Here is a 57,671-nt window from a genome sequence, read left to right as displayed (position 1 = left end):
TGTCGGCGATCATCTTCGTGCTCCCGGGCCTCGTGATGCTCGGGTACTGGACCGGATTCCCGTACTGGACCACGGTCGGCGTCTGCCTCTTCGGCGGCATCCTCGGTGTCATGTACTCGATCCCGCTGCGGCGGGCCCTCGTGACGGGCTCCGACCTGCCCTACCCCGAGGGTGTAGCGGCCGCCGAGGTGCTGCGCGTCGGGGACTCCACCGAGGGCCACGAGGAGAACAAGCGCGGCCTCAAGGTCATCATCGCGGGAGCGCTCGGCGCGGCCTGCTTCCTCTTGCTCGCCAAGCTCAAGCTCGTCGCCGAGGGCGTCGACAAGGCGTTCCGCGTCGGCTCCGGCGGCACGATGATCGGTTCGAGCCTGTCGCTGGCCCTCATCGGCGTGGGTCACCTCGTCGGCATCACCGTCGGTATCGCGATGATCGTCGGCCTCGTCATCTCCTGGGGCGTGCTGCTGCCGATGTACACCGCCGGCCAGGTCGGGGGCGGCGAGCCGCTCGCCGACGTCGTCGGTGCCGTGTTCAAGAGCGACATCCGTCTCATCGGCGCCGGCGCGATGGGTGTCGCGGCCGTGTGGACCCTGCTCAAGATCATCGGCCCGATCATCAAGGGCATCAAGGACGCCCTCGCCTCGACCAACGCCCGCGCCGCGGGCCAGGAGGTCGACATCACCGAGCGCGACCTGTCGTTCAAGGTCGTCGCGGGCGTCACCCTCGCCTCCATGCTGCCGATCGGCGCGCTGCTCTGGCTGTTCACCCGCGGCACCCCCCTGGAGGGCAACGCGACGGGCCTCGTCATCACCTCGATCCTCTACGTCCTGCTCGTCGGCCTGTTCGTCGCCTCGGTCTGCGGTTACATGGCCGGTCTCATCGGCGCGTCGAACTCGCCGATCTCCGGCGTCGGCATCATCGTCGCGGTCACCGCGGCCCTGCTCATCAAGGCCGTGCACGGCGTCGGCGCGGGCCAGACCGAGGCGCTCGTCGCCTACACCTTGTTCACGACGGCCGTGGTGTTCGGCGTCGCGACCATCAGCAACGACAACCTGCAGGATCTCAAGACCGGTCAGCTCGTCGGCGCGACGCCGTGGAAGCAGCAGGTCGCGCTCGTCATCGGTGTCGCCTTCGGATCGATGGTCATCCCGCCCATCCTCCAGGTGATGAACACGAGCTTCGGGTTCGCCGGAGCTCCGGGCGCGGGCAAGGATGCGCTCGCCGCGCCGCAGGCCTCGCTCATCTCGACGCTGGCCAACGGAGTTCTCGGCAGCGGCCTCGACTGGGGGCTCATCGGACTCGGCGCCACGATCGGTGCCGTCGTCGTCGTCGTGGACGAACTCCTCCACCGCGTCGGCAACCGCAGGCTGGCACTGCCGCCGCTCGCGGTGGGCATGGGCATGTACCTGCCGATCGACCTCACGCTCATGATCCCGATCGGCGCCGTCCTCGGCCTGCTCTACGACCGGTGGGCCCACCAGCGCTCGAACCCGGAGTCGGTCAAGCGCATCGGCGTGCTGCTCGCCACCGGCCTCATCGTCGGTGAGTCGCTCTTCGGCGTGCTGTTCGCCGGGGTCGTCGCCGCCACCGGCGATGAGTCGCCGATGGCGATCATGGGTGAGGGCTTCGAGCCGATCGCCAACATCGCGGGCGTCATCGTGTTCGCGGTCATCGTCCTCGGCCTGTACCAGTGGATCCGCACGCTGGCCCGCGGGACCGACCTGCCCGGGCCCGACATCGAGTCGGGCACGGCGAACGTGCGCTAGTCGCCTCGACGAAGGGCGCCGGATCCGACGAGGCCCGGCGCCCTTCGGCGTCCGGGGGCTGCCTGCAGCGATCGCAGACCGCGCGGCACGCCGGCGTCGACGGCCGGTAACGTCGCCGCCATGAGCGACGATCGCACCGCCGTTTCGAGGCCGGCCACGGCCACCGGCGTCACATCCGAGGCGCCGACGGCACTCATCGCCGGGTGCGGTGACCTGGGCACGGAGGTCGGTCTGCGCCTGACCGCCCGCGGCGACCGCGTTCTCGGCCTCCGGCGTACGGTCGACGTCCTCCCGCCGCAGATCCCCGGGCTCTCGGTCGATCTCACTCATGACGTCCCCGACCTGCCCCCGGGCCGTTACGAGCGCGTCGCGATCATCCTCACCGCCGACTCCCGCGACGAGGAGGCCTATCGCGCGACCTACGTCGGCGGACTGAAGCGGGTGTTCGAGGCCCTCGGCGCGGCGGGCATCGAGCCGGAGCGCGCGGTGCTCGTGTCGTCCACCGGCGTGTACGGCGATCTCACCGGCGACCTCGACGAGACCACGGCGCCACGCCCGGCCCGCCCCACTCACGACGTCCTTCTCGAGGCCGAGAGGCTCTTCCTCGAACGGATGCCCCGCGGCACCGTCCTGCGTCTCTCCGGGCTCTACGGCCCCGGGCGCGGACGGTTCATCGAGAGGGCACGCCGCGGCGAGATCGCCGATTCGTGGACCAACCGCATCCACCGCGACGACGCGGCGGCCGCCGTGGTGCACCTGCTCACCATGTCCGACCACCCGGGCCCCCTGTACCTCGGCACCGACACCGAGCCGGCACACGCACTCGACGTCGCCGACCACATCCGTGGCGAACTCGGGCTGCCGCCGCAGGAGCCGTCGCCTCGCGTCGCCGACGACGAGGGGCGCCGTCTCAGCTCGACCGCGCTGCGCGCCTCCGGGTTCGAGTTCGCCTACCCCAGCTATCGCGAGGGGTACTCGGCGATCATCGCCGGCGAGGGTCGCCGCCACCCCTGAGCCCGCGCTGCCGGGGTCGGGCCGGGACGACGCGGCGATCGACACGTTCCCGACCGCCGCCGGTTGCTGCGCCCGTGGGCCGACCTGCACCGTCGCGAGCGGGTGCGACCCGGAACGCACCCCTGCGCCTCCTTCACACCCCGTCACGAGATCGCCGGATCGCGGCGACGTCGGCGCGCCCCGGCCGCACCTGCACATGTACCCTGATCCACGTATGTCCTCGTTGCGTCAGATGTCGTTTCCGCGTCTCGTCGACGCTCGGACCGACGGGCGTCGCGGGACCCAGCCGGCATAGTCGACGTTCGAAAGAGGCGTTATCTCCCGTGACCGACAAGCCCTCGGCAAGCGACCCCCTGGCGGAGTTCGGACCCAATCAATGGCTGGTCGACGAGCTCTACGAGCAATACCTCGAGGACAAGCACTCGGTCGATGAGGCCTGGTGGGACTTCTTCGCCGACTACAAGCCGGGACAGGCGCGCAGCGGTGACGGTTCCGGGCCGAGCCGGCCCGCCCCGGCGAGGCCCGCGAAGAGTTCCGAGCAGAAGGCCGAGGCCAAGCCCGAGTCGAGCAAGGCGGGCGCGAAGGCCGAGGAGAAGCCCGCGCCGCAGAAGAAGCCCACGGCATCCTCCGACACCGAGAAGGCGGGCAAGGCGCCGGGGGGCAAGCCCACCGACGAGGGCGAGCGGCAGGCCACGACCGAGACCGGGGACCGCCGGCCGAGCAAGCCGTCGCCCAACACCGAGGCGGGAGCCGACACCGGCGCGGAGTCCAAGGCGGCGAGCGCCCAGAGTCACGAGACCACTCCCCCGGCTCCCAAGCCCGGCGACGAGACCCGCGAGCCGATGGCGCGTCAGATGCCGACCTCCCGTGACACCCCGGCCGCCAAGCCGGCCAAGGAGGTCGCCCAGAACGAGGTCAAGCCGTTGCGCGGCCCGGCGGCGCGCATCGTCACCAACATGGACGCGAGCCTCGAGGTGCCCACCGCGACGAGCGTGCGCTCCATGCCGGCGAAGGCGCTCATCGACAACCGCGTCGCGATCAACCAGCACCTGCGTCGCAACCGCGGTGGCAAGGTCTCCTTCACGCACATCATCGGGTACGCCGTGGTCAAGGCCCTCAAGGTGCTGCCCGACATGAACTACAGCTTCGACGTCGTCGACGGCAAGCCCTCGCTGGTCAAGCCCGCACACATCAACTTCGGCCTGGCCATCGACCTGCCCAAACCCGACGGCTCGCGCTCGCTGGTCGTGCCCTCGATCAAGGCGGCCGAGCAGCTCGACTTCTTCGGCTTCTGGAGCGCGTACGAGGACATCGTGCGCCGCGCCCGCGACAACAAGCTCACGGTCGACGACTTCGCCGGCACGACGATCTCGCTCACCAACCCCGGCACGATCGGCACCGTGCACTCCGTGCCGCGGCTCATGAAGGGCCAGGGCACGATCATCGGCGTCGGCGCGATGGAGTACCCGGCCGAGTGGCAGGGCGCGAGCCTCGACACGCTCAACCGTCAGGCCATCAGCAAGATCATGACCCTGACGAGCACGTACGACCACCGCATCATCCAGGGCGCGGCCTCCGGTGACTTCCTGCGAATCATCCACCGCAACCTGCTGGGTGAGGACGGGTTCTACGACGAGATCTACGCCTCGCTGCGCATCCCGTACGAGCCCATCCGCTGGAGCCAGGACGTCTCGACCACGCACGACGACGACCTCAGCAAGTCGGTGCGCGTGCAGCAGCTCATCCACGCCTACCGCGTGCGCGGACACCTGCTCGCCGACACCGACCCGTTGGAGTACCGCCAGCGTCGCCACCCCGACCTGCAGCTCTCCACGCACGGTCTGTCGATCTGGGATCTCGACCGCGAGTTCCCGACGGGCGGCTTCGGCGGCAAGCCCATGGCCACGCTGCGCGAGATGCTCGACGTGCTGCAGGACTCCTACTGCCGCACGGTCGGCGTGGAGTACATGCACATCCAGGACCCGGAGCAGCGTCGCTGGATGCAGGAGCGGGTCGAGGTGCCGGCGCAGAAGGTCGGCCGCGACGAGCAGATGCGCATCCTGCGTCGCCTCAACGCCGCCGAGGCGTTCGAGACCTTCCTGCAGACGAAGTTCGTCGGCCAGAAGCGGTTCAGTCTCGAAGGCGGCGAGTCCACCATCGCCGCGCTCGACGAGGTGCTCTTCATGGCGGCCAAGGACGGCATGGAGGAGGTCTGCATCGGCATGCCTCACCGTGGCCGCCTCAACGTGCTCGCCAACATCGCGGGCAAGAGCTACGGGCAGATCTTCCGCGAGTTCGAGGGCAAGCAGGACCCGAGCAGCGTCCAGGGCTCCGGTGACGTCAAGTACCACCTCGGCACCGAGGGCGAGTTCGTCAGTGAGGACGGCGAGAAGACCAAGGTCTACCTCGCGGCCAACCCGAGCCACCTCGAGGCCGTCAACCCCGTGCTCGAGGGCATCGTGCGCGCCAAGCAGGACCGTATCGACCTGCACGGCGAGGCGTTCACCGTGCTGCCGGTGCTGTTGCACGGCGACGCGGCGTTCGCCGGCCAGGGTGTCGTCCTCGAGACGCTGCAGCTGAGCCAGCTGCGCGGCTACCGCACCGGCGGCACCGTGCACATCATCGTCAACAACCAGGTCGGGTTCACCACGGCGCCCGCCTCCTCGCGCAGCTCGGTGTACTCCTCCGACCCGGCGCGCATGATCCAGGCGCCGATCTTCCACGTCAACGGCGACGACCCCGAGGCCGTCGTCCGCGTCGCGCGCATCGCGTACGAGTACCGGCAGAAGTTCGCCAAGGACGTCGTCATCGACCTCGTCTGCTACCGCCGGCGTGGACACAACGAGGGCGACGACCCCTCGATGACCCAGCCGCTGATGTACCACCTCATCGAGGCCAAGCGGTCGGTGCGAAAGCTCTACACCGAGGCGCTCATCGGCCGTGGCGACATCACGCCGGACGACGCGGCCGACGCGATGCGCGACTACCAGTCGCGGCTCGAGAAGGTCTTCATCGAGACGCGTGAGGCCACCAAGGCGCAGGGTCAGTCCACCGACCACGCCGGCCTGGAGCGTCCCGAGGCCCAGGAGCAGGACGATCGCACGCCGGGGCGTCGCGTGGCCACGGCCATCAACACCGAGCTCATGGAGCGTCTCGGTGACGCGTGGACGAAGTACCCCGACGGGTTCACGGTCCACAAGAAGCTCGTCAAGATGCTCGAGAAGCGCACCCAGATGACGCGCGACGGCGGCATCGACTGGGCGATGGGCGAGCTGCTCGCGTTCGGTTCTCTGCTCACCGAGGGCACGCCCGTGCGTCTGGCCGGGCAGGACTCCCGCCGCGGCACGTTCACCCAGCGTCACGCCGTGCTCATCGACCGCGAGACGGCCGAGGAGTGGACCCCGCTGCTCTACCTGGGCAACCAGGCGCGGTTCTGGATCTACGACTCGCTGCTCAGCGAGTACGCGGCGATGGGCTTCGAGTACGGCTACTCGGTCGAGCGGCCCGACGCTCTCGTGTGCTGGGAGGCGCAGTTCGGCGACTTCGCCAACGGCGCCCAGAGCATCATCGACGAGTTCATCTCCAGCTCGCAGCAGAAGTGGAACCAGCGCAGCTCGGTCGTGCTGTTGCTGCCCCACGGCTACGAGGGTCAGGGCCCCGACCACTCCTCCGCGCGCATCGAGCGGTACCTGCAGCTGTGCGCGCAGGACAACATGACGGTCGCCTACCCGAGCACGCCGGCGAGCTACTTCCACCTGTTGCGTCGTCAGGCGTACGCCCGCCCGCGCAAGCCGCTGGTGGTCTTCACCCCCAAGCAGCTGCTGCGCCTCAAGGCGGCCACGAGCCCGGTCGAGGACTTCACGCAGGGCACCTTCCAGCCCGTGATCCGCGACCACGCCGAGCCCGCGGCCCAGCAGGTCGACCGGGTGCTGCTCGCCTCGAGCCGCGTCGTCTACGACCTCGAGGCCACCCGCACCGAGCGCGAGGACGACCGCATCGCGATCGTGCGCGTCGAGCAGCTGTACCCGCTGCCCGCCGACGAGATCGCCGAGGCGGTCAAGGAGTACCCGAACGCCGACCTCGTCTGGGTGCAGGACGAGCCGCGCAACCAGGGCGCCTGGCCGTTCATGGCGCTCAACCTGCCGCAGGCCCTCGCCGACCGTGGCGAGACCCGGCCGCTGCACCTCGTGGCCCGGCCCGAATCGGCTGCGCCGTCGACCGGCTCGGCGAAGGTCCACGCGATGGAGCAGGAGCAGCTCATGAAGGACGCCTTCGACCGCTGACCCCCAGCGGCCGGCCCCCTGCGACCGGCGTCAACGAGGCCGCGGGGCCCCGCAACCGATGCGGGGCCCCGCGGCCTTCGTCCGGCACCGTGCGCGTGCGCATCCTCGCTGCGTACGGCGCGGTGCCGGTCGGTTCGAACGTTCGCGCGATGAGTGCACAGCACCTTGCCTCGCGCAGACCCGCTGCATACCCGCGCCGGGCACCCGGGTGCCCGAAGGACGACTGCGAATGAGGCAGAATGGCCCTCGTGTACTTCACCGACCGCGGCATCGAGGAACTCGCGAGTCGCCGTGGGGACGACGAGGTCACGATCGACTGGCTCGCCGAGCGGTTCCGCGTGTTCGTCGATCTCAACCCCGAGTTCGAGACCCCTATCGAGCGCCTCGCCACCTGGTTGGCCCGACTCGACGACGACGAGGACTGAACATTCGTGAGCACTGACGACACCACCGGCGCCTACGACTTCGCCGGCCACCCGGCGGACGGGGGCACCGACGACGCCCTCGACGACGGCATTCCCACCTCGTTCACCCCGAGCGCCGACTCCTTCGCGCACGACGGGCCGCGCGACGTCGGCATCGTCTTCATCGGCGACGGGTTCGTGTCGGGGTACGGCGACCCCAAGGGTCTCGGCTGGGTGTCGCGGGTCATGGGGCGCACGTCGCACCCCGATCTCGACGTCTCGGCGTACAACCTCGGGGTGCGGGGCGAGTGCTCCGCCGACGTGCTCGAGCGCTGGAAGGGTGAGGGTCTGCTGCGTTGGCAGGAGCGGCGCGAGCGCCGTCTCGTGCTCGGGGTCGGCCAGAACGACGTGCTCGTCAATCTCACCACGGCCCGCTCACGGCTCAACCTCGCCAACATCCTCGACGACGCGACCGCGCGCGGCATCGCGCCGTTCGTCGTCGGCCCGCCGCCCACGCTCGACCCGGCGCTCAACGAACGCATCGAGGTCATCGTCGAGGCCCAGGCCGACGTGTGTGCCCGCCGCTCGGTGCCGTTCGTCGACTGCTTCTACCCCCTCGTCGAGCACGACCAGTGGCTCAGCGACCTCGGCGCCTCCCGCGACCAGCGCCACCCCGGCCAGGCCGGGTACGGCCTGCTGGCCTGGCTCGTGCTCCACGGCGGCTGGGAGAGCTGGCTGCAGATCGGCGCCTGATCCGACTCGTCGATGCCACGCCTGGCCGGGGATCCCCGGCCGGGCGTGTGCTGTTTCCGATCGGGTTCTCCGACGCGTCGAGGGCGTCGCCGTCGGTCCGTCGCCGGGGCCCTGCCTCCTCGCGTCGACCTTCGCAGGAGGGGTCTGTCGCTGAGCCGATCCGCGATATATCGTGAGACTGGCAGTCACGATATATCGCGAATCAGGAGAGCCCGGATGGACGCGTATCAGAAGACCGACCGCATCGAACCTCCCATCGACTCCCCCGCGGTGCGGGAGTTCGACAACCCCAAGAGCGTCTCGGTGACGCTCCTCGGTGGCGGCGTCGACATGGTCGCCGCTCCCGGAACGACGACGGCACGACTGGAAGTCCGTGAACTCACCGGCCCGCCGCTCACCATGACGTGGAGCGACCGCGCACTCAAGATCGAGCAGATGCGCGACTCGGAGGGTCAGGTGTGGGGCCTGCTCAAGTCCTTCCTCGGTGGCGGCGTCGGCGAACGGCCTCGCGCGCGCCTCACCCTCACCCTGCCCGACGACACGGCCGTCTCGGTCAAGACCGCGAGCGCCGACGTGCTCTCCGGCGGCTCGCACGGCAACGTCTCGGTCTACACGGTCTCCGGCGGAGTCACCCTCGATCGCCCGACAGGTGCCGTCGACGTCGCGACGGTCAGTGGCGATGTCGAATGCGCCTCCCCCTCGGGCGAGCTCAAGGTCAAGACGGTCTCCGGCGGCGTCACCGTGCAGGACGCCGTGCTACGCACGACGCGCCTCAACAGCGTCTCGGGGCGCATGATCCTCGACCTGCGCCACGGTCCGACGCTGGTGACCGCCAACACGGTCTCCGGCGAGTTGTCGATCCGCCTGCCCGCCGGCAGCGGGTTCGACGCCACCGTCGGATCCGCCTCGGGCCATGTCGTCGTCGACGGCGAACCTCTGATCGAGGACGGCAAGCGTGGCGGGCACCGCTACACCGGCGACCGGAGCGTCGCGATCAAGGCACGCACGGTGTCGGGCGATCTCGTCGTCCTGCGGCGCGACGCCGGAACGACCGGGGCGCGCTGGACTCCCGAGACCGGGCCGGTGATCGGTGACCCGGGACGCAGCGACATCCAGGACGACCTGCGCCGCGATCCGCGGTCGTCGGACGTCCAGAGCGACCTGCCGAACGACGACGAGAACGGCCGTCCGGGCCCGGGGACGGCGTGGCGATGAGCGTCTTCGGCCACGGCCAGCTGCGGCTCTACCTCCTGGCGCTGCTCCAGGACGGGCCACGGCACGGCTACGACATCATCCGGGACCTCGAGAATCGGTTCTCCGGCCTGTACTCCCCGAGCGCGGGCACGGTATATCCGCGACTGGCCAAGCTCGAGGAGGAGGGGCTCGTCGAACGCACCGACGAGGGCCGCAAGGCGCTGTACCGGCTCACCGACGCCGGACGCGCCGAGGCCGAGGCTCGTGCCGCCGACATCGACGAGTTGGAGACCTCACTCGACGCCTCCGCCGAGCGGCTCGCCGACGAGATGCGTGCTCGCGTGCGCGCCGGCGCCGAGGAGCTGCGTACGGAGATGACCGCGGCGACGGCGCAGTACCGGACCACTGCGGATGACCCGGGGTCGCCGTGGAGCTGGGCGACCGACGCGGCCGGTGGCGCGGTTCCGCCGGCGTTCGATCTCGACGCCCTGCTCGGCGGCCTCACCCGCGGCAACCTCCCCGACCCCGACGCCATCGCGCGCGCCGCCCGCCGCTGGGGCTTCGGAGGGAGCCCGGAGAGGCGTCGCGAGGATTCGGAGACGGATGCTCACGATTTCCATCGTCCGCGCCCCGGGAGCCCTCCCGGCCGGCATGCCGGCGGGGCAGGTCCGGCGCCCACCGGTCCGGATGTCGCCGATGCTCACCGAAGTGACGACCCTGGTGACCGCCGTGCCGGCGCCGACGCCCCGACGTCGGAGAGTGACGCGATGAGCGCACGGGGCGGCGACGGGGCCCGGGAATCCCGCGCCGCAACCGAGCCAGCGCCGTCCCAAGTGACCAAGATCACATCCGATGACCGTAACGCGTCCGGCGGTGCACCGGAGGGCGATGAGGTCGTCGTGGAGGCCGGGTCACCGCCCCCCGCCGGCGGACCCTCGGGCACCCCGATGAACTCGAGCGGCGCGGGGGCCTCTGAGGCGGTGGCGGATGCCGTGACCGACGAGGACGCGATCCTCGGGGAGGTCGTCGAGGACAGGGAGGCACCTGCCGATTCCGCTGGAAGTCACGACGACCGACGGCAGGAGAGCCCGTTCCCCTCCCCCGATCAGGTGCGCGAGGTCGTCGCGATCCTCAAGGACGCGGGGGAGCGTATTCGGCGCGTGCTCGAGGCACCACGCGACTGAGATCGGACCCACGGATCGGCCCGCGACGCGCACGGCCCACACCGTCGCGCGTCGCGGGCCGACGTGCCGCCCAGGTGTCGCGCGGCCGCCACCGACGGCGTGAGAGGCACCTGGATGTCGACGAGCGCCGTTAGGGTGGGGCCCGCAGTCTCGCCCCTCGAGGAGGTCTCCATGCGTCCCGCAACCCGCCTGGCCGCCCTGTCCGCCGCCGCCTGTCTTGCCACGTTCGCCGCGCCGAGCGCCGCGTCGGCCGCCACGAACGAGACCGCCGGCGCTGCTGCGGTCGCCAAACCCGCGGTGCCGGTGCCGTCCGCGTCGTCGTGTGCGGTGTCCGCTCCTCCGGTCGTCACGACCACCGGCACGAAGACCTCGGTCGAGATGCGGTTGGGCCAGTGCCCCCTCGGGTCGCGAGCAACGTGGCGGTTGGTGTCTCCCTCCGACAAGGACGTCGCGCGCGTGAGCCTCACCGGCCGCGAGCAGACCGTGACCATCCCGACCCCGGACGCCTCCGCGATCGGCCGATACCGCCTCGTGCCGGTCTCGGGCAGTGACGCGGAGAACGGGCTCATGTACCTCACGCCCGGCGCCATCGTCGTCAAGAGCGGCTCCCGGCTGTCGACCAACGTCGGACGCACGAACGTCGCCGTCGCCGCCACCCGCTTCGACCTCAAGGCGAAGAAGCTGCGGCCCTGGTCGGGCGCCGTGGCCAGCCTGCAGAAGGGCACGTGCCGCGGGTCGGTGTGCACCTGGGAGACCGTGAAGTCAGCCCGCACCGACGCCAAGGGCTCCCCCTCCCGTCGGCGGGCTCGGCCCACCGCGTGACGACGGCCCCCACGTCGAGCGTCGGAGGCCGCACCGTCACCCTCAAGACCCGCTGACGGGCCCGTCCGGAGCCTCCGGGCAACACACGACCCAGAAGACGCCGAAACAGGCCCTTTCACCCCATCCCAGCCACGAAAACCCGGCGGCTCAGGGGTGAAAGAGCCTGTCTCGGCTCTCTTTGGCCTCACGCGGGACTCACTCAGCCGCACGCCGCCCAGCCGAAACAGGCGGGTTCGCCCGCCCGGGCGCCTCGCCCGGCCCGAGACGTGCGGGCGAACGTGCCTGTTTCGGCGTTCACGACACCGGGCTCACGCGTTGGTGAGGACGATCTTGCCGAAGGAGTCTCCCGAGGCCAGGCGTTCGAAGGCCTGGCGGGCGTCGGCCAGGGGGACCTCGAGGTCGACGATCGGGTCGAGGTCGTGGCGCCGGACGAACTGGGAGAGGAGTTCGAGTTCGGCGCGGTTGCCCATCGTCGAGCCGATGACGCGGAGTTGTCGGAAGAAGATCTTCGTGAGTTCGGTCTTCTTGGGTGCGTCGCCGCTGGTGGCGCCGCACGTGACGATCGTGCCACCGGGGCGCAGGACGTTGACGGAGTGGGACCACGTGGCGGCGCCGACCGTCTCCATGACGGCGTCGACCTTCTCCGGCAGCCGGGCTCCGGACTCGAACGCTGCCTCGGCGCCGAGCTCGACGGCACGTTGCCCCTTCTCCTCGTCACGGCTGGTCACCCACATGCGCAGGCCCGCGGCGGCACCCAGCTGGATGAGGGCGGTCGCGACACCGCCGCCGGCGCCCTGCACGAGCACGAGACCCCCCGGCGTGACGTCGGCGTTGCGAAAGAGCATCCGGTAGGCCGTGAGCCAGGCGGTGGGCAGCGCGGCGGCAGTGGCCCAGCTCATGTCCTCCGGCTTGGGCACGAGGTTGCGCGTCGGGACGAGCACCCGCTCGGAGAACGTTCCCTGGTGCACCTCGGAGAACAGCGAGCGCTTGGGGTCGAACGTCTCGTCCCCGAGCCAGCCCGGCGAGGCGATGACGCTGTGGAGGATGACCTCGTTGCCGTCCTCGTCGATGCCGGCGCCGTCGCAGCCGAGGATCATCGGGAGCCGGTCGGCGGGCAGGCCGACACCTTGTAGCGACCAGAGGTCGTGGTGGTTGAGCGTGGCGGCGCGCAGGGTGACGACCGACCACCCGTCACGGGGCTCGGGATCGGGACGTTCACCGACGACGAGGCCGGAGAGCGGGTCGGACGCGGACTGTGATTCGCAGTAGGCGGCAAGCATGGCGCCCACGCTAGTCAGGGATGCGACGGGTACGTCGCCTCGAAGGGACGCGGATTCTCGCGGGCTACACTTTCCCCGGGCCCGTGATCGGATGCTCCGGGCCAGGGGGGTTGGTCGGAACACGTTCGCGTGGGCCGGTTTTCGCATGCCATCGGTTACTCGACCGCGGGAGGAACCACGTGTTGGACGTCGCCGTGGCCCGTCGCCAGCGGGCCGTGCGGGCCGGGTGGGCCGCGGTCGACTCCGTGTGTTGGATCGTGGCGATGCTCTCGACGGTGTGGCTGCGGTACGACTTCGACTTTCCGCCGGGTGCATGGACGTTGACGATCGTCTTCGGTCTCGTCGCGGCCGTTCTCCAGGTCGTCATCGGCGGCCTGCTCGGCCCGTACCGCACCGGGCACGACCGCGGGTCCTACGAGGAGACCTGGGATCTCGCCCGCACGACTCTGCTGGTGACGGCGTTGACGTTCGTCGTCGGCACGTTGTGGCGACCTCCGACGCTGCCGCGGTCCGCGGCCGTCACCGGCGGGGCGCTCGCGTTGCTGGTGATGTTCGCGCTGCGGCTCATGGTCCGCTCGACGAGCACCCGCGCCGCGCGGGGTCGTCCCGGCGCCGAACGAGCCATCGTCTTCGGCGCCGGCCGTGGTGGGCGCCGCCTCGTGCGCAGCGCCCTGCGTGAGGACGACAGCCCGGTGATGCCGGTCGCGTTGCTCGACGACGATCCCGCCAAGGCACGGCTGAGCATCGACGGCGTCCGGGTCCGCGGTGGCCGGGCCGATCTTGCGCGCGTCGCCGCTCAGACCGACGCCACGGTGCTCGTCCTCGCTGCTCCCAGCCTGGAGGGCGGCCTCGCGCGCGAGCTGTCCGGTGCGGCGTCGCAGGCAGGCCTGTCGGTCAAGGTCCTGCCGTCGATGGCCGAGATGATGGACGACACCCCCGCCGACGCGCTGCGAGACCTCGACCTCGCCGACCTCCTCGGGCGGCACCCCGTGCATCTCGACACCGAGGTCATCTCGCGCAACCTCGCGGGAAAGCGGGTGCTCGTCACGGGCGCGGGGGGCTCGATCGGCAGCGAGCTGTGCCGTCAGATCGCGAGGTTCTCTCCCGGCGTGCTGTACCTGCTCGACCGGGACGAGTCGGCGCTGCACGCGACGCAGCTCTCCCTCGACGGCGACGGGCTGCTCGACCGCGATTCGATCCTGCTCGCCGACATCCGTGATCTGGACGCGCTGCGGGCGACGATGACCCTGGCGCGACCCGACGTCGTGTTCCACGCGGCCGCTCTCAAGCACCTTCCGCTGCTCGAACGATTCCCCGAGGAGGCCTGGAAGACGAACGTCGTCGGCACCCTCAACGTTCTGCAGGTCGCGGCCGAGATCGGGGTGGACACCTTCGTCAACGTCTCGACCGACAAGGCCGCCGATCCCACGTCGACCCTCGGCTACAGCAAGCGCCTCACCGAGCGACTCACGGCGGAATTCGCCTGCCGCCATCCCGGCCGGTTCGTCAGCGTGCGGTTCGGCAACGTGCTCGGCTCCCGCGGCAGCGTGGTGCCGGCGTTCACCGCGCAGATCGAACGGGGTGGCCCGGTCACGGTGACCCATCCCGATGTCACGCGCTACTTCATGCTCATCCCGGAGGCCTGTCAGCTCGTGCTGCAGGCCGGTGCCATGGGGGCCGACGGCGACGTTCTCGTGCTCGACATGGGAGAGCCGGTGCGCATCGCCGAGGTGGCCTCCACACTCATCCAGCTCTCGGGACGCAAGGACGTCGAGATCGTCTACACGGGCCTGCGCCCCGGGGAGAAGCTCGACGAGGACCTGTTCTCCGATGCCGAGGAGCGCCGACCCACCGCTCATGAGCTCGTGCGCCGGGTCACCGTGCCGCCGCTGGCCGTCGGGGAGGTCGTGACCCGCGCCTTCGTCTCCGGCGGTGACGCACGCGAGTGGATGCGTCGGGCCGCCTGCGCCGGCCGGGGTGATCCAGGGGTGCGCGAGCCTGCCCCGACCGCCGACTGCACCGAGGAGCCGCGATGAGCGACCGGGTCCTGCTCTCGCAGGCACACGTCACCGAGCTCGAGGAGGAGTACGTCCTGCGGGCGCTGCGATCGGGTTGGGTGGCGCCCCTCGGACCCGAGGTCGACGCGTTCGAGGCGGAGGTGGCGGCCCGCGTCGGCGACGGTGGCGAGATGGGCGCGTTGGCGCTCGCCTCGGGAACGGCCGCCTTGCACCTCGCGCTCGAAGGCATGGGCGCCCGACCGGGCCGCTGCGTCGTCCTGCCGAGCATGACGTTCGCGGCCTCGGCCAACGCGGTCGCCTACACCGGCGCCGAGCCGGTCTTCGTCGATTCGGGCGACGACGCGAACGTCTCCCCGGCGCTTCTCGTCGAGGCCGTCGACACCCTTCTCGACGAGGGGGTCGACATCGCCGCGGTCATGACCGTCGATCTCTTCGGCCGGGCCTGCGACTACGCCGCGATCGCGCCCGCGCTCGCAGAACGCGGCATCCCGCTCCTCGAAGACGCCGCGGAGGCCCTGGGAGCCACGACGGCCGGCGGCGCGGCGGGGTCGTTCGGCCGGGCGGCGGCTCTGTCGTTCAACGGCAACAAGATCATGACGACCTCCGGCGGAGGCATGCTCCTTTCCTCCGACCCCGAGCTGCTGGCCCGGGCCCGGTACCTCTCGACGCAGGCCCGCCGGCCCGTGCCGTGGTACGAGCACACCGAGATCGGCTACAACTACCGACTCTCGAACATCCTCGCCGCCCTGGGCCGGGCCCAGCTCGTTCGACTGGACGACATGATCGCCCGCCGCCGAGCGATCCGGGCGTACTACGCAGACCTCGTCGACGGGTTCGACGGCGTGCGGATCCTCGGCCGAGCGCCGGGCGGGCCCGACGGAGCGACGGGTGACGAGGGCGACAACTGCTGGCTCACGTGTCTCGTCATCGACGGCCCCGGCTGCACTACCGACGGCCTCGGCCCCGACGGCCTCGGCCCCGACGCCCTCATCGCGCGCTTCGGCGAGGCCGGGATCGAGGCGCGGCATCTGTGGAAGCCGATGCACCTGCAGCCGGTCTTCGCGGACTCACGCGCCTTCCTCGACGGCACGAGCGAGCGCCTCTTCGGTTCGGGCATCACCCTGCCCAGCGGCTCCGCCCTCACCGACGCCGAGGTCGAGCGTGTGGGTGGCGTTCTGCAGTCCGCGCTCTCCGCAAGCCGCGAGCGGAGGGCGCAGCCGTGACCCCCGCCTACCGCCGCCTCAAACGCGCGCTCGATCTCGCGGTGGCGGGGCCCGCGCTCGTCGTGAGCCTGCCCGTGCAGGCCGTGGTCGCGCTCGGGGTCAGGGCGCGACTGGGCAGCCCCGTCCTCTTTCGTCAGACCCGGCCCGGGCTGCACGGTGAACCGTTCGAGATGCTCAAGTTCCGCACGATGCATCCGGTCACGCCGGGGCGTGCGGACGACGCCTCCCGGATGGACGCGTTCGGGTCCTTCCTGCGCTCGACGAGCCTGGACGAACTCCCCTCGCTGTGGAACATCGTGCGCGGCGACCTCAGTCTCGTCGGCCCGCGCCCGTTGCTCATGCGGTACCTGCCGCGCTACACCGCCGAGGAGGCGCGGCGACACGACGTGCCGCCAGGGCTCACCGGACTGGCCCAGATCAACGGCCGCAACGCCACGACGTGGGAGGATCGGTTGCGACTGGACGTCGAGTACGTCGACCGGGCGTCCCTCGCGCTCGACCTGGCGATCCTGGCCCGCACCGTCGTGCGTGTCGTCCGGCGTGACGGGATCTCCGCCCCCGGGGAGGCGACCATGGCCGAGTTCCGCCCCGAACCCGTCGCCACCAAAGGCTCGACCGGTACCCGAGACATCCGATCATGCACACGAGAGGTCCGACCATGACGGCTTCGCTGCACCCCACCTCGGCGACCACGCCTCCCGGTTCGGTGGCCCCGGTCGTCCCGATCGTCATCGTCGGATGCGGCGGCTTCGGCCGGGAGGTCCAGGACGTCGTCGAGGCGATGAACACCGGCTGCATCCAGTTCGACCTGCTCGGCTACGTCGACGATGCACCTTCGCAGGACAACCTCGAACGGGTGGCGCGACGACGGGCTCGAGTGATCGGCGATCTCGCCTGGCTCGAGCAGGCCCCCGCGGACGTGCAGTACGTCATCGGCATCGGCTCCCCCGCGGTCAAGGCCAGGATCGCCGCGCGTCTCGGCGACCGGCCGAGCCCGGTGCTCGTGCACCCCGGCGCGACCGTGGGAGGTGACGTCGAACTCGGCCCCGGCACGATCGTCTGCGCCGGCAGCGTGCTCACGACCAACGTGCGCGTGGGCCGGCACGTGCACGTCAACCTGCTGTGCAGCGTCGGCCACGACGTCGTCATCGGCGACCACGTCTCGATCAACCCGCTCGTCGCCGTGTCGGGCGACGTGACGATCGGCGGGGGTGTCATGCTCGGCACCCATTCGGCGATCCTCCAGGGACTCTCGATCGGAGACGACGCCGTGGTCGGCGGCGCGGCGTTGGTCACGAGGAACGTCCTGGCCGGGGTCGTCGTCAAGGGTGTGCCCGCGGCGTGAGGATCCGTCTCGTCACGCAGTGGTACCCCCCGGAGCCGGCCGGGGTTCCCGCCGGGATCGCCCACGGCCTCGCGGCGCGCGGCCACGCCGTCGACGTGCTCACCGGGTTTCCCAACTACCCCACCGGACGACTCGTCGAGGGTTACCCCCTGCGTCCTTACCGGCGCGACGTCGATCGTCGCCCCGGGTCCGAGGTCGTCGTCCACCGAGCCCCGCTCTTCCCGAGCCACGACGCCCGCGCCCTGACGCGCATGGCGAACTATCTCTCGTTCGCCACCTCCGCCACCGCCCTGGCCGTGGCCCGCCTGCCGCGTCCCGACGTGTGGCTCACCTATTCCTCCCCGGCGACGGCTGCACTGCCGGCGCTGACGGCGCGGCTCGCCGACCGGGTGCGCGGTGCCGGCGGCCGGGCCGCGCACGCTCAGATCGTGCAGGATCTGTGGCCCGACAGTGTCATGGCCGCCGGCTTCGTCGGGGATTCCCGGGCCGCCCGGCTCATGGAGTCGGGGCTCACGGCCTTCTGCAGCCACGCGTTCGCCCACACCGACGCCGTGGGCGTCATCTCCCCCGGCATGCGCGCGGTCCTCGTCGAGCGAGGCGTGCCCGACGACGCCGTGGTCGACACCCCGAACGCGGTCGACGCCCGCGTCCTGCCCAGGCTCGCCGCGGCAGAGGCGACGCGGCGCCGTCACGAGCTCGGACTGCCCACGGCCGGGCGGCTCTTCGTCTACGCCGGCAACCTCGGCGAACTGCAGAACCTCACCGCACTCGTGGACGCGTTCGCACGCGTTCCCGAGGCGTCGCTCGCGCTCATCGGCCCGGGCGTCATGCGAGACCGTCTGCAGCGTCGGATCGAGTCGGCCGGACTGGCGAACGTTCGCCTCCTCCCGGCGCAGCCACCCGAGCGTATCGACGAGTTCCTCACGTGCGCCGACGTGCTCGTCGTCTCTCTCACCGACACCCCCCTGCTGCGCGTGACGATGCCGAGCAAGGTCGCCTCGTGCCTGGGCGCCGGGCGTCCCGTGCTCGCCCACGCGGCCGGGGACGTCGCGGACGTCGTCGAGAACGCCGGCGGCCTGTCCTGCCCGCCCGGAGATCCGACGCGCACGGCATCGGCGATCGCGAGAATGGCCGGGTGGTCCGACGACGAGCTCGCGCGCCGCGGTGACTCGGCGCGCTCGTACTACGAGACCCATATGAACACCGAGAGCTGTCGTGACGCGGCGGAACGGCTCGTCGATCTCGCCGCCCGACGCGCCGGTGAACGGCGTGCACCGAGGAGGAGGCAGAGAGCGTGAGCACCGACCACACCGACGTGCGTGGCGCGACCGTCGCGATCACCGGAGGCACCGGCTCGTTCGGCTCGACCATGGCGCGACATCTACTCGGCCTCGACGTCGCGGCCGTGCACATCCTGTCCCGCGACGAGGCCAAGCAGCACGACATGCGGGTCGCGTTCGACGACCCGCGACTCAAGTTCTTCCTCGGCGACGTGCGTGATCGCGCGAGCGTCGACGCGGCGTTCGTCGGTGCCGACTTCGCGTTCCACGCCGCCGCCCTCAAACAGGTGCCGAGCTGTGAGTTCTTTCCCGACCAGGCCGTGAAGACCAACGTCGTGGGCAGCGCCAACGTCGTCGACGCCGCGCATGCGACCGGTGTCCGCGGCCTCGTGTGCCTCTCGACCGACAAGGCCGTCTATCCCGTCAACGCCATGGGCATGAGCAAGGCCCTCATGGAGAAGACGGCGCAGGCCTTCGCGCGGCGTCATCCCGAGGCCGGCACGGTGGTCAGCGTCACGCGCTACGGCAACGTCATGTACTCACGTGGCTCGGTGATCCCCCACTTCGTCGCGCAGATCCGCGCCGGCCGGCCGATGACGGTCACCGACCCGACGATGACTCGGTTCCTCATGTCGCTGGCCGAATCGGTCGATCTCGTCGAGTACGCGTTCACCCACGCGAATCCCGGTGACCTGTTCGTGCGCAAGGCCCCGGCGAGCACGGTGGAGACGCTCGCCCGCGCGGTGGCGGTCGTCATGGGGGTGCCCGACCACCCGATCGAGATCATCGGCACGCGTCACGGGGAGAAACGCCACGAGACGTTGCTCTCCCGCGAGGAGCGCGCGACGGCGACCGACGAGGGCGACTACTTCCGGGTGCCGGTCGACGCACGCTCACTGGAGTACGAGAAGTACTTCGAGGAGGGCGATCCACGCGCGAGCGTCGAGACCGACTACACCTCCGAGAACACCGACCGTCTCGACGTCGCGGGCACGGTCGAGCTGCTGCGCACCTTGCCTGAGATCCGGCTCGTCGAGGGGGCCCACTGATGCGCGTCGTCGTCACGGGAGCCCGCGGGTTCCTCGGCATGCACACCCGCACGCGCTTGCTGCTCACGCGGCCGGAGTGGGACGTCGTACCGGTCGGCCGGCAGGAGTGGGCGCGTCTTCCCGAGCTCGTCCGCGATGCCGACGCCGTACTCCACCTCGCCGGATACAACCGTGGCAGTGACGAGGAGGTGGCGGGCGGCAATGTCGCCCTCGCAGAGGCCCTCGTCGCCGCGCTCGACCGAGCCGACACCACGCCGACCGTCGTCTACTCCGGCAGCACCTACGTCGACGAGGGCCACTGGGGCGTCGACTCGCCGTACGCCACCGGCAAGCGCGGTGCGGGAGACACGTTGCGAGCGTGGGGATCCCGGCTCGGCGCCCCGGTACGCGAGGTGCGGCTCCCGGGACTCTTCGGCGAGCATGGCCGCCCCGACTACAACAGCTTCGTCGCCACGTTCGCGCGCCGTGTCATCGACGGTGAGCCGCCGACGATCGTCGGCGACCGGGAGCTTCCGCTCCTCCACGTGCAGGACGCCGCGGCCGCCCTCGTGGACACGCTCGACGAGGCCGCGCACGGTGGAGCAGAACTCGTCCGCCCGCAGGGCCGTCCGATGCTCATCTCGCAGGTCGCCGAACGGTTCGCGGAGATGCACCGGATCTACGCACCCGTCGGTGAGATCCCGGCTCTCACCGACGAGTTCGACGTCGCGTTGTTCAACACGCTGCGCTCGGCGATGTGGCCCGAGGCGTACCCGCTGCGGCCGCTGCCCCGCTCGGACCGGCGCGGCACGCTCGTCGAGACGATCCGCGTCCACGGAGGCCCCGGGCAGGCGTTCGTGTCGACGACCAACCCCGGATTCACGCGTGGCGATCACGTCCACCTGCACAAGATCGAACGGTTCCAGGTGCTCTCGGGTACGGGGCTCATTCGGCTGCGTCGCGTCCTCACCGACGACGCCATCGAGTTCCGCTGCACCGGTGACGAGCCCGCCGTCGTCGACATGCCGACGATGTGGACCCATTCCATCGAGAACGTCGGCGACGACGAACTCGTCACGTCGTTCTGGACCAACGAGCTGTTCGACCCCGACAACCCCGACACCTACCCCTTGCCCGTTCTCACAGGACGCGACCGTCCCGGCGGGGCGCAACAGGCATGATGGTGAAAGGCACGGCCCGCGTAGCGCGCATCGACCACCCGGAGGCTGCCCGATGACCAAGGTGATGACGATCGTCGGAACGAGACCGGAGATCATCCGCCTGTCGAGTGTGATGGCGCGCCTGGACGCGACCGTGGATCATGTGCTCGTCCACACCGGGCAGAACTACGACTACGAGCTCAACGGCATCTTCTTCGACGAGCTCGGAATCCGGCGCCCCGACCACTTCCTCGAGGTCGACACCTCGAGCCTCGGGCGGGTGCTGGGCGAGACCCTCATCAAATCCGAGGAGGTGCTCGCCGCCGAGCGCCCGGACGCCGTGCTCATCCTCGGCGACACGAACTCCGCGATCGCCTCGATCATGGCCAAGCGCATGCGGATTCCCGTGTACCACATGGAAGCCGGCAACCGCTGCTTCGACGAGAACGTGCCCGAGGAGACCAACCGTCGCCTCGTCGATCACGTCGCCGACTTCAATCTCGTCTACACCGAGCACGCCAGGCGCAACCTCCTCGCCGAGGGGCTGCACCCTCGCCGCATCCTGCTCACCGGGTCGCCCATGAAGGAGGTCCTCGCCCATCACGCCGAGGCCTTCGCGGCGAGCACCGCGCCGGCCGATCTCGGTCTGGATCCGCGCGGCTACCTTCTCGTCTCGGCGCACCGCGAAGAGAACGTCGACGATCCCGCCCGTCTGCATCTGCTCCTGAAGTGCCTCGTCGCGGCCCGAGACACGTTCGACGTCCCCGTCCTCGTCTCGACGCATCCGCGCACCCGCAAGCGCCTCGACCTGCTCGCGGCGCGCCCGGGCGCGGAGGAGATCGACCTGTCGGGCATCACGTTCCATCCGCCGTTGGGGTTCATCGACTACGTGCGGCTGCAACAGGACGCCCTGTGCGTGTTGTCGGACTCGGGAACGATCAGCGAGGAGTCCTCCCTCCTGCATTTCCCCGCCGTCACGCTGCGTGACTCGATCGAACGGCCCGAGGCGCTCGACACCGGGGCCATCGTCATGACCGGGCTCGACCCCGCCGCGGTGGTCGAGGGCATCCGGGACGCGGTCGCCGCCATCGGGACCGATCACCGCACCGACGCCGTGGTCCCCGCCGACTACGACGTCGACAACTGCTCCCAGCGTGCGGTGCGCTTCATCCTCTCGACCCACCGCAGCCACCGGCAGTGGGCGGGGCTGCGGGAACGGGCCTGAACACCCAGGTCTCCTCCAGATTGCGAGCCTACGGTGACCTGCCGATGGGGGCGCGAAGCACGAGAGGGCGGAACAGCACCCGTGACCAGGGGCTCGCTTCTTGAGCATGCGTCCAAGACGAATTGGTGAGGCGAACACACGCATTTAGACTGGCCCGGTGCATCGGCCTGCTCTGGTGCACGCGATGCCGGCTCGACAAGGGGGAAGAACGTGGCCACATCGGCCGAGAACAATCGTGATCCGTGGGGGCGGTCACTGACGGCGACACTGCGCCGGTGGTGGTGGATTCCTGTGGTCCTCGCCATCGTGGGGGCGATCGTGGGAGGGCTCGCGGGCGTGTCCGCGCCCAAGTCCGCCGAAGCCACCGTCAACGTGCAGTTCAGCAGTCCCGACACCGACATGACGGCCACCGCTCAGCAGAGCGCTCTCATCGAGGCGTCCTCGCGTGACGTGTTCGAGGCCGCGGCGAACAAGCTCGGCATGAGCCCGGCCGACCTGCAGCAGGCGGCCGAGGTGAGCGCGGTCGTGCGAACCTCGTTCCTCTCGATCAAGGCCACCGATCGCGACGCCGAGAAGGCCGCGAGCATGGCCAACGCGGTGGCCGACGCCGCGATCGCCGCGAGCAACAAGCGTATCGACGACGAGCTCAAGGAGCTCACGCGCACGACCGGGGTCCTCATCAAGAGCCAGCCGTTGGCCGATCGCGCCGCCGAGGAGGCGCGGGTCGCGCGTCTTGGTGGTCAGCTCGCCGACCAACAAGGACAACTCGTCACTCAGTCGCGCCGCCTCGCATTGCTGCAGAGCGCCGACGCGAACACGGCCGCTGGCCCCTCGACGGTCATGCTCGCCGCGATGGGGTTGCTCGGAGGTCTACTCGCCGGCGTCGCTCTCGCTCTCGTCTTCGGCGGTCGCCGCGGCCAGATGTCCTCGATCAACGAGATGCGTCGCGTCTACCCCGACCTCGAGTTCGTCCCGGCGCGCGAGCTGCCCGCCGTCGTGAGCATGGAGGCCGACGATATCGACCGGGTCGTCCTCACCGGGGTGCGCGCCCCCGCCGGCGCCGTCCGCGGCCTGGTCGAGCCGGTTGCCGCGGGCTTCCACGCCGTCGGCCGCGACGTCGCGGTCACCGACGACCTGGCCACCTTCGGCCGAGGCGTCTCCGACGGTCGCCCGCGCACCGTCACGCTGCTCCAGACGCCGCTCACGAGCGCCATCGTCAAGCGCACCGCACGCGACGAGCACGCCATGCTCCTCGTGCTGGTACGTCCGCACAAGACCCGATTCGAGTGGCTGGATGAGCATGTCAACCAGTTCGGCGACCGCATCTGCATCGTCGTCGACGGCTGAGGTCGTCCGCGCGACCCCGGTGACCCCGGGCGTCATCACCGGCCGCGGCGGTCGCCGGGTCGACGAAGTGCGCTGGGTGATGTGGCTGTTCGTCCTCAACATCATCTTCCAGCGGATCTCGATCCCTAACCTCGACATCCCCTTCACGGTGCCCATCACCGTGCTGTGGTGCTTCGCGGCCTGGCGGGTCGGGGCGCTCGTCCTCGAGAAGCGACGCCTGGTGCTGTGGCTCGCCGCCGCGGCCGCGTCCTCGGCCACGGTGCTGCCGCAGGTGCTGTTCATCGACCGGCCCGTCATCAGCGTGAACAGTTGGCTGTTCTGGATGACGATGTGGTTCCCGGTCATCTTCATGATGTCCGACCGCTCCGGGCCCGTGTACCGGCGCCTGATGCGGGCCGTCACCAAGGCCGGCATCTGGCTGAGCTCGTTGTCGCTGGTCTTCCTGCTCTCCCAGGTCGCCGGGCTCCCCTACCGGGACTGGCTCTTCGACTTCCTGCCGGAGTCCCTGCACGTCAACGGCTTCGCGATCAGCTACCCGATCGTCTACGGCAACCCGATCTACAAGTCCAACGGCTGGATCATGCTCGAGCCGTCGTTCATGTCGTACACCCTCGGCGTGTGCTTCATGACGGCGCTGCTGACCCGCGCCCGCGTGTGGACGGTGCTGTACATCTTCCTCGGGGTGCTCACGACCGTCGCCGGTTCCGGGTTCGCGATCATCGGCATCGGCGTCCTCGCCATGCTGCTCCTCGGGCAGTTCTCGTTGCTCAAGAAGTACGTGATCCCCGGCGCCATCGCGGTCGCGGTCGCCGTTCCGACGGTCATCGGGCAGGTCTTCGTCTCGCGTGTCACCGAGGTGGGTCAGGCCAATTCCTCCGCGGCGATGCGCAGCTTCGAGCCGTACGTCTACCTCGCTCCCCGCTGGCTGTCGGAGCCGTGGGCCGTGTGGGTCGGCTTCGGGGCCGGCTCGTCGAGCCGCGCCGTCGACGGCAGCGGCACCGACGGACTCATCGCCCCACTCGTCGGCAAGATGTTCTACGACTACGGGATCGTCGCCGGATTCCTCCTCGTGGCACTCGCGGTCGCACCGTTCCTCCGGGCGCACGAGCGGGCACTGTCGGCGACGTTGCTCGCGCAGTTCTTCCTGCTCCAGCCGCCGGCGCAGCCGATCATCGTCCCCGCTTTCGTCGTGGTCATGCTGTGGGCGCCGGCCCCACGGGACTACGTCGAGGCGGGAACCGGAGTCGCATCGAGCAACGTCGAGGCGTGGGAGTCACCGCCTCGCCGACATCGGCGATCGTGGTGACGGCCTCCGCCGCGCCCGGGATCGCGGCTTCGACGTCGAGGCGACCCCGGGCGGCACTGCGCGGGCACACCTGTCCCGCCGGCGCAGAGCGCGGCCGCGTCCCCTCACCTCACGCGGCGACCGGCCGACCGGAAGCCTGACGAATCCGCACCCAAGACGAAGCGAGGGAACGCATGTCACAGCCGCACGTCAGCGTGCTGATGCCGGTCCTGAACGAGGAGGCCGGAGTCGCGGGCGCCATCGCGTCCGCACTCGCCCAGGCCGAGCACGGGGTCGATCTCGAGGTGCTCGTGATGAACGGCCCCTCCACCGACGCCACGGCCGAGATCGTCGCGGACATCGCCTCGCGCGATCCTCGGGTGCGTCTGCTCGACAACCCCGCGTCGATCATCCCGGCCGGGCTCAACGTCGGGCTGCGCGAGGCGCGAGGGGAGTTCGTCGCCCGCATCGACGGCCACGCCGCCGTGAGCGACGATTACATCGCCCGCGCGCTCGGTCATCTGCGACGGGACTCCGGCCTGGCGGCGGTCGGCGGCATTCGTCTCGGCGTCGCCCGCACCCCGAAGGGCCGCGCGGTGGCCCTCGCTCTGTCCAGCCCGTTCGGCGTCGGCAACTCGATCAACCACTTCGGCACCGAGTTCTGCGAGACCGACCACGCCTCGTTCGGCGTCTACCGCACCGGCGTCGCGCGGGACGTGGGCGGCTGGGACGAGACGTTGCTCGTCAACGAGGACGTCGACTTCGACCACCGCATCCTCGCGCGCGGGCACCGCATCGCGTTCGATCCTGAGATGGCCATCTACTGGCATGTGCGCGAGAACGTGCCCGACCTCTTTCGCCAGTACCGCAGGTACGGTCGAGGCAAGGCGGCGATGGTCCGCAAGAACGGGCGAGCGGGAATGCGCCTGCGGCACCTCGCGGCTCCGACGGCCGTCGTCGGAACCGCCGCCTTGGCCGCGCTCGCGACTCGGCGGCCCAGGCTGGCGGCGGCCGCCTACTCGCCGTACCTCCTCGGGGTGACGGCGGCCGGCGTCGACGTGTGGCGGCAGCGCGGCGACCTCGCGAACGATCCGCGTGCCTCGGGCCGCCACACCGACCAACCACCCACCGTGGACGCCGCGTCCCTGCCCGCCGCGTTCATGGCGATGCACTACGCCTGGGGTCTGGGCTTCCTCGAGGGTCTGCTCCTACGCAGACCACCGGCCCAGTCCTCCGCCCGCCTCCCCAAGACCGGTTGACCACCCGCCGAGACAGCCGCCGTTTCCGGCCCTTCCCTCCCGCCGGCGAGATCGAAGCGACCCGCGGGGCCGGAAACGGCGGCTGTCTCGGCGCACCCCCTCGTCCACAGGCCGCCCCGTAGCCGAACCCACCTGCACGCCCGGCCGGCACACGCTCCATCCATGCAGTGGACGCCCCCGGCCGTGATGCTCAGCCGCGACATGAACCCTCGAATCCTCGCTCGTGGTCACCAGGACGGTTCTCTCCTGCGAATCGAGCACGGGGCGTACCTCCCCCGGCCTGTGCTCGGCAGCGATGACTGGCGTCGCTCCGAGGTTCTCCATCTGGCTCGGTGTCGAGCAGACGCCACTCGTCTCCATCGCGACATCGTCCTCAGTCACCTCTCGGCTGCGATCGTCCACGGCATGTGGGTCCCGCGCACCGAAGCCGTTCACGTGACGCAGCCGTTTCGTGCGGGTAGTTCGACACGGCAGGACATGCTGATCCGGCACCATCGGCAACTGCGTGTCGAGGATGTCACGGACGTCGACGGCCTTCGCGTCACCTCGGTTGACCGCACCGTGCTGGACTGCGTGACGATGCTGCCCGTCGATTGGGCGCTCGCGACCGCCGACTCCGCGCTTCGTCTCCTCGTGGACCCCGATCGTGCGCGTCCCGGTGAGGCCGAAGCGCGAGCGGCCCCCGTCCGCGCCCGCTGGTTGGCGCAATTGTCGGAATACGGCCCGAGGCGCGGCTGCCGGCAGGCGAGGGTGCTGCTCGCACACGCCGATCCATTGTCGGAATCCCCCGGGGAGTCACGTGTCCGCTGCCTCGCGATCGCCGAGGGGCTTCCCGCGCCCACTCCTCAGTTCCTCATCGAGACGGCGCAGGGCCGCTACTACGCGGACTTCGGCTGGCGCCTCCCTGCCGGATCGATCGAGCGGGTCGCCATCGTCGAGTTCGACGGGCAGGAGAAATACACGGTGCCGGGCGCGATGGACGCTCAGAAGATTCGGGAGCAAGCAATCCTCGAGACTGGCGCCAGAGTCGAACGTTTCGTCGGCAACGATCTGCTCCTCGAGAACCGGCACATGGTCTCCCGCCGGTTACGTGACCTCGTGCCGGAGCTCCCCTGCAACGTGCAGCCCGTCCTGCACATCCGCCCGCAGCCGGCGCGGAATCGTCGACGGCGCCCGTCCTGACACGCCGAGACAGCCGCCGTTTCCGCCCTTGCGCCCTCGGCAGAGACCGCTCAACGCCCTCATGCCGGAAACGGCGGCTGTCTCGGCGTGTTCTGTCTACCGAGTCAAGGAAACGGCGGCTGTCTCGGCGTGCGTTTCAGGTGTCGAGGAGGGTGAGGGTCTCGCCGTCTTCTCGGTAGGTCTCCCCGGTCTGGGGGCAGCGGTATTCGCCGCCCCCCTGGTCCTCGAGAGGCACACCGGCACGGCCGACCCAGCGGATGCGGCGGGCGGGGTTGCCGGCGACGAGCGCGTGGTCGGGGACGTCCTTGGTCACCACCGAGCCGGCGGCGACGAGGGCCCACGCACCGATGGTCACCGGCGCGATGCACACCGACCGGGCTCCGATCGAGCTGCCCTGCTTGCACGTCACTCCGACGGCCTCCCAGTCGTCACCGCGCTTGAGGGTGCCGTCCGGGCTGATCGAACGTGGGTAGTGGTCGTTGGTGAACACGACCGCGGGCCCGACGAACACGCCGTCCTCGAGCACCGCCGGCTCGTAGACGAGGGCATAGTTCTGCAGCTTGCAGTTGTCCCCCATACGCACGCCGGTGCCGACGTACGCGCCGCGGCCGACGATGCAGTTCTCACCGAGCACCGCCTGCTCGCGCACCTGCGCGAGGTGCCAGACGGAGCTGCCGTCGCCGATCTGCGCGTCCTCGGAGACGTCGGCGCTGGGCTGGATACGGACGGTCACGGGTGGTCCTCCTGGTCGGGTCATGCGCGGTGGCCGCGCTTCCCCAAGCGTAGGACGCGCGAACTGCAAAGAACCGCAGCGTGCCCGGTGCCCTTCCCACCACCGGATACGCTGGATCAGGTCGCGTCACGCGCATCCGTACGCCGGCGCAGCCAGGCTCGCACCCCACCCCTGAGGAGTCCGTCCATGTCGTCCGACGCGCCGCACATGCTCTACGTGGCATGGGGATTCCCGCCCTCTCGAGGAGGCGGCGTCTACCGCGCGTTGGCCACGGTCAACGCGTTCGCGCGGGAAGGATTCCGGGTCACGGTCATCACTGCCGATCGGGAGACGTTCGAGCTGTACACGGGAGTCGATGAATCGCTCGAGGCGCAGGTCGATCCCGGCGTGCGGGTGGTGCGAGTGCCCTTCGATTGGCCCGCCATGGACACCGACCTGCGTCACTGGTCGGCTCTTCGCATGTGGGCGGGGCCCCTGTGGCGGCGCTGGCGGATCCGCAAGGACCGAGTGTCTTTTCCTGAGATTGGCTATGGGCCGTGGCGTCCCCGCATCGAGGAGGCGGCGAAACGCATCCACGCTGAGGATCCGATCGATCTCACGGTTGCGACGGCGAACCCCAACGTCGATTTCTGCGCGGCCGCCGTGCTCAATGCGGAGTACGGCGTCCCGTACGTCATGGACTATCGAGACGCCTGGATGCTCGATGTGTTCGACGGCGGCCTCCTTCATCCGGAGGACAGCCGCGTCGACCGCATAGAGAAGTCTCTGCTCGCCGGCGCCAGTGAGGTTTGGTTCGTCAATAATCCGATCCGCGAGTGGCACGTATTGCGACACCCTGCTGTCGCCCCCCGCATGCATGTCGTGGCCAACGGCCACGATCCCGACTTCGCCCCCACGCCCCGGCTCACCCCGTCCGAGGGCCCGCTCACATTCGGCTACATCGGAACTGCGTCCCCCAAGGTGCCGCTCGAGCAGTTCACGGAGGCCTGGCGCTTGGCCAAGGAGTCCGGCGGCGACATGACCGACGCTCGCGCGCAACTGTGGGGCTACCTCGGGTTCTACACCGCGCCGTCGCCCAGCCTCAGCAAGCTAGTGCAGGAACAGGAACCGTACGGACTCACCTACGAGGGGCCCGTGCCCAAGGCGAGAGTGCGGGAGACGTACGACTCGTTCGACGTGTGCCTGCTCATCCTCGGCTCCGGCCTCTACGTGACGAGCGGCAAGGTGTTCGAGTACGCCGCGAGCGCGTTGCCGATCGTCTCGGTACACGATCCGCGCAACGCGGCGACGGACATACTCAGCGAATACCCCCTCTGGTACGGCGTCACCGACCTCGAGCCGGAGACCATCGCCAGCGCCCTCGTGGCAGCCGCCCACGGGGCCCGCACCGCCGACGAGGACACACGACGCGCCTGTGCTGAGTTCGCACGCCGATACTCCCGCGATCTGCAGATGACACCGAGGGTCAAGGCCCTCAAACAGATGGTGCAGCAAAGGAAGGTTCTTCCATGAAGGTCGTCGTCGTCGACACCGGGCGCAGCCGTACCTCCGCGCATGTCGCTGCCTGGCGCCAGCAGCTCGGGCTGGAAGAGCACGACGAACTCGCACTCATCTCGTGGAACCACGCGCGCGTGCCCCTCCCCCTGGCGGACCATCTCGTGTTCGGGCCGGACCTGCTCTGGGGACGCCGTGAGCCCAAACGCGCCGCCGTAACCGGACAGCGGCGTGTTCCTGCCGCGGCGCCCACTCCGTCGCGATCGAGAATGCAGCGGGCTCTCGACTGGCGAATCCGGCGCCTGCGGCGCGCCTGCGATCGCTACACGGCGCCGGTGATGCGTCGGATCCCCTCGAAGTTCAAGGTCCGCGGGCGGATCGGCAACAGTTCTCCCTGGGGACAGGCATTGCGGCGTCTCATCGGCCTACAGTCCGACGGGGTCGCGATGGACTACGCAATCGCGGTCGCTCGGTCCGCCGACGCCGCCGACCTCGCGGAATGGGCCGACGTCGTCGTGCCTTTCGACGTGCGTTCTCGCAAGGCGGCCTGGGTTCTCACCCGGCGGACGACCCATCCGGCGATCATGCTCGACATGGTCTCGGCCAAGAGAGCTGTGCGCGAACGCCGTCCTTGAGGGACCCGCCGGTGCCGACGGAAGTGGCCCGACCGGCACTGTGCTGGATGCCGTTCGGCGCGCGAACTTCTCGTCCTTCCCTCAACCGCGCAGGCCGAGATGCTCCGCGAGAACGGCAGCCGACCGCCGTCCGTCGTGCACCTCACGCACGTACTCTTGGCCGAGACGAGCAGCGGAGCGACCCGCGTCCCGGTCGGCGATCAAGCCGCGAAGGACATCCGCGAGCGTGTCCGGGTCTGCCTCGATCACCGGACAACCGGGGAGTCGAGTACGCACTTCCTCGACGATGTGAGCAAGCACCACGCGTCCCGCGGCCATCGCTTCGACGGCCGCAGCGCCGTGCGTGCCGATGGAGAACTGGTCGAGAACGATGTCGGAATCGTGCACATGGGCTCGCATGTCCGAAGGGGGAACGTTCTCCAGGCGTCGGTAGTCGATGAGCCCTTCGTTCGCCAGGGCCTCACCGAGCCGGTCGGCCACCTCGCTGCCCTTGAGACGTGACCGACTCGGCACGTGCAAGACCACGGGCACGTCGCGGTCGAACTCGGTCGGCGCCGCGGCCCAGGCATCGACATCGACGACGAGCGGCAGCCACACGGCCCCAGGGACGTCCTCGAGCAGATCCGGCGTCGAGACGAACACCGGCCCCTTACCCTCCTGCATGAATATTTCGACCTTCGGCATGAGGATGTCGCGTTGGTTCTGCAGGCTGAGTGTCAGCTCGTCCTCGGGGTCGACGAACGGAGAGAAGGGGTTGCGGACAGCGTGCGCCGCAGGATCGCGCACCTCTGAACCGTGGAACAGCAGCCCCACGCGAACGCCGGCTGCCCGCAGCACCTCCGCATCGGTCACGAAATCGCGTCCGTAACGTGTGCCGAACAGAGACCGCCCGGTCTCGATGAGCGCGTGAGTCCATTCCGAGGTCGCTTTGTCTCGGAACGCCGCGGACCAGCGTTGATTCTGGCGGAAAACGCTGAACGGCACGACCTCGTCCGCCGGGAATCTCATCGATCCGCCGCGGTCGGCCGCGAGCACGAACGTCGTCACCCCGGGAATGTGACGTTCGACGGCCTTCGCCCACGCCCACGCCTGGCCCGCTGAGTTCGTCGGCCCGATGCCGAGCACGCTCGGGCGGTCGTCGCGGGTGACGAACTCCTCGGCGACGTCGGCCAGCGACGTCTCGGCGGCCGGCTCCCGCGGAACGGAATCGTCTCCGAGGATCGTTCGGTAGAGCCCGCGCAGACGCGAGGCCTGGTGTTCCCAGGAGTAGGGCTCCAGCAGTGTGTCGTCCTCGACGATGCGTCGATGCAGATCGTCCCGGCGGTCGAGGACATCGAGGATCGCTCGCGCGCAGCTTGCGGGGTCCTCTGCCGTGAACACCGCGCCGACCTCGTTGGACCGTACGAACTCCGACAGCGCACGGCAGTCGCTCACCGCGAGCGGCAGGCCCGCGTGGAGGTACTCGAAGAGTTTGTTGGGCAGCGCGAACTCGTGGCTGCCGAAGTGGACCATCGGGTGCACGCCGAGGTCGGCGCCGGACAGGTAGGAGGAGACGGCGCTCGGGGCCACCGGGTCGAGGAGGTGCAGCCGGTCCCGCACTCCGAGCTCCTCGGCGAGCTCGGCGAGCTGCCTGACGGGTCTGGTCTGGTTGTGGGGTACGCACACGACCGCGAGATGCACGCCGGGCATCGACGGCATCGCCTCGACGACCGTGTGCACTCCGCGCGCGCGGGTGACGCCACCGCTGTAGACGACCAGGCGGGTGTCGCCGGAGACCCCGCACTCCTCGCGGAGCCCAGGTTCGGTGGCGGCGATCTCGTCGGAGAACACGGGGGCGTTCATGACGACGGTCGGGGTGGCCGGCAGTAAGTACTGACTGCGCAGTTGCTCGGCGAGCGGCGCCGTGACCGTGATGACGGCGTCCGCGTCGTGGATGAACTCCTTCTCGAGGTCGAGCCAGGCCGCGATGAGCCGCTTCGTGCGCGGCGGGTAGACGGGAAGCCCGGCGACGTATTCGTGCGCGTCGTAGATCCAGTAGCCGGTGCCACCGGCGGCGCGGCGGCGAGCCACTGCTCGGGCAGCCGTGCCGACGTGGTGGATGTCATGCGAGTGCAGGATGTCCCAGTCGATTCGGTCGATGATCGGGGTGAACGCGATGTCTAGGTCGTCGACCTCCGGGAGGTCACGGCGCCACGCAACTCCGTAATCGTGGTCGTTCCACCACTGCGTGAGTCTCTCGTTGAGGGAGGTCTCGAACTCACCGATGCGGTTGTCGGCTTCGTTGCGTGCGCGGGCGAGCCTGCGTCGCAGGAGTGCCCAACGGGCCCTCAGCTCACGGTCGCGTCCACCGAGATCGTTGCGCTCACGCACCCGTTGGCGGGCCTCCATCTCGATGAGACGCTCGGCATCCTGTGGGAGGCCGAGGGTGAGTCGGCGCTGCGTCCGCTTGTGGACCTGACGGAGGCGTCGATCCCGCAACCGGTAGGTCACCGGTACCCGAATGATCCGCACGTCGCGCAACCACGTGTCCTGCCGGTAGTTAGTGGGCGACGCCCCGAGCAAAGTCACCTGCGTGCCGCCGTCGGCCATCGCAAGAGCCGACTTGAGGACGCGGGTGTCGTGGGCGATCGTGTTACCGACCATCATGAGCACGTGGGTCACGTAGCCGATCCTATCGATTCGACTCCGAGACAATGGGACTCCTGCCGATCCCGTGTCTGGCGGCCGCCTGTAAGCCCAGAACCCGCTCCGCCTCGTCGTGCCACGGGTTCTGATGATGCGCGCATTAAACTCGGCATCGTGCGAGGACAACCGATCAGCAAAGCCATTCCCGCGCAACAGGTCTGGACGACCGGAATTCCACTGATCACCATGCTGGCGGGAACCCTCACGACCGTCGTCGTCCTCGGCATCAATGCCGGTCGGTTCGTCACCGCCCCCCTCGCCTCCTCCGGGCTCATCTGGCCCGTCTATCTCGCCCTGTTGTCCCTCGGAGTCCTCGTCGTCGCGCGCACCGGCCTCTGGCGTCGCGCTCCGGTCGTGGCTTTCGTCCTCTTCTGGCTCGTGGGGATGGCGTGGCTGCCGTACGCCTGGTCGATCGCGCCGGACCCTCGGTTGGCCTCTCGAGAGGTGCTCGCGCTCGGCTACTCCGCGGTGCTGTCGTGCGCCGTGCTGCTGCTCGGACGTCGCGGCGGCCTGCTCTGGTGGCGCTTCGGTTGGCTCGCCGCTCTCGTACTCACGGGCGCCGTCGCCGTCTGGGAGATGACGACGGCTCGGCACCTGTGGGTGAACCCGTGGCCGTTCCAGCCGCGCATCGCCGCCGCCACCTACGCCAATCCCAACAACTTCGGCATCATGCTGCTCGCGATGGTGGTCGCGCTCGTGGCCTGGCGGGCCGAGACACGCTCCCGCGTCGTCCGCGTCGTTCTCTCTCTCGCGACCCTCGGTGCGGCCGGGCTCGTGCTGCTCTCGGAGAGCCGCTCGGCGGCGTTGGGCCTCATCATCATCGGCGCTCTCGAGATCGGGCGACGGCTCCTGGCCCACCCCGGTCTCGTCCGCCGGTTCGTGTCGGCCCACCGGGTCCTTGTCGCCGCCGGCGCCGTGGCGCTCGGGGTCGCGGCAGCGGCGACCTTCGTCGTGCCCGCCCTCGCGGTGCACAACCCCGTCCTGAGGATGCTCTACGCCGCGATCCAACCCACGACGGCCGCATCCGATCTGTTCCGGGTGCGTGTCTCGCTGCTCGGCCTGCGCTACTGGTGGGAGTCCGGATTCTTCGGCACGGGCGCCGGTTCGTTCGAGCCCATCATGTGGAACGACCCGAACTCGGGCATCGACGTCGAGGCCAACCTGCACAACGCGTTCGTCGAGATGCTCATGCAGTACGGCGTCGTCGTCTTCGTCGTGTTCGCCGCCCTGCTCGTCGTCCTGTGCCGAGTGCTGTGGCGCACGCGATTGGCCGCGTCCGTACGTCCCCGCCTGGCGATCGTGCGCACCGAGCTCGCCGGGCACCTCGTGGTGTTCGTGGCGCTCGGACTGACCGCCAGTTCATCTCTGTCGCAACCGGTCTGGTGGCTCGTCATGGCCAACGCGTGTGCCTGTGCGGCCACGCTCGTCGATCGCACGACCCGGCCGGAGTTGCGAGGAGCGTCCACAGCGCCGGCCGAGCCCAAGGTCACATCCTCGCCCGCGGCTTCCTGATCGGCCTGGCCGCGATCTCGCCGAGCTTCTCGACGAGGGGCGTCATCTGACGGACGCGTTCGAAACGCTCGGCGTAGGCCTTGGCCGCGGTCCGCTGGGCGTCGGTGGCGGTGTGCGCGAGTGTCTCCGCCTCGCGGAACGCGCGGGCGATGTCGTCGGCCTCGAGGGAGTCGGCCTTGGCGATCAGTGGGTAACCGGCGAGCACGTCGGCGACGGCGCAGTCGTCCTCGTACAGGCCGACGATCGGTTTGCCGGTGGCCATGTACTCGAACACCTTGCCCGAGGTGACGTACGGGGAGTCCGCGACGATCATCACGAGCACGTCGATCGCCGCGTAGGCGGCAGCGATGTCGGCCTTGGCCACCGGCCCGTGCCACGTGCAGTCCTGCGTGGGATCGCCCGTCGGCAGCACGTTGGCCACGGCCCGGCTGACCCCGAAAAACCCGAGGTGGCCGTAGAGGTTCATCGTCGCGGTCGCCATCTGCGGCGACAGCTTGGCCTCGCGCCAGCCGGCCCACACCTGCTCGTGCGGTTGGTTGCCGGTGAGCGTGCCGACGTAGCCGAATCGCACGCCGGGCGCGGTCGCGCCGCTCTCGACCGGCTCTGGGTGCGGGTCCCGGGGATCGTCCCCGCTCGCTCGCTCCACCGCGTCGTTGAGGGTGCGGACCACCGACGTGTCGTACCCGTTGGCGACGACGATCATCTTGTCGGCGTCGGCGGGGTAGGCACGCTGGTGCCAGGCGAGCAGAGGCTGGTTGACGAAGCAGATGAGTTCGGCGTCCTCGAACGTGCGCTTCTCCCACGTGTAGGCCGGGTGCCCCTCGGGGAACGCGAGTTCGTCGGTGAACAGATCCAGAGTCCAGCTGTCGCGGCTGTCGAGGACGTAGGGCACGCCCGTCGCCTTCTTGAACAACCACGGCGCTTGGTAGGACGAATACGGGTTGCCCGTCGCGAGCACGACGTCGAGGGGCCGACGTCGGTGCACCGAGAACATGCGCGTCAGGAGCCCCGGCACCCACGCGCCGTACTGGTCGAGCCAGATCGAGTCGGTCGCGCGCTTGCTCAGCTTGCGGTGCAGCTCGGGAAAATTGCCGCGCAGCCAGGAGAACCGCCGCGGGTGAGTCTCGAGGTGCTGCATCGGCAGCGGGATGCGCTCGACGGCGACGCGCGGATCGATCGACGCGAGCAGGCTCTCGTCGGAAGAGCGGGTGATGTGCTCGAAGAAGTCCGGAGTCACCGTGAACACGGTGACCTCGAAGTCCTGCTCGACGAGGTGGTTGGCGAGCGCGAGCATGCGGTACACGCCGCTCGCGCGCGACGGCGGAAAGTAGAACGCGACGAGCCCGACGTGACCGCGGCTCATGCGGTGCCTCCGGAACGCGTCGAGTCGTCGGCCGGTCGACCCGGCGCCGCGGAGACGGCGTCGGAGGCGTCGGTCGTGAGCACAGAGGCGGGAGCGGCAGGAGCAGCCGCATCCGCGGCGTCGACGGGGGGCTGGGGGCCCGCCTTCACAGGGGCGCCGGCGGCCGCACCGACGTCGACACCGACACCGGGGTCCGTCACCGACTCACCCGTGTCGGCGCCCTCGACCTTGTCGCTCTTCTTGAGCGCCTCGGCCCACCACCGCGCGACGTGCCGGGCGGTGAACACCCCCGAGTGGTACTCCGCCTCGGGGTGCTTCTTGAGCAGCCGGTACGTGAGCTGGGTGAAGCGGGTGCCGCCGTGGACGACGACGTCGATCCGATCGGCGGTGTAGAGCTCGGGCTGACTTTCGGCACGCCGGGCCATGACGAGCCCCCGCACGAGGAGCCACGGCCGCCGGTAGAGCTGCCGCTCGGAGAAGCCGGCAGCCCGTGCGTGGAACGTCTCGGCGCGCGCGAGGAGCTTGCGGGCCTCGCCCCGCCTGTTGTCAGGCAGCTTCTCGACCACCTTGCCGGCGCCGCGAAGCACGGCCCGAGGCGCACGGTCGACGACGGCCCGCTCGACGCGGTGCAGCGCGTTGTACCGGTCGGGTTGACCCACGGTGACCAGGGACATTCCCGGAGGGATGACGCCGGCCGTCATCGATTCGAGGTCGACGGCGACGACCTGCGCACCCATGTCGATGGCCCGCTGGATGCCATGCATGAGGCGACGCCACTGGACCAGCCCCTGGTACACGACGACGATGCGCAGATCGCCCTGCTCGGTGAAGGGATGCTCGGCCGGGCTGCCGAGGACGTGCGTGTGCAGGAGGTCGGCGACGCGTTCCTCACCGTAGAAACCGCGCAACACCCCCCGAACGTGCCGCAGCTCGTCGAGAGACATGTCGCGCCGCAACGACGCGACGGCGTCCGCGACGGCGGCGGGTTCGGGGTCGCGCGGCACGAACACGCACATCCCGACGTCCTCGGGCAGCGCCATCGTCTCCTCGGGTCCACCGCACTTGGTGACGACCACCGGAAGCCCGCTCGCCGCCGCCTCGATGAGCGTGATGCCGAAGGTCTCGTACGCCGAGAGATGCACGAGCACGTCGTGCGTTCGCAGGTACGAGCCGACCTCGGCGGGCGCGACGATGCCCGCGAACGTGACCTTGTCGGCGAGGCCGAGTTCGGCGATGCGTTCGGTGAGCTGCTCGCGCATCGGCCCGTCACCGACCAGCGTGAGGTGCCAGGGCCGGTCGGGATCTCGTGCGACGGCGATGGCGAAGCTCTCGACGAGCTTGTCGACGCCCTTGCGCTCGATGAGGCTGCCGACGTACAGCCACCGGAGCGGCTCGCGCATCGGCGCGTCGCGCAACGGGACGTCGTCGAACCGCACCGGGTTGGGCACGGCACGGATGATCTCGGCCTGCTGGCCGCAGTAGCGACGCAGGACACCGGCGGCCTCGTCGCCGACCGCGATGACGGCCTGGGCGCGCGCCACGGCAGCGCGGTAGTCGGAGCCGGCGTCGAGATCGGCGAACACCGCGCGCACGTACGTCGCGTGCTCGGTGATGACGAACCGGGTGGGCCGCGCGAGCAGCGGGGCGACAGCAGCGCCGGTCGGGGCTCCGACGTGGGCGTTCACGCATGTCGCCTGGGTGATGTGCGGCAGGGCGTGTGCGATGAGAGCTGCCCGCTGGACGTCGATCGCCTCGTGGCGGGGGGTCATCGGGTCCATGGGTGCCCGCACGTGGACGACGCGTGCCTCGGGCCGCTCGGTCACGGTGCTCCAGGTCGCTGCCGGCACGCCGTCCTCGCCGACGGGGCGACCTTCCTCCGCCGGTGCGTCCTCGGCGACAGGGGTGGAGTCGACGTGGATCACCGTCACCGGATCGGTGTGATGCCGACGCAACGTCGTCACCGCGTCCCGCACGAAGTTGCCCCACATCGGGTTCTCCGCGGTCGGATACCAGGGGGTGACGACGACGAGGTCGTCGTAGCGCTCCCCCGGCACGGGCTGCGCTGCGAGAGTGAGGGGATTGACGTCGGTCACCGCGGTCTCCTCCAAGGCTCGGGTCCGACGACCAGCCTACTCAGGCGTCGCCATCCCACCCGGCCGCCTCGCGGAGCCCCACCACCCATCCGCTCGAACAGGCCCTTCCACCCGCGCACACTCCCGCCCCACCCCTCAAACTGCGGTTGCCCCCGTTTGACGGACGGTACGTACCCACCCCGCCCCTCAAACAGGCACTTCCACCGGGGCGCACCCTCCCCCAGCGCTCAAACAGGCGCTTCCACCAATGGGCGCTCGCCCCGGCCACGCCCCTCCCGGCGCGCTTCTTTGGACACATGGCGCTCTGCATCCGGCACACGGCCCTGCCGTCCTGGTCGACAGACCACGGCTGCCATCCGGCACGGCGGCACCAGGCACGAGGACGCGGTGGCCGCGTCGACGTCGGGATTCCTCGTCCCCGACCTCGGAGGGCGCCTTCTCCTCAGGCCGCGCGTCGTCTCGGGCGTCGAGGCTGAGGAGTCAGATCTCGGATCGGTTCGAGTCGCTGCCGGGTCAACTCTGGGATGAGCGCGCAGAGACGCGGCACGACGAGGTGCTGGTTCTCGATGAGAAGGTCTTCTCCGTCGAATCGGATGAGCCGGGCGCCGGTCCGCAGGATCGCCTCTTCCCGCTGATCCTGGGCTTGGTGTGCGCCCACCCGTTCGTATTTCTCTCGCCCGTCGAACTCGACGACCGCCTTGATCGGACCGTCGGCGGTGTGCACCAGCCATCCGAGGTCGGCGAAGTACTCACGGCCCTCCGCCGAGACGTCCATCTGAAGAATCGGGGTGGGGAGCCCTGCCGCCACCGCGAGGCACCGAAGTCGGGATTCCCCGGCCGACTCCGACAGCGGATCGGCCCGCGCAAGGATCTCCCTGGCTTGTCGCCGTCCTCGGCGTGGACCTCTCGTCTCGAGATGGTGCAGCCACCTGGCACGGATGCGCGCCGCAGGGACGGCCAGCTCGCGTCGTCGACACCGGTCGGCCGCGGTGAGCAGACGAAGCGCGCTGTCTGCGATGGCGAATCCCCAGTCCACGGGCAGTGCACACACGCAATCGACGACCGTCCGGTCGATACTCGTCACGCGAAGGCCGCGCGCCTCCGTCACATCTTCGGGGGGCAGCGAGCGGTGGTGCCGCGCGAGTTCTGGGCTCACGGTGCGGCCGTTGGATCTGAACCGCTGCGTCACGTGGACCCTCTCGTTACGCACCGGCCCCCAGAGACCGTGCACGGCAGCGGCCGATACGTGACTCAACACCGTCTCGTCGCTCAGTCTGTCGGCCGCCGCCAGGCATCGTGCGAGATGGCGGCGTCGGAACGTGCGCCAGTCAGCCGCGCTGTCTGCGGATTCGTCGGGCCGGTGCTCGATCGGGAGGTATGCCCCTCGCTCGATTCGTTCGAGCTCACCCTTCGCGCACGCGCGGGCGAGGTTGTTCCCGCCGATGTGCGACGCGAGCAGCACGTCCACATCCTCGGGTTGCAGCGGAGTCATGACCGAAGCCTGCCGCCTCGCCGACCGCCTCCGGGGCTGGCCCGAGGCCGTGTGGACGATGGCGGCCCCCCGACGCCGGCTGTGGACAACCGAGCCCCACCGAACCCGGCTGCCCCGCGCGCTCGCACAGGCACTTTCACCGGCCGGAACCGCCTGTTTGAGCGGCGGAATCGGGTGAAAGCGCCTGTTCGAGGGTTGTGGGCCTCACTCGTCTGACGATGTGAGGAAGTCCCCCAGTGCGACGGCCGACAGCGCACCCGAGTGAATGCGACGCACGAAACACGGCCCCTCGGCAGCGAGACCGCGAGCCTCGTCACGCGCCGCGATCAGGTGACCGATGACGTCGACGAGCGTGCCCGGATCGGCCTCGACGATCGGGACCTCTTCACCCGTCGCCTCGCGCACCACCCGGCGCGACGCGTCGCCGACGTAGGCGACGACGACCCGGCCTGCGGCCATGGCCTCGGCGGCAGCGACACCGTAGAGCCCGAGGACGAACTGGTCGAGCACGATGTCGGCACCGCGATACTCCCGCAGCATCCCGGCGCGATCGAGCCCGCGCAGGGTGCGGTACTCGATGACGCGGGCCTCGTGGAGTTCGGTCATCAGGGGGTCGACGAGGTCGCTGCCCTTGAGCCAGCCGTTGCTGGGCGCGTGTACAACGACAGGCCGCGCGCGCTCGAGGACGGGGGTGTCGCTCGCCCACGCGTCTGCGTCGACGACGACCGGGCACCATCGCGCGCCGGGCACGACGTCCACCATGTCCGGCGTCGACACGAACACCGGCACACCGCATTCGCGCAGGTAGGCGACGTTGCGATCGGTGAGGCGCTGCAGGCGGGCCGTGCGCGGATCGTGGCCATCGCGAAACGGCGAGTGCGGATGCGCGCTCGCGTGCACGTCCGGCCGCCGCGCGTCCGAGCCGTGAACGATGTGCGCGACCTGCAGCCCGAGCCGCGTCAACGCCGGTGTCTCCTCGGCGCAGTTCCCGTAGAGGCTGCCGAGTACCGGACGCTCCGCCTCGACGAGCACGTGCGTGTACGCCTCGAGCGCGGCGCGCTGCTCGCGTTGCCACGTGAGGTCACGAAAGACGGCCGGCGGCACCTCGTAGTCGGTCGGGAATCGGATCGGGCCCGCGATGTTCATCGATCGCGCCCCGACATCCGGCAGCCGCTCGGCGGAGCGCGCCCACTCATATCCCTGACCGGCGAAGTTCGCCGGAGCGACCCACAGCCGCGTCGACGCGTCCGGTGGGAGCGGCCGCGAGGCTCGGGCGTCCACCAGTTCCGAAGCCGACGCGACCGCCCGCCCCCGCGCACGCTCGGCCCCCCGCACGAGGGCAGCCGGTGCCATCCGCCGCGCGGTGACCAGGGACGTCTTCACCGTGTCTTTCGCCCCCCGCGGCAGGGCGCCGAGCACCCGACTCCGAACGCTCATGACACCCCCCTACCGAGATACCGAGACCGCGCCTGCCCCCGCGCCCGCACGACACGGCCGCCCTTCCCCCGCTCGAACAGGGGTTTTCACCCAGACGGAACCGCCTGTTCGAGCACTGGAGGGAAATCCGAGACGGGTGGAAACGCCTGTTCGAGTGCTGGAAAGGAGCCCGGCGGGGGTGGAAACGCCTGTTTGAGCGTGACGGGGGCGCGGGCTCGATGAAGACGCCTCGGGGCTCCGGTGACCACCCCTTGCCGACGACCCCCTGGGCGCCGACCGCGCACCGGGCGCCGACCGCCCCTAGTGCGCCGGCCAGCCGGGAGCCGGCCCGCCGCGTGCCGAACGTACACCGGGGGCCGACGGCCCGCCGGGTGCTGGTCCATCCGGCGCTGCCCCGCCCGCTGCCGACCACCCACCCGCTCATACAGGCACTTCCACCGCGCTCGCTCGAACCAAACCGCCTGTCCGAGCGGCACATACGCGTGCGGGGTGGGTGGAAGGGCCTGTTCGAGCGTGTCATCCCGTCAGCCTTCGGGGCTCGTGAGGATGTCGAGGACGGCCTGGGCGAAGGTCGCGTAGGGGTCGATCCGGTCCTTGCCGCGGACCGACCCCGCGAGAGCGGCGGCGCGCATCGCGTGCAGAGACGAGGGGTCATCGGCCCACGCGTTGAGCTGGTCCGCGACTGCGGCACCGACGGTCTCGTCGGGTCCCGTCGGCACGACGACGCCGAGGGCTTCCCCGCCACTCTGCGCGCCCCGGATCACCGCCGCCTGGCGGGGCAGTGCGGTCGTGACGACCGGGAGCCCGCAGGCGAGGTATTCCCCCACCTTGCTGGGCAGGGCGTCGCGAAACGCCGGAGTGTCATGGAGCAACAACAAGCCCGCCCAGGCACCGGTGGCGAGCCGCCACGCTTCGCGCGGTGGCTTGCGGCCGTGGAACCGCACTCGCTTCGACAGCCCGGCGTCACGCGAGAGGCGCTCCTCGAGCGCAGCGGCGTCCGCGGGCGCGACGGGCCCGACGACGTCCAACCGCCATCCGGGAGCCGCGTGCAGCGCATCGAGCATCGCGAACAGTCCGCGCGACGTGCGCACGTCACCGATGTAGAGCGCCCGCGGGTCGTCGCCGGGCGGCGACGGCTCGGGAAGCATCGAGAGATCGGGCTCGTTCGGCATGACGAGGCGGTGCCGCGCGCGCAGCGGAGGAACGTGCTCGTCGGCGACGACCGTCAGCGCGGCACGACCGGCCACGCGGTCGAACCCGCGCACGACCTCATGGGCGACCCGGCCCGTGAGCCCGCCGAGCGAGGATGTCCAGGGTCGGTCGTCGAGCAACGCGCCGTAGTCCTCGTGGACGTCGACGACGAGCTCCCGCCCGCTGGCCAGCACGGCCACGTGTGCGGCGAGGGCGGAGTCGGGGTCGAGCGAGACGAGCACCCGTCCACCGGCGCGGGCGGCCATGCGAGCCGCGAGTGCGGCGCGGCGGGCCCCGCCGACCCGAGAGAACGTGTGCACCACGGTGCCGGGCGGCCCGTCACCGGGGTCGCCGAGGCCGAGCACCTCCACACGGAGCCCCGCCGCCACGAGTGCGGCCGCCTCCCGGTGAAGGCGTGCATCCGCCACGTCATGGCCGGAGGTCAGAATCGTGACGTCGAACGAACTCACCGTTCGATCCTTACATCTCGTCCATCGTCCGCGGGGTCTTGCCGACCTTGACGAATTCGGTGTACGCGTCGATGCAGGCCTCAGGGGTGTCGTGCATCATCACTTGGCCCTTGTGCAGCCAGATGCAGTCGTTGCACATGTCCTTGATGCTCGACAGGCCGTGGCTGACGAGGAACATCGCCCGCGCCGACTCCCGCAGCTCGGTCATCTTCGCGTTCGCCTTCTCGCGGAAGGCCGCGTCACCGGCAGAAAGTGCCTCGTCGATCATGAGGATGTCGGGCTTCATATGCACCGCCACGCTGAACGCGAGACGGCTGAACATGCCGGAGGAGTACGTGCGCATCGGGGCGTCGATGTAATCCCCGAGTTCTGCCCATTCCGCGACCTCTTTGGCGCGTTCCTCGACCTCCCGGCGCGAGAGGCCGGCGGCCAGTCCGCCGAGAATGACGTTCTCCCGGCCCGAGAGCGAGGAGTTGAATCCGACTCCGAGCGCCAGCAGAGTGCTCGCGCGGCCCCAGACCTCGACGCGTCCCTCGGTGGGCGGCAGGATGCCCGCGATCGTGCGCATGATCGTGGACTTTCCTGCGCCGTTCGCGCCGATGATGCCGAGCTGGGTGCCGTTGGGCACGTCGAACGACACATCCTTGAGCGCCTGGACCTCGACGAGAGCACGCTCCCCTCGCCCCGCCCGCACGATCGCGTTCTTGAACGTCGGTACCCGTTCGAACGTGGTCCGATAGGTCACGGAGAGATGTTGCACGCTCACCGCGAGGTCGCTGCGACCGGAATTGTCGATGAAGGTCTTGGCGGGTCCCGCCTCGGCCGCGGCCGCTGCGCGTCGCGCCTTGTCTTCCTTACGGCTCCCGAGCGAAAAGGCACCACCTACGGAGAATCCTGGCTTCTCCGCGGAGGCCGCAGTCGAGCCCGAGCTCTGGGATGCGTCAGATGCGGACAGCGAAATCACGCTCCCTGGAGATGAAGTACGAACAGCCGACGATGAGCGTTCCGATCGACCAGGCGGCGGCCAGGAGCCAGATGTTCAGGGACGGCACGGCTCCGGCCTGCAATGCCTCGCCATAGCCGCCGATGATCGAGTACAGCGGGTTGAGGGCCGCGAGATCACGCAGCCCCTGGTGCCCGAGCTGGTCGATGGTCCACAGCACCGGTGACGCGTACAGCCAGATCCGTGTGATGTACGGGAGGAAACTCGCGGTGTCTCGGAAGTACACCTGCAATGCGGCGAACAGTGCCGAGAGGCCTGTGGCGAACAACGTGAGGAGCAACAGGAACACCGGTGCCACGATGAACGTCGCCCAACTCCACGGGTTGCCCGCCAGGAGGTGAAAGACGAAGTACACCGGCAGGGTGGGGAGAAAACGAAAGAAGGCCGTGCGCACTGCCGAGATCGGGAGGAGGAGCCGCGGCATGGCCGTGTTGAGGATCACGCGCCCGGCTCCGATGACGGAGTTCGCACCGGACGTCAAGGCTCCCTGAAAGTAGTAGTAGACGAACAGCCCGCCCGTGAGATGCGCGAACCGCTTGGCATCGAAGCCGCCCCCCGCTTTCCCACTGAGCACGTTGATAAGCAGGTAGTACACCAAGGCCAGCAGCAACGGGTTGATGATCAGCCAAGCGGTGCCGAAAAAGGTGCGCGTGTTCGCCGCCCGCATTCCCGCCTTGGAGGTCTCGATGGCGAACTCGCGGCGGCGCCACAACTCACCGAAATAGGTTCGCAGCGGCGGAAGGCCCGCCTTGTGCGGCTCATAACGATGATAGATGGGCGCCTCCGGGGCCGTCGGCGGCGGCTGGACCTCGCTCATCGCCCGCTCCCCCTGGCGTCCGGTCGCTCGGTCATCGTGCTCCTCGTCGTGTGCGGTGCTGGGGACACGCTACTCACCCTCGTCCACGGTCTGCGGGCTCCGGTGCGCCAGCCGGGCGTACACCTCGAGCAGGCGGGCTCCGTCTGTGTCCCAGCTCAACTCGGGCGCCGCGTCGCGGACGGCCTGCGTGAGCCCGGCATAGTCTGCCACGGCGGCGCGGGCGGCCTCGACGAGCGAGTCGGGGTCACCGGGTGTGTACAGGGTGCCGAGTCCGTATCGCCGTACGGTCGCGGCGAGTTCGCCGACGTCGGTGGCGACGACGGGCACCCCGGCCTGCACGGCGTGGAAGAGCTTGTTGGGCAGGGCGAGTCGATGGTTCTCCCATTTGTCGGAGTGCGTGACGAGCACGAGCCCGGCCGCGGCCAGGTGCCCGGTGACCTCCTCCGGCGCACAAGGGAGTTCGAGGCGGGTCGCCTTCTTGTCGAACGAGGCGAGCCACGTGGGATCGGCCGGCCCCCGCAGGGTCACGGGCAGCCCGAGGTGCGCCAGGCGTTCGCTCGCGTCGGCGACGGTCTCCAACTCGCGGTAGGCCGCGAGCCGCCCGGCGTAGATGAGCCCGCGGGCGCCGTGCTCCTCGGTGTCGACGAGTTGCGCGGCCGTGGGAAAGGTGTTGCGCACGACACTCACGTGCTCCCACCCGTAGCGGTCGCGCAGGGCGTTCGCCACTCCCTCCCCCACGGTGATGACCGCGTCGGCCCGTGATCCGAGCTCGGCCTCCTGCGCCCGTTCGCGGCGGTCGAGCAGCGGCGTGGGGCGGTATTCGCGCGGGCGTCCACTCCAGAGTTCGTGGGTGTCGTAGATCAGAGGGACGCCGCGCTCGTCGGCAAGGGTCGCTCCCGCCCGCAGCGCCGTGAAGTCGTGGGCGTGCACGATGTCGAACTCCCGCTCGCGCCCGTCGGCGATCGCGCCGTCGGCCCACCGCCCGAACGCCGAGTTCCGATGCTGTGGCAGCAGCAGCCACCTCGCGAACCGCATGTGCGGAGGCAGCTTCAGACCGGTCAGCGAGGGCGTGCCCTCGGCCCGGAACACCGACGAGGTCCCGATGCTCGAGACCGTGATCCCCGCCGGGGGGACGAAGTCGTCCGGCACCGAGCGTCCGATGACGTGCACGAAGTGCCCTGCCTCGACCAGCGTCGTCGCCTCGCGCAGCACCCGGGTGTCGGTGGCCACGGTGGTCGCGACGAGCATGAGCACCCTCATGCGAGCGCCTTGTCGCGCAGCTTCTTGGGACTGGTGAGAAACCCGATCCCCCAACACCAGTGCATCGTCGCGAGCACGGCCGGGGTGCGAAGGCGGGTCTCGAGGTTCTCCCCGCGACTGATCGCGAGGCCTCCCGCGGTCACGGCCGCCGCGTACACCGCGGGCACGAGCAAGGCGAATCGCGTACGACGCGTGGCGAGCCCGAGCACCGTCGCGGCGCAGGTACCGACGACCATCGCGGGCGGCGCGAGGTAGCGCAAGTTGATCGTGCCCTCGTGACGAGCGGCGACGACCCGACGCCAGCGCCCGTAGTTGAAGTACTGACGCGCGAGGGCCTTGAACGTGCCGCGAGGGCGGTAGGTGACGGTGAGGTCGGGTACGAACCACACGAGTCCGCCCGCCGAGCGGATGCGGTGGTTGAGCTCCCAATCCTGGGCCCGGGCGAAGTGCGAGTCGTAACCCCCGGCGGCCTCGAGCGCGTCGCGACGGAAGACCCCGAGGTAGACCGTCTCGGCCTCCCCCGCCTGGCCGCCGACGTGGAAGCGCGCGTTGCCCACGCCGATCCGGCTCTTCATCGCCGCGGCCACGGCCCGTTCCTGCGGGCTGCTGCCCTGGGCGTCCATGATGCCGCCGACGTTCGCGGCGCCGACGCGCAACAGCTCGGTCACGGCGGTGGCCAGGTAGCCGTCGCAGAGCTCGGCGTGTCCATCGACGCGGGCGATGATCTCGTGACGCGCCGCACCGATGCCGGCGTTGAGAGCGTCGGGGGTGCGGCCGCTGGGGTTGGTGACGATGCGCACGCGGGGGTCCTCGGCGGCGAGCCGATCGGCGACCTCCTGGGTGCGATCCTTGCTCGGCCCCACGGCGAGAACGACCTCCATCTCACCCGGGTACTCCTGGGCGAGAACGCGACCGACGGCCGCCCGTAGATGTCGCTCCTCCTCGAGCACCGGCATGACGACGCTCACCGCCGGCAGTCGCGCCGAGCCCTGTCCGCTCACGTCGTCGTCCGTTCCCTCGTCGTCGCCTTGCGCCGGAATGCATCCGTGCGCACGTCCGCCCCATTGTGCCGCGCCCGGGCCCCACGTCGTGGGACGGTCCTCGTCGGGCGACGCCACGTCGTCGCGCCGGGTCACGGAACCGCGCAGATGAGCCCGCTCGCGTCACTCACGCTGAACGAGTAGTCGCCACCCTGGGCCGCGCCCTCGCCCTTGGGCTGCGGAGTCTCGACCCCGGTCGGCGCGCCCGTCTGCTTCTTCGTGCCGGTCGACCTCGGCGTGGCCGTGCCCGAGGAGCTCGACGACTTCTTTCCCGTCGGGTTGGGGTCACCGTCGATGGTCTTCGCGACGATGTCGCGGATCTTCTGCGGGTCGTACCGCCAGGGATCGATGAGCGGCGGGGTGAAGTTGACCGTGGTCATCTCCCCGTCGCGGGCCTTCATCGCGACGGCGCCCAGACGCCCGAGGTCGCGGTTGGGGATGTCGGTCTCGACGACGCCACCGGAGATCGCCGCGATGTCCTGTGCCTTGAGGATCACGGTCTGCGGGTCGAGCTGATGCAACATCGCCGTCATCACGCATTTCTGCCGCGCCATGCGGTCGTAGTTCGACGCCCCCTCGCGCGAACGGGCGTACCAGAGCGCGTGATACCCGTCGAGACGCTGGCGACCGGGCTCGATGTACCCCGAGATCTTCGAGGTGCCGCCACCCATCGGGGTGCGTTTGCCGACGACGACGTCGATGCCGCCGACCGCGTCGACGAACCGCCGGAACCCGACGAGGTCGACCATCGCGTAGTACTGGATGTCGAGCCCTGAGAGTGCCTCGACGGCCTCCTTGGTCGCCTCCGCGCCGGGGTTCTTCACCTCGGGCGGAAACTGGTCGCGGTGCTCCATCCCCCACTGGTAGAGCCCGTTGAGCAGGCACTGGTCGCCACAGTTCCACCCTTGCGGCATGAGCCGGGCCATCGTCGAACCGGGGCGGAAGTCGATGTTCTCGGTGTCGCGCGCGAATCCGAACAGGGCACTGCGCCCCGACGACGCGTCGACGCTGGCGAGCATCAGGGTGTCGGTGCGTACCCCGGTGCGGTTCGAACCGGCGTCGGAGCCGATGAGCAGCACGTTGTAGCGGCCCTTCACCGGTCCTCGGCTCTCCTGGCTGTTGAACACCGAGGTCACGGCCGTGCGCCCCGCCCACACGAGCCACGCGCCGGTGAGCAGCGCGCCGCCCGTCACGAAGATGAGCAGCGCGGTGAGGAACGCGACCAGCCGCCGCGTTCTCGCCCCGACGCGGCTCAACCGCGCCAGGCGCATCGCGTCGAGAAAGAGGAACGCCCAGAACAGCGCACCGAGAACGAGGGCCGCGACGAGAACGCCGAGGAACCACGGTGCGGTGACGATGCCCAGCAGTGTCGCCGGGCTGAGGAAGTAGGTGACTCCTGCGAGCAGGACGAGTCCCACGACGAGCACCGCGGTACGCAACGCGAACCGGCCGAGCGAGCGGTTGCCGGCGACGATCTGAGCCGAGCCCGGCGCGACGAGCGTGAGCAGCACCAGCGTCAACGCCCGACGACGCCGCAGCCGTGGAGGCAACGCGTCCGCATCGGACAGGGCGCTCGCGCCACGACGCACCACGATCGGATCGTCGTCGCGCGCTACTCGCTCGCGGCGTACAGGTCGGTCGTCGTGACGTGAACTCATGATGATCCAGTATTCCCGCTCGGCTGAGCGGAGTCTGGAGACGCCCCGACCACCCGACCGCGTGTCGCCGCAGACGGCCTCGCCCACAGCGCGCCGAGACAGCCGCCGATTCCGGCCTCGACCACTCCACGCGAAGCAAGCGGATCCCGCAGGCCGGAATCGGCGGCCGTCTCGGCGCGTCTGGAGGCTCATCTGTCCCTGAGCTTCGGCAACTCACGCAACAAAGACCGGTCACTGGGCCGCTTCCGCCCGCTCGATCAGGCGCCGCCCCTGGTCAGGGGGCTGCAAGCCCGCCGGCCCCGATCGCGTGACCGGTCTTTGTTGCGCGACGTCGGGTCGAACGACGCCGGGTCAAGTCCCTGGTAGTGGTGTAGCGCTGCGTTCTCCTTCTTGATGGGTCAGGCGGTCAGGGCGGGCAGGTCATCAGCTCCGATCTCGGGTTCGGTGTTGGGGACGATGTTGACCCGGCAGCGGGCGAGGACCTCGAGTCCGAGGTAGCGGCGGCCTTCGGCCCATTCGTCGGTCTGCTCGGCCAGGACGGCTCCGACGAGCCGGACGATGGCGTCGCGGGTGGGGAAGATGCCCACGGCGTCGGTGCGGCGCCGGATCTCGCGGTTGAGGCGTTCGGCGGGATTGTTGGACCAGATCTGGGTCCACACGTCCTTGGGGAAGCCGGTGAAGGCCAGGATGTCGGCGCGGGCGCCGTCGAGGTGGTCGTGGACCTCGGGCAGCTTTCCCTCGACGTAGTCCAGGAGTCGGTCGAACTGGGCGTGGACCGCGGGACGGTCGGGCTGGTCGTACACGCTGTGCAGCATCGCCTTGACCGCGGGCCACATGCTCTTGGGTGTCACCGACATGAGGTTCGCGGCGTAGTGGGTGCGGCACCGCTGCCAGGACGCTCCGGGAAGGTTCGCCGCGATCGCCTCGACCAGACCCTGGTGCGCGTCGCTGGTGACCAGCCGGACACCGGTCAGACCGCGGGCAACCAGGTCGGCGAAGAACTCGTTCCACACCGAGCCGGTCTCAGCAGTGGCCACGCGCATACCGAGGACCTCGCGGTGCCCGTCGCCGTTCACGCCGGTGGCCAGCAGCACGACGGCGTTGACGACCCGCCCGCCTTCGCGGAGCTTCATGGTCAACGCGTCCGCGGCGACGAACGTGAACGGCCCAGCTGCGTCCACCGGCCGGTGGCGGAACTCCTCGACGTGCTCGTCGAGCTCGGCCGCCATCCTCGAGACCTGCGACTTGGACAGTGAGTCGATCCCGAGGGTCTTGACCAGCTTGTCCATCCGCCGCGTGGACACGCCGGCGAGGTAGCAGTCCGCCACGACCGTGATCAGGGCGGTTTCGGCGCGCTTGCGGCGCTCAAGCAGCCACTCGGGGAAGTAGGTGCCCTTGCGCAGCTTGGGGACTGCGATGTCGATGGTCCCGACCCGGGTGTCCAGGGGGCGGTGACGGTACCCGTTGCGCTGCGCGGTCCGGCCCGGGCTGGGGCGGCCGTACTCGGCACCGACCACCGCATCAGCATCAGCCGAGAGCAGGGCGTTGATCATCGTCTGCAACAGCGAGCGCATCAGATCGGGTGAGGCTTCGGCGAGTGCTTCGCCCAGCAGACGTGCAGGGTCGACAATGTGGGGAGCGGTCATCGTGATGACTCCATTCGAGAGATCTGTGAGAGGTGAACTCGAAGGATCACGCGGTGGCCGCGCCTGCGTCCGACGTCCACGCCGGTGACGATCTCGACGACCGCGCTACACCACTATCAGGGACTCAACTCGACGCCGGCATTCCCCTCGCGTGGGCTCTGTCGAAGGGACCTCCGGCCCATCGCCGTCGACCGCCTCGGAGGCGAATGACCTGGTTGAGACAGTGGAAGCACCCCTTCACGTCGCTGCCGTCAGGCACGACGCCGACGTTCCCGAATCCAACGAAGGAGTCTGATGATGAGCAGCCCGCTCGCCTCGGAGTTCTCCCGCCGCTCGCTGTTGCAGTGGAGCGCGATCGCCGGTGGTGGTGCTGCGCTACTCGGTGGCTGCGCTCGGCCGCCGGCTCCTGCTTCTTCCGCGCCGGGGGCCGTCCCCGCCTCGGGGCACACCGTGTGGTCGGCCTGCGTCGTCAACTGCGGATCTCGTTGCCCTCTTCGGCTGCAGGTCCAGGACGGAACGGTGGTTCGCGTCCTGCCGGACAACACCGGCGACGACTCGCTGCTCAACCGTCAGATCCGCGCCTGCGTCCGTGGACGCAACATGCGTCAGCGCATCTACAACCCCGACCGCATCAAGACCCCGCTCAAGCGGACCGGGAAGCGTGGCGACAACCAGTGGGCGGAGATCTCCTGGGACGAGGCGTTCGACCTCTTCGCCGAGAAGCTCAAACACACCATCGACACGTACGGCAACGAGGCGGTGTTCAAGACGTACGGGTCCGGTGTGTGGAACGCGCACCTGGGCACCTCGGGCGGATGGGCGCGGCTCTTCAACCTGCTCGGCGGCTACCTCGGTTACTACGGCAACTACAGCTACGGCCAGATCGGCACGTGTACGAAGTTCCACTACGGCAATCCCGACGAGCAGATGTCGAACTCGTTCGAGGAGTCCGCAACGAACTCGCGGCTGCTCGTCCTGTGGGGCAACAATCCGCAGGAGACCCGGATGTCGGGCGGCGGCAACACGTTCACCTCGCTGTGGGCGAAGGCCAAGGCGAACCTGCGCATCATCGTCGTCGATCCGCGATACACCGACTCGGCGTCATTGCTCGCCGACCAATGGATCGCGCCCCGCCCCGGCACGGATGCCGCCCTCGTTGCGGGAATGGCTCACGTCATGATCACCGAGAAGCTCCACGACCAGGCCTTCCTCGACACCTACTGCCAGGGCTTCGACGAAGCCCACATGCCGAAGGGCATCCCGGCGGGCAACTCATACGAGAGCTACATTCTCGGCAAGGGCCCGGATCAGACGGAGAAGACGCCGGCGTGGGCATCCGCGATCACCGGGGTCCCGGAGAACGTCATCGTCTCCTTCGCACGTGAACTGGCGACGACGAAGCCGGCGAACATCACGCAGGGCTGGGGGCCGCAGCGTCACGCCAACGGCGAGAACGTCGCTCGCGCCATCTACACACTCGCGGCGATGACCGGGAACATCGGCATTCCCGGCGGCGGCACCGGCGGGCGTGAGGGTTATTTCTGGCCGGTCACGAAGTGGTTCCCCGACGGCGACAACCCCGTCAAGGCGCAGATCTCGTTCTACGGGTGGACGGACGCGATCACGCGCGGAACGGAGATGACGGCGACGACCGACGGCGTGCGGGGAGTCGACCGGCTGCCGACGAACATCAAGTTCATCCTCAGCTACGGCGGCAACGTTCTCGCGAGCCAGCACGGCGACGTCAATCGAACGCGCGAGATCCTCACCGACGAGAGCCTCGCCGAGTTCATCTGCGTCGTCGACAACCAGATGTCGCCGTCGGCGCAGCTCGCCGACCTCGTGCTGCCCGACACGACGACCTCCGAGCGTTGGGACCTCGTCCCCAACGAGTACACCGGCGACATGGCCTATCTCATCATGTGCGAGAAGGCCATCGAGCCGTTGTTCGATTCCAGACCCGCATACGAGATGTGCACCGAGATCGCCAAGCGCATGGGGGTCGAGAAGGAGTTCACGCAAGGACGCACGCTCGAACAATGGGCCAGGCAGATGCAGGCCGAGACGGTCAAGGAGAACCCGCAGTTCAAGTTCCCCGATTTCGAGGGCATGCGCAAGAAGGGCGTCCACCGGTACCACAACCCAGAAGGCCTCACCGTCGCGCTCAAGGAGTTCCGCGACGACCCGAAGAAGAACCCCCTCGAGACGCCGTCGGGCAAGGTCGAGATCTTCTCCACCGAGTTGTGGGAGATCGCAAAGACCTGGACCTTCCTCAATCCGCAGAAGGGTGATCGGATCACGGCGTTGCCCGAACACATCGACACCTGGGAGGGGGCCGTCGAGGCGAAGACCAACGCACGCTATCCGCTGCAGGTCATCAGCCACCACTTCAAGGGCCGCACCCACTCCACCTATGGCAATCTCGCCTACAGCCGCGAAGCGCATCCACAGAAGGCGTGGATGAACCCGATCGACGCCCAGGACCGGGGCATCGAGAACGGCGACCGGATCCTCGTCCACAACGATCGGGGCCGCATCACGCTGCCGGTCATGGTGACGCCACGCATCATGCCCGGCGTCGTCTCCGTCCCTCAGGGCGCGTGGCTCGAACGCGGTCCCGACGGCACCGACCACGGCGGAGTCGCGAACGTGCTCACCAGCCAGCACCCCACGCCGCTCGCCAAGGGCAACGCCCAGCACACGGTGCTCGCACAGGTCGAATTGGCGACCGACGTTCCCGAGGGCGCGGGCGCTCCGGCGCCACGCGTCGGCCGGCCCGTCTGATTCTTCTGTTCTCGAAAGGAGTTCCCATGCAGGGTTTCGCGTTCGACCAGAGCGCCTGCAACGGCTGCAAGGCGTGTCAGATGGCCTGCAAGGACAAGCACAGCCTGCCGGTGGGGGTGAAGTGGCGCCGTGTCGTCGAGTACACCGGTGGCACATGGAGCCGCGATGGTGATTCCCTCGCCCCCAACGTCTTCACGTACTACACCTCCATCTCCTGCAATCACTGTGCGGATCCCATCTGCGTCAAGGTCTGCCCCACCACGGCGATGTCGGTTCGCGATGACGGCACCGTGTACGTCGACGCCGACAAGTGCGTGGGTTGCCGCTATTGCGAATGGGCGTGCCCGTATTCCGCCCCGCAGTTCAACGCGGAGACCGGGCACATGAGCAAATGCGACGGTTGTTACGACTACCGCCAGGCGGGAATGCGGCCGGCGTGCGTGGCCGCGTGCCCGTCGCGCGCACTGGACTGGGGTGAGATCGACGATCTCAAGAAGGTCTACGGCGAGGGGGCCACCACCGAGCCTTTGCCCGATGCGTCGATCACCCGCCCCAACCTCGTGGTCAAACCACACCGAGACGCACAACCCACCGGTTCGGGAACCGGGCACATCGCCAACCCCGAGGAGATCTGACGCGATGAACGTGCACGAACTCCCCATGCTCCTGTTCACCATCCTCGCGCAGATGTCGGTCGGCGCATTCATCGTGCTCGGCGTCATCACGATCGGCGCCAGGCTGAGCAGGCGATACGGCGCGGCAGAGGTCGAGGAGCTGAGCGACCCGGCCGTCCTGGCCGTGGGCGGCGCCCTCGTCCTCGGCCTCGGTGCATCGATGTTCCACATGAACGACGTGTTCCACGTGTTCAACGTCTTTCGTCACCTGGAGACGTCGTGGCTGAGCCGCGAGATCGTCTCGGGCATTCTGTTCGCCGCGAGCGGGTTCGCTTACGCCGCCTGCCAGATTTTCCGGATCGGGAGCCCCCGGCTTCGACAGGGCCTTGCTCTGCTCACGGCCGTGCTGGGTGTCGTCCTGCTCGTCGCGATGAGCATGGTCTACATGTCCCTCTCAACCGTTCCGGCCTGGCACACCTGGTTGACGATGGCCCGATTCTTCACCACTGCTCTGTTGCTCGGCTCTTTCGCCGTCGGAACCGCCTTCGTCACCGTCGCCATGCTGCGGCGACGAGGAGCGTTCCGAGGCCGCCTCGCGGCGCGTCTGGGTGGCGGGCAGCTCTCCCCCTCCGGTGAGAGCCTCATGTTCGCCTCTCTGCGGGCGATCGCCGTCGCCGGCATCGTGCTCCTCCTCCTGCAGCTCGTCTGGTACGTGCTCACGCTCACCCACCTCATGGGCCTCGGCCAGATCGGTCTGCGCAGCGCCGAGTCGTACACGGGTGGCGTCGCCATCGCCCGCTTCGTCCTGTCGATCCTCGGCGCAGGCCTCCTCGGCCTCTTCCTCTTTCGGCTGGCCGCCGCAGCGCACGTGGCGAGCGCCGATCAGGTCGATCCGAGCGCAGGCCGCCCGACACCGGGTGCCGGTGCCGCGGGCCTGCAGCACCGAGAGTGGGGACGTCGCGAACGGGTCGCCGCGGTCATGACAGCGGCCTTCGTCCTCGTGCTCGCTTCGGAGTTCATCGCGCGCGCCGCGTTCTACGAGTCCATGCAGCGGATCGGGATGTGATGGTGGCAACGACTCCCCTGCCCTGGCCGGAGGCGCCGAACCCGCCTCTCCCGCCGCCCACTCCGCAGGCACTGGACGCCATCGCGGCGGCCGCCGTGCCCTTGTCCCGGTGGTTCTATGCGCCACCGGATGAGAACGCTCTCGCACGGCTGGGCGAGCCGGGAGTCCTCGACTCATGGCCGATCTCCGCCGACGACATGGCCACGCGGCGAGGGCTCGAGCTGCTCGCACGGCCGCACGATCATGCCCGGATCAGAGCCGATCACACGGCTCTGTTCGTCGGACCAGGCGCGATGAAGGCCGCGCCGTACGAGTCCGTGCACACGTCACGCGAAGGCCTTCTGTTCGAGCCCGAGACGCTCGATGTCCGCGGGTGGTACCGCCATTACGGACTCAGCGCTCCCCGGCTCGGCCGGGAGCCGGACGATCACGTCGGTCTCGAGCTGGAGTTCGTCGCGACGCTGGCCGGGTGGGCGGCAGAGGCCGATGACGAGGGCGATCGCGCGAGCGCGAGCGTGTTCGCCGACGGAATCCGTGGCTTCGTCACCGCCCATCTGCTGTCGTGGGGACCGCCCTTCTGTGACCTCGTGGCGACGCAGGCCGGCACCGACTTCTACCGGGGCGTCGCCGAACTCACGCGCGGATTCCTCACTGCACTGCCCGTGCTCATGGAGCCGGTGCCATGAGCACGCCTCCCGACCTGGGCGCCGTCCGCGCCTGGACCCGCGCGCAGGCCGCTCCGGTCCGTCTCGCGCTCGCCTGCGCCGAACACCCGGATCCCCGGTCGCCGCGTCCGGAGTCGGAGGCGAGCGTCCGGTCGCTGGTCGTGCGAGTGCCCGGCTGCCTCGCGACGGTGCCCCGCTCAGAGGTGGTCGGCCTCCTCGTGGACGGCGCCCTCGACGTCGTCCTCCTGCTCGACGGATGCGAGCGACGTGACGCCGCGCTCGATCGATTCGCCGATCTGACCGCCCTGTTCACTCCCGCTGGAGGGCCCGGACGCGTCACGAGCCCGCGCCTTTCCGCGGTCGTCGAGCCACCGCCGAGCGACGGGGGCTCCCTACCGGCGAGCGCGCCGGTTGTCATGAACGGCGCGTCGATGCCCCTGCCTCGGCGCACGATGCTGGGGGCCCACGATCCCGGCAGAACGACCACCGCGTTGCCGCCCCACGCAACGGAGGCGGAGATCGCCGAGGACGGTGGGACCGACCACGCCGACCTCCTCGCGGCGTTGTCCGTGCTCATGGAGCGTGACGCGTCCGTGCTCATGGAGCGTGACGCCCACACGCCGGGCCCTGGAGCCGGCCCTGATCCTGCGATCGCCGCGGCAACCGCAGGCCCCGGCCTGCTCTTGCGCGCCTCCCGCTGCACGGCCTGCGCGGTCTGTGTACGGACGTGCCCCGAGGCGGCGTTGACGATGCGGATCGAAACCGGTGCCGGCGTGCTCGAGCAACGCGTCGACGCCTGTTCCGGATGCGGTGCCTGCCTCGAGTCGTGTCCCGCAGAGGCACTGTCCGTCCGCCGTCGCGCCCGCTGGAGCGAGCAGTTGCGACCGCAGGTCCTGCCGCTGGCCGTCGTCGAGACCCGCGTCTGCGCACGCTGTGGCGCGCACACCCCGGATCGTGGAGCCGACCTCTGTGAGGTGTGCGCGTATCGGCGTGCCAATCCGTTCGGCTCGATCCTGCCGGCGGAGATCGCCGGAGCGCGAGCGTAGGTGCGCCCGGCCACACACCCAGAACGCCGAGACAGCCGCCGATTCCGGCCTCGACCACCCCGCGTACACGGGTCGGGACGAAGAGGGCCGGAATCGGCGGCTGTCTCGGCGCTACCGGAGCCGACGGGTCACTTCACGAGCATGCGGCCCATGACGAGGCGCTGGATCTGGTTGGTGCCTTCGTAGATCTGGGTGATCTTGGCGTCGCGCATCATGCGCTCGACGGGGTGGTCCTCGACGTAGCCGGCGCCACCGAGGAGCTGGACGGCGTCGGTGGTGACCTTCATCGCCACGTCGCCGGCGAAGCACTTGGCGGCGGCACCGAAGAAGCCGAGATCGGGGTCGTCGCGCTCGGACTTGCTCGCGGCGACGTAGACCATCTGGCGGGCGGCCTCGAGCTCCATCGCCATGTCGGCGAGCATGAACTGGATGGCCTGGAAGTCGGCGATGGCCTTGCCGAACTGCTTGCGCTCCTTGACGTAGCCGATCGCGTAGTCGAGGGCGCCCTGCGCGATACCGACGGCCTGCGCGCCGATGGTCACGCGGGTGTGGTCGAGCGTGCGCAGCGCGAGCTTGAGGCCGGTGCCCTCGGGGCCGATCATGCGGTCGCCGGGGATGCGGCAGTTGTCGAAGAACAGCTCGCGGGTGGGGCTGCCCTTGATGCCGAGCTTGCGTTCGGGCTCGCCGTAGGTGAACCCCTCGTCGGACTTCTCGACGACGAACGCGCTGATGTTGCGCCCGCGCGGCCCCTCGGGGTCGGTGACGGCGAGAACCGTGTAGTACTCCGAGACACCGGCATTCGTGATCCACGACTTCTGTCCGTTGAGGATCCAGTCGTCGCCGTCACGGGTGGCACGGGTCTTCATCGAGGCGGTGTCGGAGCCGGCCTCACGCTCGGAGAGTCCGTAGCTGAACATCACGTCGCCCTTGGCGAGCGGGGCCAGGTACTTCTTCTTGATCTCCTCGTCGCCGCCGAGGATCACCGGCATCGAGCCGAGCTTGTTCACGGCGGGGATGAGGCTGCTGCTCGCGCAGGCGCGGGCGACCTCTTCGATGACGATGCACGTGGCGAGAGCGTCGGCGCCCATGCCGCCGTATTCCTCGGGCACGTGCGGGGCGTGGAAGTCGGAGGCGACGAGCGCGTCGAGTGCCTCCTGCGGAAAGACCTTGTCGTGATCGACCTTGGCCGCGTGGGGCGCGATCTGGTGCTCGCTGATAGCCCGGATCGCGGCGCGCAGCTCTTCGTGGTCGTCGGTGGTCTTGAACAGGTCGAAATCACGGTTGCCGGTCATGGCCGAAGACTAGCCCTCGGCGGGCGCCGGTGACGGTGATCGAGCCCCGGCAGACGCCTTCGCACTCGCCCGGTCGCAGCGCCCGCACACCTTCGCGGGCGACGCCGTCGAAACGAGGAAAGAGCACCTTCGTGGCGCCCGTCCGAAGCGCGTTCAGGTCGCACGTCCGCAGGTCAGAGGCCTGTTCGTCTTCCGTTTCTCCTCGAATCGCAAAGTTTTTCCACAGGCTTGTCGGGCACGTCAACTACCGCGTCGAACGGCCGATGGGAGATCGATTCCGCAGGAATCCCGCAGCGCCGGAACGGCCGTCGCCTGCGAGGGCGCGACTTCGAGGAGATCGGCAGGTGAGCGTGGCAGCGTCGCGAACCCTCTTCCCCCTCGAGACGCGCACCTGGGTCGTCGTACTGGTCGTCGGTGCGGGATTCGGAGCGGTCGGGGCCGCGAGCCTGCTGTTCGGCGGCGAGATGGTCGGCGCGTTGGGAGCCGTAGCGACCTCCGTCACATTCGCGTCCACGGCGGTGACGCTGGAGAATCGGTCGTGGGTGCGCCGGCGAGGCCTCGCGGTGACCGCGAACTGCCTCCTCGTCGGGGTCGCAGTGGTGCTCGCGGCGCGGGCGCTCGAACCG

44 protein-coding genes (2 of these 44 cut by a window edge) are annotated in these 57,671 nt (G+C 69.6%); 29 read left to right on the top strand and 15 right to left on the bottom strand.

Going from position 1 to position 57,671, the window contains the following annotated elements; genetic code table 11:
- From BN1197_RS01495 to BN1197_RS01460, 8 genes are all read left to right on the top strand, one after another.
- Window positions 1-1,763, top strand: partial view of an OPT family oligopeptide transporter gene (locus BN1197_RS01495; protein WP_040155513.1) — the 3' portion only. 265 nt of this gene lie to the left of the window's left edge; 1,763 of the gene's 2,028 nt are visible here — the last part of the coding sequence; its start codon lies beyond the left edge, outside the window; the stop codon is at window positions 1,761-1,763.
- 120 nt (window positions 1,764-1,883) lie between these two features.
- Window positions 1,884-2,777, top strand: a complete 894-nt coding sequence (locus BN1197_RS01490) for an NAD-dependent epimerase/dehydratase family protein (protein WP_245851782.1) — start codon at window positions 1,884-1,886, stop codon at window positions 2,775-2,777.
- Window positions 2,778-3,100: 323 nt separating this feature from the next.
- Window positions 3,101-7,060 carry a multifunctional oxoglutarate decarboxylase/oxoglutarate dehydrogenase thiamine pyrophosphate-binding subunit/dihydrolipoyllysine-residue succinyltransferase subunit gene (locus tag BN1197_RS01485; RefSeq protein WP_040155511.1) on the top strand — a complete coding sequence of 1,320 codons (3,960 nt, stop codon included), beginning with the start codon at window positions 3,101-3,103 and terminating at the stop codon, window positions 7,058-7,060.
- A gap of 248 nt (window positions 7,061-7,308) precedes the next feature.
- Window positions 7,309-7,485, top strand: coding sequence for a DUF6104 family protein (locus BN1197_RS01480; protein ID WP_095999827.1), 177 nt, complete (start codon window positions 7,309-7,311; stop codon window positions 7,483-7,485).
- Between the two features lie 6 nt (window positions 7,486-7,491).
- Window positions 7,492-8,217: a GDSL-type esterase/lipase family protein gene (locus BN1197_RS01475; protein ID WP_082043523.1), complete on the top strand. Its 726-nt coding sequence runs from the start codon at window positions 7,492-7,494 to the stop codon at window positions 8,215-8,217.
- Window positions 8,218-8,433: 216 nt separating this feature from the next.
- On the top strand, window positions 8,434-9,432 hold the full coding sequence (locus tag BN1197_RS01470) for a DUF4097 family beta strand repeat-containing protein (RefSeq protein ID WP_040155509.1): 999 nt from the start codon (window positions 8,434-8,436) through the stop codon (window positions 9,430-9,432).
- Entirely contained in the window at window positions 9,429-10,595 is a 1,167-nt protein-coding gene (locus BN1197_RS01465; RefSeq protein ID WP_095999826.1) for a PadR family transcriptional regulator, read from the top strand. Before BN1197_RS01470 ends, BN1197_RS01465 begins: the two co-directional genes overlap by 4 nt.
- 171 nt (window positions 10,596-10,766) lie before the next feature.
- Window positions 10,767-11,417, top strand: a complete 651-nt coding sequence (locus BN1197_RS01460; protein ID WP_141397173.1) for a hypothetical protein — start codon at window positions 10,767-10,769, stop codon at window positions 11,415-11,417.
- A 308-nt stretch (window positions 11,418-11,725) separates the two neighbouring features.
- Here the strand turns inward: BN1197_RS01460 and BN1197_RS01455 are convergent, their stop codons facing one another.
- Entirely contained in the window at window positions 11,726-12,697 is a 972-nt protein-coding gene (locus BN1197_RS01455) for a zinc-binding dehydrogenase (RefSeq protein ID WP_040155505.1), read from the bottom strand.
- A gap of 179 nt (window positions 12,698-12,876) precedes the next feature.
- Here BN1197_RS01455 and BN1197_RS01450 point away from each other — a divergent pair, with 179 nt between their 5' ends.
- The 12 genes from BN1197_RS01450 (at window position 12,877) to BN1197_RS01395 (ending at window position 27,049) form a co-directional block, all read left to right on the top strand.
- Window positions 12,877-14,733 carry a polysaccharide biosynthesis protein gene (locus BN1197_RS01450; RefSeq protein WP_052465838.1) on the top strand — a complete coding sequence of 619 codons (1,857 nt, stop codon included), beginning with the start codon at window positions 12,877-12,879 and terminating at the stop codon, window positions 14,731-14,733.
- Window positions 14,730-15,938 carry a DegT/DnrJ/EryC1/StrS family aminotransferase gene (locus BN1197_RS01445; protein WP_040155504.1) on the top strand — a complete coding sequence of 403 codons (1,209 nt, stop codon included), beginning with the start codon at window positions 14,730-14,732 and terminating at the stop codon, window positions 15,936-15,938. The genes BN1197_RS01450 and BN1197_RS01445 overlap by 4 nt, the downstream gene beginning before the upstream one ends.
- On the top strand, window positions 15,935-16,600 hold the full coding sequence (locus BN1197_RS01440) for a sugar transferase (protein ID WP_082043521.1): 666 nt from the start codon (window positions 15,935-15,937) through the stop codon (window positions 16,598-16,600). Before BN1197_RS01445 ends, BN1197_RS01440 begins: the two co-directional genes overlap by 4 nt.
- Entirely contained in the window at window positions 16,597-17,283 is a 687-nt protein-coding gene (locus tag BN1197_RS01435; RefSeq protein WP_052465837.1) for an acetyltransferase, read from the top strand. The genes BN1197_RS01440 and BN1197_RS01435 overlap by 4 nt, the downstream gene beginning before the upstream one ends.
- The gene (locus tag BN1197_RS01430; protein ID WP_040155502.1) at window positions 17,280-18,581 is read left to right on the top strand and encodes a glycosyltransferase family 4 protein; all 1,302 of its coding nucleotides are present in this window, start codon (window positions 17,280-17,282) and stop codon (window positions 18,579-18,581) included. The genes BN1197_RS01435 and BN1197_RS01430 overlap by 4 nt, the downstream gene beginning before the upstream one ends.
- A complete protein-coding gene (locus BN1197_RS01425; RefSeq protein WP_082043520.1) occupies window positions 18,578-19,612 on the top strand; it encodes a polysaccharide biosynthesis protein in 1,035 nt (344 codons plus the stop codon). Before BN1197_RS01430 ends, BN1197_RS01425 begins: the two co-directional genes overlap by 4 nt.
- A complete protein-coding gene (locus tag BN1197_RS01420) occupies window positions 19,612-20,772 on the top strand; it encodes a polysaccharide biosynthesis C-terminal domain-containing protein (RefSeq protein WP_040155500.1) in 1,161 nt (386 codons plus the stop codon). Before BN1197_RS01425 ends, BN1197_RS01420 begins: the two co-directional genes overlap by 1 nt.
- Window positions 20,773-20,824: 52 nt before the next feature.
- Window positions 20,825-21,976 (top strand): non-hydrolyzing UDP-N-acetylglucosamine 2-epimerase, encoded by a 1,152-nt coding sequence (wecB, locus tag BN1197_RS01415; RefSeq protein ID WP_040155495.1) that lies wholly within the window; start codon window positions 20,825-20,827, stop codon window positions 21,974-21,976.
- 210 nt (window positions 21,977-22,186) lie between these two features.
- On the top strand, window positions 22,187-23,323 hold the full coding sequence (locus BN1197_RS01410; protein ID WP_141397172.1) for a YveK family protein: 1,137 nt from the start codon (window positions 22,187-22,189) through the stop codon (window positions 23,321-23,323).
- On the top strand, window positions 23,271-24,629 hold the full coding sequence (locus BN1197_RS01405; protein WP_176489689.1) for a hypothetical protein: 1,359 nt from the start codon (window positions 23,271-23,273) through the stop codon (window positions 24,627-24,629). Before BN1197_RS01410 ends, BN1197_RS01405 begins: the two co-directional genes overlap by 53 nt.
- Window positions 24,630-24,802: 173 nt before the next feature.
- A complete protein-coding gene (locus BN1197_RS01400; RefSeq protein ID WP_040155493.1) occupies window positions 24,803-25,867 on the top strand; it encodes a glycosyltransferase family 2 protein in 1,065 nt (354 codons plus the stop codon).
- A 477-nt stretch (window positions 25,868-26,344) separates the two neighbouring features.
- Window positions 26,345-27,049, top strand: coding sequence for a hypothetical protein (locus BN1197_RS01395; protein ID WP_141397171.1), 705 nt, complete (start codon window positions 26,345-26,347; stop codon window positions 27,047-27,049).
- A 136-nt stretch (window positions 27,050-27,185) separates the two neighbouring features.
- Here the strand turns inward: BN1197_RS01395 and BN1197_RS01390 are convergent, their stop codons facing one another.
- On the bottom strand, window positions 27,186-27,782 hold the full coding sequence (locus tag BN1197_RS01390; protein ID WP_040155491.1) for an acyltransferase: 597 nt from the start codon (window positions 27,780-27,782) through the stop codon (window positions 27,186-27,188).
- Window positions 27,783-27,968: 186 nt separating this feature from the next.
- Here BN1197_RS01390 and BN1197_RS01385 point away from each other — a divergent pair, with 186 nt between their 5' ends.
- On the top strand, window positions 27,969-29,294 hold the full coding sequence (locus BN1197_RS01385; RefSeq protein ID WP_040155490.1) for a glycosyltransferase: 1,326 nt from the start codon (window positions 27,969-27,971) through the stop codon (window positions 29,292-29,294).
- The gene (locus tag BN1197_RS01380; protein WP_040155489.1) at window positions 29,291-29,911 is read left to right on the top strand and encodes a hypothetical protein; all 621 of its coding nucleotides are present in this window, start codon (window positions 29,291-29,293) and stop codon (window positions 29,909-29,911) included. The genes BN1197_RS01385 and BN1197_RS01380 overlap by 4 nt, the downstream gene beginning before the upstream one ends.
- Window positions 29,912-29,992: 81 nt before the next feature.
- Here BN1197_RS01380 and BN1197_RS01375 read toward each other — a convergent pair whose 3' ends face one another.
- Window positions 29,993-32,572: a glycosyltransferase family 4 protein gene (locus BN1197_RS01375; protein WP_040155487.1), complete on the bottom strand. Its 2,580-nt coding sequence runs from the start codon at window positions 32,570-32,572 to the stop codon at window positions 29,993-29,995.
- Window positions 32,573-32,782: 210 nt separating this feature from the next.
- Here BN1197_RS01375 and BN1197_RS01370 point away from each other — a divergent pair, with 210 nt between their 5' ends.
- Window positions 32,783-34,108 (top strand): O-antigen ligase family protein, encoded by a 1,326-nt coding sequence (locus BN1197_RS01370; RefSeq protein WP_040155485.1) that lies wholly within the window; start codon window positions 32,783-32,785, stop codon window positions 34,106-34,108.
- Here the strand turns inward: BN1197_RS01370 and BN1197_RS01365 are convergent.
- The 11 genes from BN1197_RS01365 to BN1197_RS01315 all read right to left on the bottom strand — a co-directional run bounded on the left by BN1197_RS01365 (window position 34,083) and on the right by BN1197_RS01315 (window position 49,578).
- Entirely contained in the window at window positions 34,083-35,471 is a 1,389-nt protein-coding gene (locus tag BN1197_RS01365) for a glycosyltransferase (protein ID WP_040155483.1), read from the bottom strand. The genes BN1197_RS01370 and BN1197_RS01365 overlap by 26 nt on opposite strands.
- On the bottom strand, window positions 35,468-37,564 hold the full coding sequence (locus tag BN1197_RS01360; protein WP_052465836.1) for a glycosyltransferase: 2,097 nt from the start codon (window positions 37,562-37,564) through the stop codon (window positions 35,468-35,470). Before BN1197_RS01360 ends, BN1197_RS01365 begins: the two co-directional genes overlap by 4 nt.
- Before the next feature lie 442 nt (window positions 37,565-38,006).
- A complete protein-coding gene (locus BN1197_RS16965) occupies window positions 38,007-38,339 on the bottom strand; it encodes a hypothetical protein (RefSeq protein ID WP_141397170.1) in 333 nt (110 codons plus the stop codon).
- A gap of 921 nt (window positions 38,340-39,260) precedes the next feature.
- On the bottom strand, window positions 39,261-40,202 hold the full coding sequence (locus BN1197_RS01350) for a hypothetical protein (RefSeq protein WP_141397169.1): 942 nt from the start codon (window positions 40,200-40,202) through the stop codon (window positions 39,261-39,263).
- Between the two features lie 815 nt (window positions 40,203-41,017).
- Window positions 41,018-42,154 (bottom strand): glycosyltransferase, encoded by a 1,137-nt coding sequence (locus tag BN1197_RS01345; protein ID WP_082043519.1) that lies wholly within the window; start codon window positions 42,152-42,154, stop codon window positions 41,018-41,020.
- 10 nt (window positions 42,155-42,164) lie between these two features.
- Window positions 42,165-42,899, bottom strand: a complete 735-nt coding sequence (locus tag BN1197_RS01340; protein WP_245851781.1) for an ABC transporter ATP-binding protein — start codon at window positions 42,897-42,899, stop codon at window positions 42,165-42,167.
- Window positions 42,900-43,095: 196 nt separating this feature from the next.
- On the bottom strand, window positions 43,096-43,974 hold the full coding sequence (locus BN1197_RS01335; protein WP_052465834.1) for an ABC transporter permease: 879 nt from the start codon (window positions 43,972-43,974) through the stop codon (window positions 43,096-43,098).
- A gap of 69 nt (window positions 43,975-44,043) precedes the next feature.
- Window positions 44,044-45,234 carry a glycosyltransferase gene (locus BN1197_RS01330; RefSeq protein WP_040155479.1) on the bottom strand — a complete coding sequence of 397 codons (1,191 nt, stop codon included), beginning with the start codon at window positions 45,232-45,234 and terminating at the stop codon, window positions 44,044-44,046.
- Window positions 45,231-46,190, bottom strand: coding sequence for a glycosyltransferase family 2 protein (locus tag BN1197_RS01325; RefSeq protein ID WP_052465856.1), 960 nt, complete (start codon window positions 46,188-46,190; stop codon window positions 45,231-45,233). The genes BN1197_RS01330 and BN1197_RS01325 overlap by 4 nt, the downstream gene beginning before the upstream one ends.
- 176 nt (window positions 46,191-46,366) lie before the next feature.
- Window positions 46,367-47,932 carry an LCP family protein gene (locus BN1197_RS01320; RefSeq protein ID WP_082043532.1) on the bottom strand — a complete coding sequence of 522 codons (1,566 nt, stop codon included), beginning with the start codon at window positions 47,930-47,932 and terminating at the stop codon, window positions 46,367-46,369.
- A gap of 398 nt (window positions 47,933-48,330) precedes the next feature.
- Window positions 48,331-49,578 carry an IS256 family transposase gene (locus tag BN1197_RS01315; protein ID WP_040155334.1) on the bottom strand — a complete coding sequence of 416 codons (1,248 nt, stop codon included), beginning with the start codon at window positions 49,576-49,578 and terminating at the stop codon, window positions 48,331-48,333.
- Between the two features lie 297 nt (window positions 49,579-49,875).
- On the opposite strand from BN1197_RS01315, the gene BN1197_RS01310 reads away from it, so the two are divergent.
- Genes BN1197_RS01310 through BN1197_RS17470 form a run of 5 tightly spaced genes read left to right on the top strand, consistent with a single transcriptional unit; the run spans window position 49,876 to window position 55,753 of the window.
- Window positions 49,876-52,362: a DMSO/selenate family reductase complex A subunit gene (locus BN1197_RS01310; RefSeq protein WP_040155600.1), complete on the top strand. Its 2,487-nt coding sequence runs from the start codon at window positions 49,876-49,878 to the stop codon at window positions 52,360-52,362.
- 26 nt (window positions 52,363-52,388) lie between these two features.
- Window positions 52,389-52,997, top strand: coding sequence for a DMSO/selenate family reductase complex B subunit (locus BN1197_RS01305; protein ID WP_040155478.1), 609 nt, complete (start codon window positions 52,389-52,391; stop codon window positions 52,995-52,997).
- Window positions 52,998-53,001: 4 nt separating this feature from the next.
- The gene (locus BN1197_RS01300) at window positions 53,002-54,042 is read left to right on the top strand and encodes a dimethyl sulfoxide reductase anchor subunit family protein (RefSeq protein WP_052465832.1); all 1,041 of its coding nucleotides are present in this window, start codon (window positions 53,002-53,004) and stop codon (window positions 54,040-54,042) included.
- A gap of 2 nt (window positions 54,043-54,044) precedes the next feature.
- Entirely contained in the window at window positions 54,045-54,728 is a 684-nt protein-coding gene (locus tag BN1197_RS01295; RefSeq protein WP_176489688.1) for a TorD/DmsD family molecular chaperone, read from the top strand.
- Window positions 54,725-55,753: a 4Fe-4S dicluster domain-containing protein gene (locus tag BN1197_RS17470; protein ID WP_040155477.1), complete on the top strand. Its 1,029-nt coding sequence runs from the start codon at window positions 54,725-54,727 to the stop codon at window positions 55,751-55,753. The genes BN1197_RS01295 and BN1197_RS17470 overlap by 4 nt, the downstream gene beginning before the upstream one ends.
- Before the next feature lie 128 nt (window positions 55,754-55,881).
- On the opposite strand, the gene BN1197_RS01285 is transcribed toward BN1197_RS17470, so the two are convergent.
- The gene (locus tag BN1197_RS01285; RefSeq protein WP_040155476.1) at window positions 55,882-57,045 is read right to left on the bottom strand and encodes an acyl-CoA dehydrogenase family protein; all 1,164 of its coding nucleotides are present in this window, start codon (window positions 57,043-57,045) and stop codon (window positions 55,882-55,884) included.
- Between the two features lie 344 nt (window positions 57,046-57,389).
- On the opposite strand from BN1197_RS01285, the gene BN1197_RS01280 reads away from it, so the two are divergent.
- Window positions 57,390-57,671, top strand: the 5' portion of a protein-coding gene (locus BN1197_RS01280) for a hypothetical protein (protein WP_040155475.1). It continues 135 nt past the right edge of the window; 282 of the gene's 417 nt are visible here — the first part of the coding sequence; the start codon lies at window positions 57,390-57,392; the stop codon falls past the right edge of the window.

The sequence above is a fragment of the Mobilicoccus massiliensis genome (assembly GCF_000826525.2).
Taxonomy (GTDB): domain Bacteria; phylum Actinomycetota; class Actinomycetes; order Actinomycetales; family Dermatophilaceae; genus Mobilicoccus; species Mobilicoccus massiliensis.
The sequence above is the reverse complement of the archived record's forward strand: the minus strand, read 5'-3'. Positions and strand labels throughout refer to the sequence as shown.

Coding starts and splice junctions, on each gene's coding strand:
- BN1197_RS01325 (WP_052465856.1), bottom strand. CDS start 46,190: ATGCCGGTGCTCGAGGAGGAGCGACATCTACGGGCGGCCGTCGGTCGC.
- BN1197_RS01330 (WP_040155479.1), bottom strand. CDS start 45,234: ATGAGGGTGCTCATGCTCGTCGCGACCACCGTGGCCACCGACACCCGG.
- BN1197_RS01310 (WP_040155600.1), top strand. CDS start 49,876: ATGAGCAGCCCGCTCGCCTCGGAGTTCTCCCGCCGCTCGCTGTTGCAG.
- BN1197_RS01320 (WP_082043532.1), bottom strand. CDS start 47,932: ATGAGTTCACGTCACGACGACCGACCTGTACGCCGCGAGCGAGTAGCG.
- BN1197_RS01435 (WP_052465837.1), top strand. CDS start 16,597: ATGACGGCTTCGCTGCACCCCACCTCGGCGACCACGCCTCCCGGTTCG.
- BN1197_RS01460 (WP_141397173.1), top strand. CDS start 10,767: ATGCGTCCCGCAACCCGCCTGGCCGCCCTGTCCGCCGCCGCCTGTCTT.
- BN1197_RS01385 (WP_040155490.1), top strand. CDS start 27,969: ATGTCGTCCGACGCGCCGCACATGCTCTACGTGGCATGGGGATTCCCG.
- BN1197_RS01455 (WP_040155505.1), bottom strand. CDS start 12,697: ATGCTTGCCGCCTACTGCGAATCACAGTCCGCGTCCGACCCGCTCTCC.
- BN1197_RS01380 (WP_040155489.1), top strand. CDS start 29,291: ATGAAGGTCGTCGTCGTCGACACCGGGCGCAGCCGTACCTCCGCGCAT.
- BN1197_RS01420 (WP_040155500.1), top strand. CDS start 19,612: ATGCGCGTCGTCGTCACGGGAGCCCGCGGGTTCCTCGGCATGCACACC.
- BN1197_RS01465 (WP_095999826.1), top strand. CDS start 9,429: ATGAGCGTCTTCGGCCACGGCCAGCTGCGGCTCTACCTCCTGGCGCTG.
- BN1197_RS01370 (WP_040155485.1), top strand. CDS start 32,783: ATGCTGGCGGGAACCCTCACGACCGTCGTCGTCCTCGGCATCAATGCC.
- BN1197_RS01365 (WP_040155483.1), bottom strand. CDS start 35,471: ATGAGCCGCGGTCACGTCGGGCTCGTCGCGTTCTACTTTCCGCCGTCG.
- BN1197_RS01350 (WP_141397169.1), bottom strand. CDS start 40,202: ATGAACATCGCGGGCCCGATCCGATTCCCGACCGACTACGAGGTGCCG.
- BN1197_RS01395 (WP_141397171.1), top strand. CDS start 26,345: ATGCTGATCCGGCACCATCGGCAACTGCGTGTCGAGGATGTCACGGAC.
- BN1197_RS01315 (WP_040155334.1), bottom strand. CDS start 49,578: ATGACCGCTCCCCACATTGTCGACCCTGCACGTCTGCTGGGCGAAGCA.
- BN1197_RS01335 (WP_052465834.1), bottom strand. CDS start 43,974: ATGAGCGAGGTCCAGCCGCCGCCGACGGCCCCGGAGGCGCCCATCTAT.
- BN1197_RS01445 (WP_040155504.1), top strand. CDS start 14,730: ATGAGCGACCGGGTCCTGCTCTCGCAGGCACACGTCACCGAGCTCGAG.
- BN1197_RS16965 (WP_141397170.1), bottom strand. CDS start 38,339: ATGGACGTCTCGGCGGAGGGCCGTGAGTACTTCGCCGACCTCGGATGG.
- BN1197_RS01470 (WP_040155509.1), top strand. CDS start 8,434: ATGGACGCGTATCAGAAGACCGACCGCATCGAACCTCCCATCGACTCC.
- BN1197_RS01300 (WP_052465832.1), top strand. CDS start 53,002: ATGAACGTGCACGAACTCCCCATGCTCCTGTTCACCATCCTCGCGCAG.
- BN1197_RS01405 (WP_176489689.1), top strand. CDS start 23,271: ATGAGCATGTCAACCAGTTCGGCGACCGCATCTGCATCGTCGTCGACG.
- BN1197_RS01285 (WP_040155476.1), bottom strand. CDS start 57,045: ATGACCGGCAACCGTGATTTCGACCTGTTCAAGACCACCGACGACCAC.
- BN1197_RS01490 (WP_245851782.1), top strand. CDS start 1,884: ATGAGCGACGATCGCACCGCCGTTTCGAGGCCGGCCACGGCCACCGGC.
- BN1197_RS17470 (WP_040155477.1), top strand. CDS start 54,725: ATGAGCACGCCTCCCGACCTGGGCGCCGTCCGCGCCTGGACCCGCGCG.
- wecB (WP_040155495.1), top strand. CDS start 20,825: ATGACCAAGGTGATGACGATCGTCGGAACGAGACCGGAGATCATCCGC.
- BN1197_RS01400 (WP_040155493.1), top strand. CDS start 24,803: ATGTCACAGCCGCACGTCAGCGTGCTGATGCCGGTCCTGAACGAGGAG.
- BN1197_RS01305 (WP_040155478.1), top strand. CDS start 52,389: ATGCAGGGTTTCGCGTTCGACCAGAGCGCCTGCAACGGCTGCAAGGCG.